Source organism: Curtobacterium sp. PhB137, from assembly GCF_003814955.1.
GTDB lineage: Bacteria > Actinomycetota > Actinomycetes > Actinomycetales > Microbacteriaceae > Curtobacterium.
The window spans coordinates 516029-573699 of record NZ_RKQO01000005.1 but is presented as its reverse complement, the minus strand read 5'-3'; the positions used below and the strand labels follow the sequence as shown (position 1 = coordinate 573699).

At 71.7% G+C, this 57671-nt stretch carries 55 protein-coding genes (2 of these 55 running past the window's edge); 29 read left to right on the top strand and 26 right to left on the bottom strand.

Annotated features, from left to right (window positions below):
* The 5 genes from EDF28_RS09330 to EDF28_RS09310 form a co-directional block, all read right to left on the bottom strand.
* On the bottom strand, positions 1–73 hold the start of the coding sequence (locus EDF28_RS09330) for a response regulator transcription factor (RefSeq protein WP_123938047.1). The gene continues 590 nt to the left of window position 1, outside the view; only the first 73 of its 663 coding nucleotides appear in the window; its start codon is at positions 71–73; its stop codon lies beyond the left edge, outside the window.
* A complete protein-coding gene (locus EDF28_RS09325; protein ID WP_123938046.1) occupies positions 70–1287 on the bottom strand; it encodes a sensor histidine kinase in 1218 nt (405 codons plus the stop codon). The genes EDF28_RS09330 and EDF28_RS09325 overlap by 4 nt, the downstream gene beginning before the upstream one ends.
* Entirely contained in the window at positions 1284–2042 is a 759-nt protein-coding gene (locus EDF28_RS09320; protein WP_123938045.1) for a DedA family protein, read from the bottom strand. Before EDF28_RS09320 ends, EDF28_RS09325 begins: the two co-directional genes overlap by 4 nt.
* Positions 2043–2135: 93 nt before the next feature.
* On the bottom strand, positions 2136–3671 hold the full coding sequence (gene rfaE2 / locus EDF28_RS09315; RefSeq protein WP_221182552.1) for a D-glycero-beta-D-manno-heptose 1-phosphate adenylyltransferase: 1536 nt from the start codon (positions 3669–3671) through the stop codon (positions 2136–2138).
* Positions 3668–5083 (bottom strand): aldehyde dehydrogenase, encoded by a 1416-nt coding sequence (locus EDF28_RS09310; RefSeq protein WP_123938044.1) that lies wholly within the window; start codon positions 5081–5083, stop codon positions 3668–3670. Before EDF28_RS09310 ends, rfaE2 begins: the two co-directional genes overlap by 4 nt.
* Before the next feature lie 145 nt (positions 5084–5228).
* Between EDF28_RS09310 and EDF28_RS09305 the strand changes: the two genes are divergently transcribed.
* The gene (locus EDF28_RS09305) at positions 5229–6326 is read left to right on the top strand and encodes a glycosyltransferase family 9 protein (protein WP_123938043.1); all 1098 of its coding nucleotides are present in this window, start codon (positions 5229–5231) and stop codon (positions 6324–6326) included.
* A 281-nt stretch (positions 6327–6607) separates the two neighbouring features.
* On the opposite strand, the gene EDF28_RS09300 is transcribed toward EDF28_RS09305, so the two are convergent.
* From EDF28_RS09300 to EDF28_RS09270, 7 genes are read right to left on the bottom strand one after another with little or no spacing between them, the layout of a single operon-like run.
* The gene (locus EDF28_RS09300; RefSeq protein WP_123938042.1) at positions 6608–7312 is read right to left on the bottom strand and encodes an SDR family oxidoreductase; all 705 of its coding nucleotides are present in this window, start codon (positions 7310–7312) and stop codon (positions 6608–6610) included.
* A gap of 35 nt (positions 7313–7347) precedes the next feature.
* Positions 7348–8745 carry a PfkB family carbohydrate kinase gene (locus tag EDF28_RS09295; RefSeq protein ID WP_123938124.1) on the bottom strand — a complete coding sequence of 466 codons (1398 nt, stop codon included), beginning with the start codon at positions 8743–8745 and terminating at the stop codon, positions 7348–7350.
* Between the two features lie 44 nt (positions 8746–8789).
* A complete protein-coding gene (locus tag EDF28_RS09290) occupies positions 8790–9410 on the bottom strand; it encodes an SIS domain-containing protein (protein WP_123938041.1) in 621 nt (206 codons plus the stop codon).
* The gene (locus EDF28_RS09285) at positions 9407–10765 is read right to left on the bottom strand and encodes a glycosyltransferase (protein ID WP_123938040.1); all 1359 of its coding nucleotides are present in this window, start codon (positions 10763–10765) and stop codon (positions 9407–9409) included. Before EDF28_RS09285 ends, EDF28_RS09290 begins: the two co-directional genes overlap by 4 nt.
* Entirely contained in the window at positions 10762–11775 is a 1014-nt protein-coding gene (locus EDF28_RS09280) for a glycosyltransferase (protein WP_123938039.1), read from the bottom strand. Before EDF28_RS09280 ends, EDF28_RS09285 begins: the two co-directional genes overlap by 4 nt.
* A gap of 53 nt (positions 11776–11828) precedes the next feature.
* Positions 11829–12905, bottom strand: coding sequence for a glycosyltransferase family 9 protein (locus tag EDF28_RS09275; RefSeq protein WP_260154791.1), 1077 nt, complete (start codon positions 12903–12905; stop codon positions 11829–11831).
* Positions 12902–13468, bottom strand: a complete 567-nt coding sequence (locus tag EDF28_RS09270) for an HAD family hydrolase (RefSeq protein ID WP_123938038.1) — start codon at positions 13466–13468, stop codon at positions 12902–12904. Before EDF28_RS09270 ends, EDF28_RS09275 begins: the two co-directional genes overlap by 4 nt.
* A gap of 100 nt (positions 13469–13568) precedes the next feature.
* Between EDF28_RS09270 and EDF28_RS09265 the strand changes: the two genes are divergently transcribed.
* The 3 genes from EDF28_RS09265 to EDF28_RS09255 all read left to right on the top strand — a co-directional run bounded on the left by EDF28_RS09265 (position 13569) and on the right by EDF28_RS09255 (position 16047).
* Positions 13569–14561 (top strand): glycosyltransferase family 9 protein, encoded by a 993-nt coding sequence (locus tag EDF28_RS09265; protein WP_123938037.1) that lies wholly within the window; start codon positions 13569–13571, stop codon positions 14559–14561.
* 50 nt (positions 14562–14611) lie between these two features.
* Positions 14612–14968 carry a PRC-barrel domain-containing protein gene (locus tag EDF28_RS09260; RefSeq protein WP_111084060.1) on the top strand — a complete coding sequence of 119 codons (357 nt, stop codon included), beginning with the start codon at positions 14612–14614 and terminating at the stop codon, positions 14966–14968.
* 152 nt (positions 14969–15120) lie between these two features.
* A complete protein-coding gene (locus tag EDF28_RS09255) occupies positions 15121–16047 on the top strand; it encodes an SGNH/GDSL hydrolase family protein (RefSeq protein ID WP_185094191.1) in 927 nt (308 codons plus the stop codon).
* Here the strand turns inward: EDF28_RS09255 and EDF28_RS09250 are convergent.
* Positions 15995–16891 carry a universal stress protein gene (locus EDF28_RS09250; protein ID WP_123938035.1) on the bottom strand — a complete coding sequence of 299 codons (897 nt, stop codon included), beginning with the start codon at positions 16889–16891 and terminating at the stop codon, positions 15995–15997. The genes EDF28_RS09255 and EDF28_RS09250 overlap by 53 nt on opposite strands.
* Before the next feature lie 185 nt (positions 16892–17076).
* Here EDF28_RS09250 and EDF28_RS09245 point away from each other — a divergent pair, with 185 nt between their 5' ends.
* Both EDF28_RS09245 and EDF28_RS09240 read left to right on the top strand, forming a co-directional pair.
* Complete coding sequence (locus tag EDF28_RS09245) at positions 17077–17550, top strand: NUDIX domain-containing protein (protein ID WP_260154789.1); 474 nt, start codon at positions 17077–17079, stop codon at positions 17548–17550.
* A gap of 116 nt (positions 17551–17666) precedes the next feature.
* Positions 17667–19748 (top strand): collagen binding domain-containing protein, encoded by a 2082-nt coding sequence (locus tag EDF28_RS09240; protein WP_123938034.1) that lies wholly within the window; start codon positions 17667–17669, stop codon positions 19746–19748.
* Between the two features lie 436 nt (positions 19749–20184).
* Here the strand turns inward: EDF28_RS09240 and EDF28_RS09235 are convergent, their stop codons facing one another.
* Together EDF28_RS09235 and EDF28_RS09230 are read right to left on the bottom strand one after the other, a co-directional pair.
* The gene (locus EDF28_RS09235) at positions 20185–21546 is read right to left on the bottom strand and encodes an MFS transporter (RefSeq protein WP_111084056.1); all 1362 of its coding nucleotides are present in this window, start codon (positions 21544–21546) and stop codon (positions 20185–20187) included.
* 211 nt (positions 21547–21757) lie between these two features.
* Positions 21758–22723 (bottom strand): hypothetical protein, encoded by a 966-nt coding sequence (locus tag EDF28_RS09230; RefSeq protein ID WP_123938033.1) that lies wholly within the window; start codon positions 22721–22723, stop codon positions 21758–21760.
* Positions 22724–22818: 95 nt separating this feature from the next.
* Here EDF28_RS09230 and EDF28_RS09225 point away from each other — a divergent pair, with 95 nt between their 5' ends.
* Positions 22819–23034 (top strand): hypothetical protein, encoded by a 216-nt coding sequence (locus EDF28_RS09225; protein ID WP_111084054.1) that lies wholly within the window; start codon positions 22819–22821, stop codon positions 23032–23034.
* A gap of 28 nt (positions 23035–23062) precedes the next feature.
* Here the strand turns inward: EDF28_RS09225 and EDF28_RS09220 are convergent, their stop codons facing one another.
* Positions 23063–23806: a membrane protein insertase YidC gene (locus EDF28_RS09220; RefSeq protein ID WP_123938032.1), complete on the bottom strand. Its 744-nt coding sequence runs from the start codon at positions 23804–23806 to the stop codon at positions 23063–23065.
* 62 nt (positions 23807–23868) lie between these two features.
* The gene (locus EDF28_RS09215; RefSeq protein WP_123938031.1) at positions 23869–24174 is read right to left on the bottom strand and encodes a DUF6412 domain-containing protein; all 306 of its coding nucleotides are present in this window, start codon (positions 24172–24174) and stop codon (positions 23869–23871) included.
* Positions 24175–24240: 66 nt separating this feature from the next.
* Here EDF28_RS09215 and ybaK point away from each other — a divergent pair, with 66 nt between their 5' ends.
* From ybaK to EDF28_RS09130, 17 genes are all read left to right on the top strand, one after another.
* The gene (ybaK, locus tag EDF28_RS09210; protein WP_111084051.1) at positions 24241–24726 is read left to right on the top strand and encodes a Cys-tRNA(Pro) deacylase; all 486 of its coding nucleotides are present in this window, start codon (positions 24241–24243) and stop codon (positions 24724–24726) included.
* A gap of 96 nt (positions 24727–24822) precedes the next feature.
* On the top strand, positions 24823–27432 hold the full coding sequence (locus tag EDF28_RS09205) for an ATP-dependent Clp protease ATP-binding subunit (protein WP_123938030.1): 2610 nt from the start codon (positions 24823–24825) through the stop codon (positions 27430–27432).
* Positions 27433–28080: 648 nt separating this feature from the next.
* Complete coding sequence (locus tag EDF28_RS09200) at positions 28081–28314, top strand: hypothetical protein (RefSeq protein WP_123339624.1); 234 nt, start codon at positions 28081–28083, stop codon at positions 28312–28314.
* A 219-nt stretch (positions 28315–28533) separates the two neighbouring features.
* Positions 28534–29076 (top strand): adenine phosphoribosyltransferase, encoded by a 543-nt coding sequence (locus tag EDF28_RS09195; protein ID WP_123292807.1) that lies wholly within the window; start codon positions 28534–28536, stop codon positions 29074–29076.
* Between the two features lie 55 nt (positions 29077–29131).
* Positions 29132–31168 carry a threonine--tRNA ligase gene (gene thrS / locus EDF28_RS09190; protein WP_395875039.1) on the top strand — a complete coding sequence of 679 codons (2037 nt, stop codon included), beginning with the start codon at positions 29132–29134 and terminating at the stop codon, positions 31166–31168.
* Complete coding sequence (locus EDF28_RS09185) at positions 31168–31737, top strand: HIT domain-containing protein (protein ID WP_123671781.1); 570 nt, start codon at positions 31168–31170, stop codon at positions 31735–31737. Before thrS ends, EDF28_RS09185 begins: the two co-directional genes overlap by 1 nt.
* A 13-nt stretch (positions 31738–31750) precedes the next feature.
* On the top strand, positions 31751–32671 hold the full coding sequence (gene pdxS, locus EDF28_RS09180) for a pyridoxal 5'-phosphate synthase lyase subunit PdxS (protein WP_123292809.1): 921 nt from the start codon (positions 31751–31753) through the stop codon (positions 32669–32671).
* The gene (gene pdxT / locus EDF28_RS09175) at positions 32661–33272 is read left to right on the top strand and encodes a pyridoxal 5'-phosphate synthase glutaminase subunit PdxT (RefSeq protein WP_123938029.1); all 612 of its coding nucleotides are present in this window, start codon (positions 32661–32663) and stop codon (positions 33270–33272) included. Before pdxS ends, pdxT begins: the two co-directional genes overlap by 11 nt.
* 141 nt (positions 33273–33413) lie before the next feature.
* Entirely contained in the window at positions 33414–34181 is a 768-nt protein-coding gene (locus EDF28_RS09170; protein ID WP_111084044.1) for a YebC/PmpR family DNA-binding transcriptional regulator, read from the top strand.
* Between the two features lie 2 nt (positions 34182–34183).
* Positions 34184–34828, top strand: coding sequence for a crossover junction endodeoxyribonuclease RuvC (gene ruvC, locus EDF28_RS09165; protein ID WP_111084043.1), 645 nt, complete (start codon positions 34184–34186; stop codon positions 34826–34828).
* Complete coding sequence (gene ruvA / locus EDF28_RS09160) at positions 34825–35445, top strand: Holliday junction branch migration protein RuvA (protein ID WP_123938028.1); 621 nt, start codon at positions 34825–34827, stop codon at positions 35443–35445. The genes ruvC and ruvA overlap by 4 nt, the downstream gene beginning before the upstream one ends.
* Positions 35442–36485: a Holliday junction branch migration DNA helicase RuvB gene (gene ruvB / locus EDF28_RS09155; RefSeq protein ID WP_123938027.1), complete on the top strand. Its 1044-nt coding sequence runs from the start codon at positions 35442–35444 to the stop codon at positions 36483–36485. Before ruvA ends, ruvB begins: the two co-directional genes overlap by 4 nt.
* A 91-nt stretch (positions 36486–36576) precedes the next feature.
* The gene (gene yajC / locus EDF28_RS09150; protein ID WP_111084040.1) at positions 36577–36975 is read left to right on the top strand and encodes a preprotein translocase subunit YajC; all 399 of its coding nucleotides are present in this window, start codon (positions 36577–36579) and stop codon (positions 36973–36975) included.
* Positions 36976–37067: 92 nt separating this feature from the next.
* A complete protein-coding gene (gene secD, locus EDF28_RS09145) occupies positions 37068–38819 on the top strand; it encodes a protein translocase subunit SecD (protein ID WP_123292812.1) in 1752 nt (583 codons plus the stop codon).
* A complete protein-coding gene (secF, locus tag EDF28_RS09140) occupies positions 38819–39826 on the top strand; it encodes a protein translocase subunit SecF (protein WP_123938026.1) in 1008 nt (335 codons plus the stop codon). Before secD ends, secF begins: the two co-directional genes overlap by 1 nt.
* Positions 39826–40173: a rhodanese-like domain-containing protein gene (locus EDF28_RS09135; protein ID WP_123292814.1), complete on the top strand. Its 348-nt coding sequence runs from the start codon at positions 39826–39828 to the stop codon at positions 40171–40173. Before secF ends, EDF28_RS09135 begins: the two co-directional genes overlap by 1 nt.
* Positions 40174–40242: 69 nt before the next feature.
* Positions 40243–42567, top strand: coding sequence for a bifunctional (p)ppGpp synthetase/guanosine-3',5'-bis(diphosphate) 3'-pyrophosphohydrolase (locus EDF28_RS09130; protein WP_228505676.1), 2325 nt, complete (start codon positions 40243–40245; stop codon positions 42565–42567).
* 369 nt (positions 42568–42936) lie between these two features.
* On the opposite strand, the gene EDF28_RS09125 is transcribed toward EDF28_RS09130, so the two are convergent.
* The 3 genes from EDF28_RS09125 to deoC form a co-directional block, all read right to left on the bottom strand.
* Entirely contained in the window at positions 42937–43527 is a 591-nt protein-coding gene (locus EDF28_RS09125; protein ID WP_185094190.1) for a type IV toxin-antitoxin system AbiEi family antitoxin, read from the bottom strand.
* Between the two features lie 132 nt (positions 43528–43659).
* Positions 43660–44613, bottom strand: a complete 954-nt coding sequence (locus EDF28_RS09120) for an ROK family protein (protein ID WP_123938024.1) — start codon at positions 44611–44613, stop codon at positions 43660–43662.
* A gap of 137 nt (positions 44614–44750) precedes the next feature.
* Positions 44751–45482: a deoxyribose-phosphate aldolase gene (deoC, locus tag EDF28_RS09115; protein ID WP_123938023.1), complete on the bottom strand. Its 732-nt coding sequence runs from the start codon at positions 45480–45482 to the stop codon at positions 44751–44753.
* Between the two features lie 43 nt (positions 45483–45525).
* Here deoC and EDF28_RS09110 point away from each other — a divergent pair, with 43 nt between their 5' ends.
* The 4 genes from EDF28_RS09110 to EDF28_RS09095 all read left to right on the top strand — a co-directional run bounded on the left by EDF28_RS09110 (position 45526) and on the right by EDF28_RS09095 (position 49724).
* Positions 45526–47058 carry an SDR family oxidoreductase gene (locus tag EDF28_RS09110; RefSeq protein ID WP_123294425.1) on the top strand — a complete coding sequence of 511 codons (1533 nt, stop codon included), beginning with the start codon at positions 45526–45528 and terminating at the stop codon, positions 47056–47058.
* Positions 47055–47639 carry a GDSL-type esterase/lipase family protein gene (locus EDF28_RS09105; RefSeq protein WP_123938022.1) on the top strand — a complete coding sequence of 195 codons (585 nt, stop codon included), beginning with the start codon at positions 47055–47057 and terminating at the stop codon, positions 47637–47639. The genes EDF28_RS09110 and EDF28_RS09105 overlap by 4 nt, the downstream gene beginning before the upstream one ends.
* Positions 47640–47686: 47 nt before the next feature.
* Positions 47687–48073, top strand: a complete 387-nt coding sequence (locus EDF28_RS09100; RefSeq protein ID WP_123294462.1) for a DUF6804 family protein — start codon at positions 47687–47689, stop codon at positions 48071–48073.
* Between the two features lie 97 nt (positions 48074–48170).
* Positions 48171–49724 (top strand): stealth conserved region 3 domain-containing protein, encoded by a 1554-nt coding sequence (locus EDF28_RS09095; RefSeq protein WP_123938021.1) that lies wholly within the window; start codon positions 48171–48173, stop codon positions 49722–49724.
* A 368-nt stretch (positions 49725–50092) separates the two neighbouring features.
* Here the strand turns inward: EDF28_RS09095 and EDF28_RS09090 are convergent, their stop codons facing one another.
* The 5 genes from EDF28_RS09090 to EDF28_RS09070 all read right to left on the bottom strand — a co-directional run bounded on the left by EDF28_RS09090 (position 50093) and on the right by EDF28_RS09070 (position 55471).
* Positions 50093–51052: a phosphodiesterase gene (locus tag EDF28_RS09090; RefSeq protein WP_123938020.1), complete on the bottom strand. Its 960-nt coding sequence runs from the start codon at positions 51050–51052 to the stop codon at positions 50093–50095.
* A 163-nt stretch (positions 51053–51215) separates the two neighbouring features.
* Positions 51216–52904, bottom strand: a complete 1689-nt coding sequence (locus EDF28_RS09085) for a ubiquinol-cytochrome c reductase cytochrome b subunit (RefSeq protein ID WP_123339633.1) — start codon at positions 52902–52904, stop codon at positions 51216–51218.
* The gene (locus EDF28_RS09080) at positions 52904–53968 is read right to left on the bottom strand and encodes a ubiquinol-cytochrome c reductase iron-sulfur subunit (protein ID WP_111084029.1); all 1065 of its coding nucleotides are present in this window, start codon (positions 53966–53968) and stop codon (positions 52904–52906) included. Before EDF28_RS09080 ends, EDF28_RS09085 begins: the two co-directional genes overlap by 1 nt.
* Before the next feature lie 33 nt (positions 53969–54001).
* Complete coding sequence (locus tag EDF28_RS09075; protein WP_123294420.1) at positions 54002–54811, bottom strand: cytochrome c; 810 nt, start codon at positions 54809–54811, stop codon at positions 54002–54004.
* A 21-nt stretch (positions 54812–54832) separates the two neighbouring features.
* Positions 54833–55471, bottom strand: coding sequence for a heme-copper oxidase subunit III (locus EDF28_RS09070; protein WP_111084027.1), 639 nt, complete (start codon positions 55469–55471; stop codon positions 54833–54835).
* A 70-nt stretch (positions 55472–55541) separates the two neighbouring features.
* On the opposite strand from EDF28_RS09070, the gene trpD reads away from it, so the two are divergent.
* Positions 55542–56606 (top strand): anthranilate phosphoribosyltransferase, encoded by a 1065-nt coding sequence (gene trpD / locus EDF28_RS09065; protein ID WP_123294419.1) that lies wholly within the window; start codon positions 55542–55544, stop codon positions 56604–56606.
* Positions 56607–56702: 96 nt separating this feature from the next.
* Here trpD and glpK read toward each other — a convergent pair whose 3' ends face one another.
* A protein-coding gene (gene glpK, locus EDF28_RS09060) for a glycerol kinase GlpK (RefSeq protein WP_123938019.1) crosses the window boundary here: on the bottom strand, positions 56703–57671 show its 3' portion. 543 nt of this gene lie beyond the right edge of the window; the window shows 969 of its 1512 coding nt (coding positions 544–1512); its start codon lies beyond the right edge, outside the window — the gene reads right to left on this strand; it ends in the stop codon at positions 56703–56705.

Sequence of the window (57671 nt, the reverse complement as noted above, 5' to 3'; positions counted from 1 at the left end):
CCTGGGCCTGGAGGATCGCCCGCAGTCCCATGCGGAACATCTGCTGGTCATCCACCACCATCACCCGCGTCATCGGCTTCCCCCGTCGGCCGCCGGTACGCGGACGGGCAGGGTCACCACGACCGTGAAGCCGCCGTCCGCCACGGGGCCGTGGTCGATCGTGCCGTCGAGCGCCGTCACCCGCTCGCGCATCCCGGCCAGGCCGAAGCCACCGTCGTCGGGTGGTGCGGTCGGCACGGTGCCAGCGGGTGGAGCGGTGTTGGCAACCTCGACCCGGAGACGCGAGCCGTGCCTCCTGACCGTCACGACGGTGGACGCGCCGGGAGCGTGCCGGGCGACGTTGCCGAGCGCCTCCTGCACGACCCGGTAGACGGTGAGCTGTGCGAGCCGGTCGACGTCGTCGGCGACGTCGACGTCGAGCTCCACCGGCATGCCGGCAGCGCGCGTGGCCTGCACGAGCGCGGGCACGTCGGCGAGGTCCGGCTGCGGCGCGCGCTCGGCGGCGGTGTCCCCGCGCAGGGTGCCGAGCAGCTGGCGCATCTCGCGCAGCGCCGTGCGCGAGGTCTCGGCGATCGCGGCGAACTCGGCGCGGGCCTCCTGCGGCAGGTCGGTCACCCGGTACGGGGCCGACTCCGCCTGCATGTGCACGACGGACATGCTGTGCGCGACGACGTCGTGCAGCTCGCGGGCGATCCGGGAGCGCTCCTCGACGGTGCGGCGCCGGGCCTGCTCGAGCTCGGCGTCGCGGCGGGCGGCGACGAGCTCCTGGCGGATGCTGCGGCGCTGCCCGATGACGACGGCGGCCGCGGCGACCAGGAGCGTGTCGCCGGCGGACACGACGAAGCTCGTCGCCCACACGGCGGGCTGGTCCCAGCGGCCCGGCGTCACCGCGACGAGCAGCAGGGGGAGCACGGCGGCGACGGCCCACACGATCGCGGTCAGCCGCCAGGTCGAGCGGACCCCGAGCACGACGAGCAGGACGCTCAGGCCGATGATGCCGGTGACCGGGATCGGCCACGGGCTCGTCTCGACCGGGGCGGTGAGCAGGCCGAGCGCGACGAGACCGACGAGGTGGGCGGCGGCTGCGGTTCGGGGGACGAACGGGGCGATGCCGATGCTGACCGCGAGCACCGCCGACACGAGCAGGGAGAGCGGGACGGCGACGGCGTAGTAGACCGAGGTCACCGGGGCGGCGACGCTGAACAGGGACACCACCGCGACCACGAGTGCGATCCGGGTCGCCAGCGGCAGCCAGGTCGGTCGCGGGCGGAGCAGGGCGGTGGTCACGGTCGGACGATCTCTCCGGTGGGGACGATGCGGGGTGTGGCGGACGGGGCGTGCGTGACGGGTGCTGTGCTCGCGGTCGGCACGTCGGTCGCGGACACGTCGGTCGTGGGCACGCCGGTCGTGGGGACGATCGCGGCGGCCGCTCGGGCGGCACGGGTGTCGCGCCTGCGGCTGATGCTACCGATCACCCGGTCGACCGCGATGCCGAGGCCGCCCGCGACCACCATCGACACCAGGGCGGCGACGAGCGGCTCGTGCAGCACCTGCGACGCGGCCAGGGCGATCCCGACCGAGGTCGCGGACCACGCCGTCCCGGCGATCGCGCTGATGGCGAGGAAGCGACGGTACGGCAGCCGGGTCGCGCCGGCGGTCATGTTCACCGCGACCCGGCCGACGGGGATGTAGCGGCCGACCAGGATCAGGCTCGCGGACCGGCGCTGCATCTGCCGTTCGGCGAACGCGAACGCCGCGGCGATCCGCGGCCGTCGGGACTGCGCCAGGCGGGCGAGTCCGATCCGACGGCCGATCCAGTACGCCACCGAGTCACCCGCGATCGCCCCCACCGCGGCGGCCACCAGGACCCCGGCCAGGACGGGCTGGCCGGACGTCGCGGCGATGGCGGCGACGGCTACGAGCGCGGACTCGCTCGGGACCGGTGGGAAGAAGCCGTCGACGAAGCACAGGGCGACGAGCAAGACGTAGACGAGCGGACTCGCGGCCAACTCGACGACGAACGGGGTGATCTGGTCGAACACGGCGACGCTCCCTCCGCCGACGGACCTCGTCGACGGGTTCGACGCTACGGAGCGCCGGGAGCGCTGCCATCCCGCCGGGGTCTCGACGACCCCCTACTGCGGTATGACCTTTCCGTCGGTGGTCCCCTCGGGGTCGGTCGCGGCTGCGGTCGCTGCCGACGCTGCGGCGGCTTCGCGGATGCGCCGGACCACGGCCGTCGTGGAGTGCTCGGGGACGTAGTCGACCATGACCACCTCGCCGCCGTACCCGCGGACGACCGCCGTCTCGCGGAGCATCTCGGGCGAGTAGTCACCGCCCTTGACGTAGACCTCGGGGCGCAGCCGTTCGATGAGCGGGATCGGGGTGTCGGTCGCGAACACCGTCACCAGGTCGACGCAGGCCAGGGCGGCGATCACCCCGGCGCGGTCCTCGGCCGGGTTGATCGGGCGTTCCGGGCCCTTCAGCCGTCGCACCGAGTCGTCGTCGTTCAGCGCCACGACGAGCAGGTCACCGAGGTCCCGGGCCTGGCGCAGGTACGTCGTGTGCCCACGGTGCACGACGTCGAAGCAGCCGTTCGTGAACACCACGCGCCGACCGGCCTGGCGGGCCCGTTCGACGGCGGCCGCGAGTTCGTCGTGGTCGACGACGGTCGCGGCCGGCGCCGACACCGAGTCGAGCAGCGCGGCGGCGCTGCACACCGAGGTACCGGCCTCGCGGACGACCACGTCGGCGGCGGCCTGCGCCACGGACACGGCGTCGCGGACGGACGCGTCGACCGCGAGCGCCACCGTCGCGGCGGCGCAGAACGTGTCCCCGGCGCCGGACGCCTGCTGTTCCGAGGCCGGCACCGCGCGGGTGCGGAACCCCTCGTCCGTGTCGGGCTCGAGCAGCACGGTGCCGTCGCGGTCGAGCGTGACGACGGCCGCGCGGGCTCCGGTCCGGGCGAGGACGTCGGCCCGCGCGCCCAGGACGGCGGCCACCCGGTCGGCCCCGGTTCCGAGGTCGCGTCCGAGCAGTGCTGCGGCCTCTCCGGCGTTCGGCGTGACGAGGTCGGGTCGCAACGACGCCCAGCGGGGCAGGTCGTGCGCGTCGACGACGATGGACCCGGGGCGGTCGCGGTCGAGCACCGGGACGACGTCCTCGGCTCGGACGCCGAGTCCGTAGTCGCAGACGACCGCGGCGTCGGCGCACCGGACGGCTCGGGCGACGGCACGCCCCAGCCGTTCGTTGTGGTCAGCGGTCGGCGTACCAGCCAGGTCGTCGACCCGGACCACGACCCGGTCGCCACCGACCACGCGGGACTTCGTGGTGGTGCGCGCACCTGCGATCTCGACCAGGAACGCGGTGTCAACGCCCGCGGTCTCGAGCCGTTCGCGCAGGACGTCGCCGGCCTCGTCGTCGCCGATGAGTCCGACGAGCCGGACCCGGGCGCCGAGCGCGCGGGCGTTCACCGCGGTGTTCGCGGCACCACCGGGCACCGCGATGGTCTCGGTGACCCGGACGACGGGTGCCGGTGCCTCGCGCGAGACCCGCTCGGCCTCGCCCACGGTCCACCGGTCGAGGATGCAGTCGCCGATCACGACGACGAGCGGTTCGCGGTCGTCGATCGTGGCGACCAGGTCGCGGACGAGCCGGACGTCGACGCTCACCGTGTGCCGCCCGCGGTGCGTGCGGGTGCGGGCTCGAGGTGCACGACCGTGGTGGTGGTCATCTCGTCGAGCAGGTGCGGGCCGTACCCGAAACCCGCTCCGGAGGCACCTCGCGGCTGGGCACTGCCGCCCGGCGCACCACCGAACACCGCGTTGACCTTGACGGTGCCGACCGGCAGCTCCGCGGCGGCGCGCAGGGCGTGACCGGTGTCGTTCGTCAGGACGGTGGCGGCCAGGCCGTACCGGTCGGCGGCGGCGAGCCGGAGGCCCTCGTCGAAGTCGTCGACGACGCGGACGGGCGCGATCGGACCGAAGGTCTCCTCGGTCATCACGAGCATGTCGTCGGTGCACCCGGTGAGCACGGTCGCCGGGTAGAACGACCCGGCGCCGTCCGGGGTGAGCCCACCGGTCCGTGCCGAGGCACCGCGCTGCAGGGCGTCGTCGACGTGGGACTGCACGGTGCTGCGCAGCCGGTCGTCGACCAACGGGCCGTAGGTCGTCGCGGGTGCGGCGGTGCGGCGCTCCGCCTCGGCCACGAGGGCGGCGACGAAGGGCCCGGCGACGTCACGGTGCACGTAGACGCGCTCGACGCTGGTGCAGATCTGCCCGGTGTTCGCGAACGCGCCGAGCGCCACCTGGGCGGCCGCCCACACCGGGTCGACGTCGGCATCGACGACGACCGCGTCGTTCCCGCCGTTCTCACGGACCACGTGGGCACGCGTCGCGACGGCGACCTCGGACAGCCGGTCACCGGTCGCGGTGGACCCGACGTGCGCGTACACGTCGATGCCCTCCTGGGCGAGCAACAACTCGCCGGTGGACCGGTCCCCGTCCACGCCGACGAGCACGCCGTCGGGCAGGACCTCAGCGAGCAGGGCGTTCAGGCGCGCGATGGTGGCGGGGGACCGCTCGCTGCCCTTGTGCACCACGGTGTTGCCGGTGACGATCGCGGCACCGAGGATGCCGCAGGCCACGGCGACCGGGTCGTTCCACGGCGTCAGGGCGAGCACGACGCCGCGGGGGTGCGGGACGGCCCAGTCGGCGGCCCCGAACTGCCCGCGCAGCGCCTCGCCGCGGTGCACCGGTCCGAGCTCGGCGTACTGCACGAGCGTCCCGACGCCGGCCTCGACCCCACCGAGTGCGTCACCCGGCACCTTGCCGGTCTCGCGGGTGTTCAGGTCGGCGAGTTCCTGGGCGTGTGCGCGCACGTGCTCGGCCGCCGCGTGTAGAAGCGCCCCGCGCTCGGCCGGGGCGGTGCGCGCCCAGGGGCCCGCAGCTGCCCGGGCGCGGGCGACCGCATCGCGGACGTCGGCTTCGGAGGCACGGGGCACGGTCGACGCGACCGTCCCGTCGACGGGGTCGGTCACCACCAGGTCCGTGGCGGCGTCGGCAGCAGCAGGTGCGATCGTCATGGTGTCCTTCCGGAGGGCGGGCGGGGGTCAGACGGTGCTCGGACACCGCTGTGTGCCGACTCGACTCCGCGCTTCGTGTCCATCGGTGGCTGTCCGCCGCCCGGTGCTGGACGTCCCACCGGGATCCGACCGGTAGACGAGAGGCGTGCAGCAGATCGGTGTGGGCGGAGAACGGTTCGACGGCGTGACCGAGATCGCGGTGCTCCGCGGCGGGGGCCTCGGCGACCTGATGTTCGCCGTGCCGGCCCTCGAGGCCCTCGCCGCTGCCTACCCGGACGCGCGCACCACGCTCCTCGGCACGCCCGCCGCGGCAGCGGTCCTGGGCGGCCGGACCGACGCCGTGCACGCCTTCGAGGAACTCCCGCTCGCACAGGGTGTCCGCGATACCGGCGACGACGCTCCTGATGCCGAGGACTTCTTCGCGCGGCTGTCCGGCCGGTTCGACCTCACGGTGCAGCTGCACGGTGGGGGTCGCAACTCGAACCCGTTCCTGCTCCGCCTCGGCGCCCGGCACACCGTCGGCACCGCGACCGAGGACGCCGAGGTCCTCGAGCGCTGGGTGCGCTACGTCTACTACCAGCACGAGGTCCTGCGTGCCCTCGAGGTCGTGTCGCTCGCGGGGGCCGCCCCCGTCACGCTCGACCCGCGGGTGCGCGTGTCCGACGACGAGCGGGCAGCGGTCCGCGAGCGGCTCGGCGTCGCCGGGGACGGCACCCGGCTCCTGGCGATCCACCCCGGAGCGACCGACCCGCGCCGGCGCTGGAGCCCCTCGCGCTTCGCCGAGGTCGCCCGTGTCCGGCTCGCCGCCGGGGACGACGTGGTGCTCGTCGGCGACGCGTCCGACGTGCCGGCGTCGACCGCCATCGTCGAGGCGCTGCCCGCCGACCTCGCCGGACGCGTGCACGACCTGACCGCCGCCGTGCCGCTCCGCGAGCTCCCCGCCGTGCTCGCCGCCGCCGATGTCATGGTCGGCGACGACTCCGGCCCGCGGCACCTGGCGGTCGCCGTCGGGACGCCCACCGTCGGCGTGTTCTGGTTCGGCAACGTCGTCAATGCCGGACCGTTCGACCGCGGGCGCCACCGCGTGCACCTGTCCTACGTCACGAGCTGCCCGGTCTGCGGGGTCGACGTCACGCAGGTGGGGTGGACGGCCGAGCGCTGCGCGCACGACCCGTCCTACGTCGACGAGGTCGACCCGCGACTGGTCCTCGACGACGTCGCCGACCTGCTCCGCACCGTCTGACCGCGGCGCTCTGGTCCCGCCCGGTTCTGGAAAGCGACAGTCTGCCGCGACAGTTCCGCGCGGAACTGTCGCGATCGCGGCAGGGACGGACCGGCGCCGCGGAGATCTGTCGCTTCGGCGGGGTGGTCCGGTCCACCGCTGGACGGGAGGCACGGTGCCAACCCGGCACGTGCCTCCCGTCCGCCCCGTGGCGACGACCAACGCGCGGTGCGAGGTTGACCACTCCGTGCGGGTTTCCGTCCCAGCACGGAGTGATCAACCTCGCACCAGGCAGCGAGCGTCTACGGCCAGCTCGGCTCCGTCGCGGGCATGATCGACAGCTCCCGGATCTCGCAGCCGGCCGGCTGCGACAGCGCGAAGAGGATCGCGTTCGCGACGTACTCGGGCTCGATGAGCTGCGCGTCCGGACCCGGCTTGTACTGCTCGGTGCGGTCGGCGAAGAAGTTCGTGCGCATGCCGGCCGGGATCACGTTGGTGACACCGATGCGGCCGGCGGTCTCGGCGGCCAGGGCCTGCGAGAAGCCGCGGACGCCGAACTTCGAGGCCGAGTAGGCGGTGCCGTCGCCGACGCCGCGCAGGGCGAGCGAGGACGAGATCGTGACCACACGTCCGTGCGCTGCCTCGAGGGCGGGCAGTGCGGCGCGGACGACCGAGGCGGTGCCGATGAGGTTGACCGCGACGATCTTCTCCCAGTTGCCGGAGGAGATCGCGTCGATCGGTGCGGGAGTGTCGATCCCCGCGGCGGTCACGACCGCGTCGAGTCCGTCGTGACGCTCGGCCGCCTGGCGGACCGCCTGCTCGACCGCGTCGGTGTCCGACACGTCGACGGCCACGGCGTCGATGCCCTCGGACACCGCGTCGACGCGCAGGTCGAGGACGATCGGGGTGCCGCCGGCCTCGACGACCGCGGCGACGACCGCCGCGCCGAGTCCGGAGGTGCCGCCGGTGACGAGGACGCGACCGATGGGGGTGGTGGGGACGGGCATGGACTTCCTTCCGTAGGGGCGTGGATCCGTCGGGCTCAGCCGACGTGTTCGAGGGCCGTGGCCAGGCGGGTCGTCGAGCGGCCGGGGTGGAACGGGACGGTGACGACGTGTCCGCCCCACTCGGCGAGGGTCGCGGCCTCGGGCAGCTCGCTCGCGGTGTAGTCGCCGCCCTTCGCCCAGACGTCCGGGCGGAACCGGCGGAGTGCTTCGTCGGGGGTGTGCTCGTCGAACACCACGACGGCGTCGACGCAGTCCAGGGCGAGCAGCAGTTCGACGCGGTCGTCCTGGGTCATGATCGGCCGGTCCGGACCCTTGAGCGCGCGGACCGAGGTGTCCGAGTTGAGGCACACGACCAGGCAGTCGCCGAGTGCCCGCGCCGCCGACAGAGTGCGGGCGTGCCCGGCGTGCAGCAGGTCGAAGCAGCCGCCGGTCGCGACGACGGTGCCGCCGGCGCTCCGGACCTCGTGCACGGTGCGCAGCGCGTCGCGGTCGGCTCCCGGTACCCGCAGCGGCGTGGGGCCGTCGTCGGCGAAGAGCGAGGTGACGCCGCCGGCAGCCAGGTACTCGGAGGCCGCGACCACGCCGGCGGCGACGGCGTCGGGGACGTCCGCTCCACCGGCCAGTGCGACGGCGACACCGGCCGCCAACCGGTCGCCGGCGCCGCACGGGTCGCCGGCGGTGACGGAGGGTGCCGGCACGAAGCGGCTGTCCGAACGGTCGTCGGCGAGGAGTGCTCCGCGGTCGCCGAGCGTCACCGCGACGGCGCCGACGCCCCACTGCTCGACGAGGGCCGCCGCGGCCACGGTCGCGAAGGGCACGGTCGCGAGGGGCACGGTCGCGAGGGGCGCGCCGTGGCCGTCGACGTCGGTGAACCGGCGGGCCTCGGCGGCGTTGGGGGTGGCCACGGTGATGCCGGGCACGGGTGCGGCGCCCTTCGGGTGCGGGTCCCAGACCACGGGGGTGTGCTCGGCGACGCGTGCGAGGGCCTCCCGCAGCGCCGGAGCCGCGGCGACCCCGCGACCGTAGTCGGCGACCACGATCGCGTCGGCGTCGTCGAGGGCGGCCGTCATGGCGTCGGTGGCCTCGGGCACGGGCGGGGTCGCACAGCCCTCGTCGATGCGGACCAGCGCGTGGTCGACGACGCGCACGCGGGTCTTCACCGGCGTCGGGGCACCGGAGGGACCGGCGACCACGGTGACGTCGGGGAGCAGGTCGCGGAGCTCCTGCGCACGACTGTCGTCGCCCAGGACGGTGACCAGGGTGACGTCGTGTCCGTCGCGCACCAGCATCGTGGCGACGAGTCCGGCACCCCCGGCGCGGCGGTCGTCGGTCGTGACGTCGACGACGGGCACGGGTGCGTCCGGGCTGAGCCGATCGCTGGTGCCGGCCACGTCGACGTCGAGCAACGTGTCGCCGACGACGACGATCCGCAGGCGACGACGATCCGCAGGGTGCTGCGCGGCCGGTCGCTGCGGCGTCATCGCCGGACCCCGCGGCGCAGAGCGGGCTCCATCGCCCGGCACAGGGCGTGCACGAGCACGAGCTGCGCCTCCTGCACGTTGGCGGACTGCCCAGCGATGCAGATCGCGTCGTCCACGGCCTCGGCCAGGGGGTTCGGCCGGGGCCCGGTCATGGCGATCGTCCGGGCGCCGACGGCACGGGCGGCCTCCGCGGCGCGGAGCAGGTTCGGGCTCCTGCCGCTCGTCGACAGCAGCACGACGACGTCACCCGCCCGTGCGTGCGCCGACACCTGTCGGGCGAAGACCTGGTCGAAGCCGTAGTCGTTGCCGATCGCCGTGACGGCCGAGGTCTCCGCGTGCAGCGAGATCGCGGAGTAGGCGGGGCGGTCGCCGTCGAACCGTCCGGTGAGCTCCGAGGTCAGGTGCTGCGCCTCGGCGGCCGACCCGCCGTTCCCCGCGGCGAGCAGGCGGCGACCCGCGACGAGTCGGGCCGCGATGTCGTCGGCCCAGGCGGCGATGTGGTCGTGGTGGTCGACGAGCGAGGCGATCACGGGGACCGAGGCGGCAACGTGGTCGAGCACGATGCGTGCACTCGCGGTGGTGTGCTCGTCGATGCCGGGCTGCTGGTCGATGGTCATCGGGCGGTCCTCTCGGTCGGCTGTGCGGCACGCGGGACCCGTCCGGCGTGGGTGGCGGTGCGCTGCGGTGCACCCGCCGTGGCGGCGCGCTGCGGTGTGCCCGCCGTGGTGGTCGGTGCGGCCACGGCGACGGCACCGGCCAGCAGCCGCTCGTAGACGCGCTCGCTGTCCGCGGCCACCTTCTGCCACGTGTAGCGCGACTCCGCGCGTGCACGGCCAGCCCGCCCGAGGGATCCGCGGCGGTCCGGGTCGTCGAGCAGGGCGCCGACGGCAGCGGCGACCTCGGCCTCGTCGCGCGGCGGGACGTGCAGGCCCGTGCCGTCCTCGACGACGGTGTCGATGAGGCCACCGACACTCGACGCGACGACGGGTCGACCGCAGGCCATCGCCTCGAGCGGGACGATGCCGAACGGCTCGTACCAGGGTGCGCAGACCACGACGTCGGCGCTCCGGTACACGGCGGGCATCTCGTGCTGTCCCAGCTGTCCGCGGAAGGTCACGTGGTCACGGACCCCGAGCGACCGGGCGAGCGCGTCGAGCCGCTGGTACTCGGGGTCGTCCACCAGGTCGGCCCCGGCGACACCGGCACCGCCGACGACCACGAGTTCGACGTCGCGCCCCTCGGCGACCAGGGCGGCGAGTGCGGCGATGGTCGTGCCGACGCCCTTGCGCCGGACCAGCCGCGACACGGTGAGCACCCGCTGCGGACGGCCGCGCTCCTCGACGGGCCCGTCGGGGCGGAACAGCGCGACGTCGACACCGCACGGCACGACGGAGATGCGCTGCAGGGGGACGCCGAGGGCCTTCAGCTCGAAGGCCTCGTCGGAGCACGTCGCGACGACCTGGTCGGCGCTCCGTCCGACGGCCGGTTCGAGCCACTCGCGCTCGGCGGGACTCGTGTCGGCCGAGCCCTGGTGTCGACGCTTCACGACGCCGAGCGCGTGGAAGGTCTGCGCGACGGCGATGCGGGTGCCGCCGGTCCGGGCCTGCACCTGCGCGACGGCGTCGAGTGCCGCGTGCCCGGACATCCAGAAGTGGGCGTGCACGACGTCGGGTCGGTCCACGAACCACTCCGCGGCGAGCACCGACGCGAACGTCCCCATGAAGGGGAACAGCTCGTCCTTCGGCACGTGCCGCGCCGGACCGGCGTCGACGTGCACGACGTCGACCCCGGGTCGCAGCGGCACCCGGACCGGCGCGGATGCGTCGTCACGCCGGGTGTAGACGGTCACCTGGTGCCCGCGGTCCGCGAGCGCTCCGGACAGTTCGGCCACGTGGACGTTCTGTCCACCGGCGTCGACGCCGCCGAGCACGGCGAGCGGGCTCGCGTGCTCCGACACCATCGCGATCTTCATCGGAGGCTCCGCTCGAACGTGGCCGAAGTCGCGGCCGAGGCCACCCGGTCGCGCCGGGCACCGCGGGTCACGGCGTCGTCGAGCAGGTCGTCCCAGTCGGCGGTGAAGCGGCCGAGCGCGTGTCGTGCGAGCACGGCCTCCCGCGCCACGGCACCCCGTCGGCGCGCCTCGTCGGGGTCCTCGACGAGGATCCGGGAGGCCCGCACCAGCTCCTCGACGTCCGTCGCGATCGCGCCGGCCTCGCCCGGCACCGTGCGGGCCGCGTCCGTCGTCGCGAGCACCAGGACCGGCATCGCCAGGTGCATCGCCTCGAGGAGGGACAGGCCCAGCGAGGTCCACCGGTTCGGGTGGACGTACGCACGGCGTTCGGCGAGGGCCGCGTGCATCGGGTCGGAGGGCACGTCACCGCGGGCGACCACGGCGTCGCCGAAGCCGAGCTCCGGCAGCCGTTCGGTGCCCATGCCCCAGACGTCGACGGGTGCCACGGCCGCGAAGCGGGGGAGCAGGTCGGTGCCGACGACGCGGTCCCGGCGGACGGGCTCGTTGATGACGACGCCGAGGCGGTCGAGCGAGCCGGTGTAGCGCGGGCCGGGGTCGACGACGCCGTGTTCGACGACCGTGGTGCGCGTGGTGCCGCAGTCCCACATGAGTGCGTTCCAGTGCGTGACGTGCGCGATGGTCAGGTCGTCGCGGTCGCGGAACGGGTGCAGGCTGTTCGGCACGTCGACGCGGGGCGCGTTGTGCTCGACGAAGACGATCGGCACGTCGCGACCGGCGAGCAGGCGCTTCGCCGCGTCGAGTTCCTCGGTGCGTTGCAGGACGACCACGTCGACCTCGGCGTCGGCGACGTCGGCGGGGTCGATCTCGATCGCCGACGCCGGCCAGGCGCGCCCACCACGTCCCAGGCCCCAGGCGTCGCGCGCCGGCGTGGTGGGGATCAGGTACTCGTGCGGGCCGCGGACGAACGCGTCCATCCAGCCGCCGTGCACGTGCCAGACGAGGATGCGCATGCGGAGCCTTTCGGTCGGTCGGGAACGAGCAGAAGGGGGAGCAGTGGCGGACGCTACGCAGCACCTTCTGGCGCGCTCCGCAGACTTCTCGGTTCCATCCGCGAAGCGCGGTCGAGCAGTCGTCGGTGGGCCGCGAGCACGTCCTCGGTGCGCACCGTGGACAGGCACGGGTGGCCGGGGACGGGGCACTCGCGGGCACGGCTGAGCCGGCAGGGAGCCGCCTGGTCCCCGAGCAGTTCGACCAGCGGTGCGTACGGTGCCCACCGGACGGCGGGGACGACGGGTGAGAAGAGGCTGACGATCGGTGCGCCGACCGCCGCGGCGAGGTGCGCCGGCCCGGTGTTGCCGACGACGACGACCTCGGCACCGGCCAGGACCGCAGCGAGCTCGGCGGGCGTGGTCCGTCCGCCGAGGTCGATGCCGGTGGCACCGGCGACGGCCGCGGTGAGGTCGCGTTCCCCGGGGGAGCCGGTGACGACGACGGGCATGCCACGCTCGGCGTACGCGGCGACGAGCTCCCGGTGGTGCGACGCCGGCCACGACCGGGCGGGGACGCTGGCGCCGGGGTGCACGACCACGTACCGTCCCAGCCCGGCCACGGACGGGGGTGCGACAGCGTCGTGACGCACCACGAGCCTCCCGTCGTCCCCCGGCGGCAGCCGGAACCCGGCCGCGTCGGCGATCCGCAGCGCGCGCTCGGGTTCGGGGAGGTCCTCGGGCAGGTCCTCGCCGGGTCGCAGGCGGACGTCGAGGAGCGACCCCGGGTGGTCGACCGAGGCCCCGGAGACGCGGGGGACACCGGCGAGGCGGAGGAGCAGCGCCAGGGGCAGCGGCGACTGGTGGAACGAGGTGAGGACGACCGCTTCGTCGGGTCGCTCCTCGGCGACGAGCGCGCGGAACTCGGCGAGCACGGCGTCGTCGATCGGCCGCGCCGTCTCGGTGACCCAGGGCGCTGCCCACACCCGGACGCGGTCCACACCGGGCAGCAGGTCGGCGGCCGGGGTGCCCTGCGGTCCGCACAGCATCGTGACGTGCGAGGCACCGGCGGCGACGGCGCGCACGGCGGGGCCGGCGACCAGGACGTCACCGAACGAGTCGAGGCGCGCCACCAGGACGCGGGGACGGCTCACGTGCGGTCCGTCCCGACGGTCGACGGTCCGGCCGCGGCGATCACCAGGTCGACGGCCTCGGCGAGGGTCGCCGCGACGGTCTCGGCGTCGTCGACCTCCTCGGGTCGCGTGCGCGGGGTCGGCACGAGCACGCCCTGCGCCCCTGCGGCCCGCGCCGCCTGCACGTCGGCGCCGATGTCGCCGACCACGACGAGCGCCTCCGGCGGGACCCCGAGTCGCTCGGCGGCGTCGAGGACCATGCCCGGCCGCGGCTTCCGGCAGGCGCAGTCGTCGCCGGCGTCGTGCGGGCAGACGCACCAGACGTCGAACGGCCCGACGAGCGCGTCCACGCGGGCGTTCGTCGCGTCGACCTGCTCGCGCGTCGCGAGGCCCTTCGCGACCACGGACTGGTTCGTGACCACGCCGAGCAGCAGCCCGGCTGCACGAGCCCGGTCCACGGCGCGACGGGCACCGGGGACGGGCACCACCAGGCGCGGGTCGGCGTTGTACGGGACGTCCACGACGAGGGTGTCGTCGCGGTCGAAGAGCAGGCCGCGGATCGCGCGGTCCGGAGCGAGGGGCATGGCACCGGAGTACCGGTCGGCGGCCGCGTGCCGGCTCAGGACAGCCGGGGAACGCGCCCGCTGCCGACGCCACCAGCGGGCACCGCCTACCGTCGCGCCCGTGACCGCACTCGAGACCCTGCCCGCCACCGACGGACGCCCGGAACTCGTCGTCCTCCGCGCCATCAAGCTCGGCGACCTCCTGGTCGCCGTCCCCGCGCTCCGCGCTCTGCGACGGGCCTTCCCGGACCACCGCATCACCCTCGCGACGACCGGGTGGCTGGCGCCCGTCGTCGAGCTCGTCCCCGCCGTGGACGTCCACCTGGCGCAGCACGGCCTCGACCACCCGATCAACGCCCCCGCCGGCACGGTCGACGTCGCGGTGAACCTGCACGGCGCCGGCCCCGAGTCGTCCGACCTGATCGCCGCCCTGCAGCCCCGACGGGTCATCGGGCACGCCGACCCGACCCACGGCTACGACGGTCCGGAGTGGCCGACGGACGTGCACGAGCGCGACCGCTGGGCGGACCTGCTCACCTGGCACGGCGTCCCCGCCGACGCCGACGACGTGGCCGTCGACCGTCCGGCGGCACCGCCGGTGGTCGCCGACGCCGCGGTCGTCCACGTCGGTGCCTTCCACGGGGCGCGGCACTGGCCCACGGACCGCTTCGCCGACGTGGTGCGCGGACTGCGGGAGCGCGGTGCCGACGTGGTCCTGACGGGAGGCGCGGACGACGTCGTCCGTGCACGTGCCGTCGCGGACGCGGCCGGCCTGGCGCCGGGGGCGGTCCTGGCCGGCTCCCTGGAGCTGCAGGAGTTCGCGGGCGTCATCGCCGCGGCGCGGCTCGTCGTCACCGTCGACACCGGTGCGGCGCACCTCGCGACCGCTTACGGCGTGCCGTCGGTGGTGCTCTTCGGCCCGGCGCCGCCGGAGGCCTGGGGACCGCCCGCATCGGGTCCGCACATCGTGCTCACCGATGCCTCGGTCCGGCGCGGCGACGTCTTCGCCGAGGACCCCGACCCGGCGATCCTTGCGGTCGGCGCGGCCGACGTGCTCGCCGCGGTGGACCGGCTCGACGTGCTCGGGGTGACCGCACAGGCGACCGACCGGTAGCGTCGACCGAGAGCTACCCGGACCCACCGGGCACTCGGAAGGAGTCCTTCGTGTTCGAAGCCGCCAACATCCGTGACTGGATCGGCCTGCCGGTCGTCGACGAGGCCGAGGACAAGGTCGGGACGCTCGAGAGCATCTACTACGACACCGCCACGTCCGAGCCGGCGTTCGGTGCGCTCACGACCGGGATGGTCGGCTTCCAGAAGCTCGTGTTCGTCCCCCTCGTCGGGGCGACCGTCGCACCGAAGCACCTGCGCGTGACCTTCCCGAAGAAGCTCGTGAAGGACGCACCCTCCATCGCGACCGACGGTGAACTCGACGCCGCGACCGAGCCCGAGCTGTTCCAGCACTACGGCCTCGAGTACCGCACGGGCAGCGGCGGCGAGCGTCGCCTCGGACGCCGCTGAGGCCGGGACTGCTCCGGATCGCCCGCCGACCACTGCGCACTGCCCTGGCGGTGGTCGGCGCCGTCTGTCTCGTGGCGGCGGGCCTCGGCGGGTCCGTCGGCGCGCCGCCGGCCTCGGCGGCGCCGATGTGGCCGGTGCCCGAGCCGTACCCCGTGACCGCCGACCCCACCGAGACCCTCGACGCGGTCCCGCCGGGCAGTGAGTACGTGGCGCTCGGCGACTCCTACTCGGCCGGGTACGGCCTGGGGGACCGCACCGGGCTGCCCACGAACGCCTGCGTGCAGTCGGCGCGCGACTACCCGCACCGGCTCGCGGCGCAGTTCGGGCTCACCCTGACCGACGTCACCTGCGCCGGCGCCACGAGCGACGACGTCACCACGGGCCACCAGTTCAAGGGCGTCCCACCCCAGATCGAGTCGTTGTCCGACCGCACCCGACTGGTGACCCTGACGATCGGCGGCAACGACGCCGACCTGTTCGGCACGGCGGCCTCGTGCCTGGCGATCTCCGCGAACGGCCCGGTGTTCTCGGGCCGCGACGCCCCGTCGTGCGAGAGCACCCTGGTGCAGGACGGCGTCGACCAGCTCGCCGTGAAGATCCAGTCGCGCGTGGCCCTCGGCATCGCCGACACCCTCGGCGCGGTGCAGCGGGCCGCCCCGAACGCCGTCGTCGTGTTCCTCGGGTACCCGGCGATCTTCCCGGACGCCGAGGACACCCCCGCGACGGGCTGCTTCCGGTCGGCACTCGACCTCGGCACCCTGGCGGGCTCGTTCCCGTCGGACACCTACCCCTTCACGGACACCGACGTCGAGTACCTGCACGGTGTCCAGGACGAGCTCAACGAGGTCTCCCGGTCCGCTGCCGCCGCCGCCGGGGTGCGGTTCGTCGACGTCTTCGCGAGCACGCAGGACCACTCGCCGTGCGCCGCGTCGGAGCGCTACGTGGCCGGTGTGACCCTCACTGGTTCCGGTGACCTGCGGAAGATCGACCTGAAGGCGGGCGCCCTGCACCCGAACGAGCGCGGCGTCACGTACCTGACCGCGCGGATGGCCGCCGCGATCCGCGCCCTCGCCGGCTGATCCCACCGGCGGTCTCGGTCGCCGTGGCCGCCCGGCTGTCCGAGTGCGCCGCCGGCGGGACCACGCAGACCGGGGCTGCGGTCTCGCGCACGACGTCGTGGAGCAACGAGCCCGAGAGCGCGCGCACGTGCCCGCGACCGAGCACCACCAGCGACGCCCGGCGGGTGTGCGAGGCGATCGCGTGACCCGGGTGGCCCTCGACCAGCAGCGGACGGAGGCGGAGTGACGGGTACCGTGCGGCCAGCACGGACGTCACCCGCTGCAGCAGTTCGGCGTTGCTCGTACGCCACCGGAGCGGGTCCTCGGCGAAGTCGGTCAGCCCGGTCCGGGTGAGCACGGGCATCTCCCACGCGCGCAGCAGCGTCAGCCGTCGGTTCCGCCGGACGGCCTCGTCGACGGCGATCGACACCGCACGTTCGTCGATCGGGTCCTCCACCGCGAGCACCACGTCGCCGTCGATCGGGTGCGGACCCTCCGGCACGACCACGGTCGGGACGGCAGCACGCTCGGCGACCCGCGCCGGGTCACCGCCGGCCGTCGATCCGCGCCGGTGGCGGAAGCTCCCGATCACGAGCAGGTCGCCGCCGTCCGACTCCTCGACCAGGGCTGCGGCGAACGGGCCCGCGTGCCGGTGCACCTCGACCGCCACACCGGGCAGAGCGGTCCGTGCGGCCTCGGCGAGCTGGTCGGCGACCGGCGTCCGACCCTCCAGCGCGTGGTCGGCGCCGATGATCCGCAGCCGCTCGACACCGGCACCGGCGCGGGCCACGATCCACCGCAGGGCCTCGTCGTGGGGCATCGCCGCATCGGCGGCCAACGTCACCGTCGTCCATCGCTCGTCCATCCCGATCGGCCTCCTCCGTCGCAGGCTTCGGGGGCGTCACCTGGCGCTCCGTGCGCCACACGGTACTCCGGTCGGGGGCGGTGGAACCGGCCGTGCGCAGCGGTGGAACCGGCCGTGCGCGGTGGTGACCGCGGGCGGCGGACGTGGGCCGGGCCTCCTGGCCGACGCCGCGTAGTCTCGCAGGCGTGGTGGTGAGCGCCGGACTGTTGCTGCACCGGACCGGTCCGGCCGGGCCGGAGGTCTTCGTCGCGCACATGGGCGGGCCCTTCTGGCGGAACCGGCCACGTGCCTGGTCGATCCCGAAGGGACTCGTCGAACCCGGCGAGGACCCGCTCGAGACGGCCCTGCGTGAGTTCGGTGAGGAGATCGGGGTCCCCGCACCCGTGGCCGCCGACGACGTCACGGACCTGGGCGAGTTCCGGCAGGCCTCGGGCAAGCGCGTCCGGGTGTTCGCCGCCCCGGCCCCGGCGTTCGAGGTCGTCGTCGTGCGGAGCAACACCGTCCGGCTCGAGCTGCCACGCGGTTCAGGACGGTTCGTCGACGTGCCGGAGGTCGACGACGCCCGGTGGGTGCCGGTCGCCGAGGCGCGGGAGCTGCTCGTCGCGGGCCAGGTCGCCGCGGTGGATGCACTGCTCGATGGGCCGGATGCGGCCCGGTGAGCGCATCGCCCGTTGCGGGTGAGTCACGATGTGGTGACGGTGCGGACAGGGTCACGGGGGCGTGGATAACCTGACCGGGTGTCGGGTGGGCCGGCGCGACCACCAGGGGAGTACACATGCGGCGCTGGCGCACGGTCACAGCAGGGTTCACCGCCCTCGCACTCGGAGCAGGACTCGCGATCGGCGGCGCGACGAGCGCCTCGGCGGAGCCCGCGGGAAACTGGGGCACGTTCACCCTGAGCGGCGCGTCGAAGGCGTACACGGGCACGATGACGTTGCCCGGGTTCCCCGCCACGACGTTCACCTCGAACTCGCGGCAGTCGACCGTGATCAGCGGTGCATCGACGTGGCAGTCGGCGGGGACGCCGGTCGGTGGGGTCTACGGCACGAGTCGTGCGCAGACGTACATGAACCAGCGGCCGCAGGCTGATCGTCCCAACGGGGACTCGGCGTCGACCACCACCTACACGTTCGACGGCGCGACGCCCGGCGCGCAGAGCTGGTCGTTCGTCCTCGGGGACATCGACGCCGACCAGGCGACGATCTCGGCCACGGTGGCCGGCGGTGGTGCCGCGACCGCCGAGCAGCTCGGGTACCAGGGCTCCTACAACTCGTGCTCGGCATCCAGCCCTGCCGGATGGTCCTGCTCGCCGGATCCGGACGGCACGACCGGTCAGGACCAGCCGACCTGGGACGCCGCCACGCGCACGCTGACCGGCAACGCCGCCGCGTCGGACACCGCGGGCGCCTCGGCCTGGTTCACGCCGACCGCGTCGCTGACGAGCCTGACCATCACGTACCAGCAGCGCAGCGGGTTCCCGGTGTACCAGACCTGGTTCGCCAACCGCACCGCGGCGATCAGCGGCACCGCGACCCTCGACGGCACCCCGATCCCGGGGGCCACCATCACCGTGACCGCACCCCGCGGCACCGTCTACACGACGACCACCGACGCCGACGGCAACTACGTGTTCCCGCAGTTGCCGGTGATCGCGAACTACCGCGTCGAGATCACTCCGCCGGCGGGTGCTGACGGTGAGGCCGTGGCGACGGGTGTCTCGCTCGCCGTCGCCGGCACACCAGGTGGCGTCGACAAGACCGCCGACTTCGCGTTCACGTCGCCGGACGACACGACGTCCGTCATCGGGACGGTGACCGACGACGACGGCAACCCGGTCTCGAACGTCCCGGTCGTCATCACCGACCCGGACACCGGCGACACGCTGGTCGACACCACGACGAACAGCGACGGCGTCTACACCGGTTCCGACCTGCCCGCCGGCACCGAGCTGGACGTCTCCGTCGCCGACGAGCCGCCCGTGTCGATCACCACCGGTGACGCCGATGCAGCACCGGTCGAGCCGGAGCCGATCGTCGCCCCGCCCGCCGTGATCGCGACGATCACCGGCGTCGTCTCCCTCGACGGGACGCCCGTGCCCGCCGGCGTGGTCGTCGAGCTCCTCGACGAGAGCGGCGCCGTCGTCGGATCGGACACCACCGACGCCGACGGCCGCTACACCTTCGCCACGTCTGCGGGTACCTACACGGTCCGCACGGTGGTCCCCGCCGCGGGTGCCACCGGTGACACCGCGAACACCGGCATCGCCGCGGTCGCCGGCACCAGCGTGACGTCGGACCTGCCGTTCGAGACCCCCGCTGCGCCCGAGGTCGTCACGACCGACCAGCCCGGCACCGTCGTGGACACGAACGGCGACCCGGTCGCCGGCGTGGACGTCGTCGCGACGCCGACCGACCCGGAAGCTGGCCCGCCGGTGACCGTGGCCACCGACTCCGACGGCGCGTTCGACCTGGTCGACCTGCAGCCGACGACCGAGTACACGATCACGGTCGACGTCGACGGCGCCACCCCGGTGACCGTCGTCACGCCCGAGGACGGCGCTGCGACCCCGCTCGCCTTCGTGGTCGAGGCCGCGGTGACCCCGGTTCCGTCGCCGTCGCCCAGTGCACCGACGCCGAGCAACTCGCCGACCGCGGTGCCGACCGTGCCGGCTGCCGGAGGCTCGGGCAACGCGCCGGCCGCCGGTTCGGGCGACGTGGGCAACGGTGGGCCGCTGGCCTACACCGGTGCGGACCTGAAGCCCGGGCTCATCGCGGCCGGAGTGCTCGTGCTGCTCGGTGCGGCGCTGCTGACCTTCCGCGCGGTGCGCAACCGTCGCCGGAGCCACCTGCAGGACTGATCGGTCACGACGAGGGGCGGGCCCGGCGCGATGCCGGCCCGCCCTTCGTCGTTGGTCTGCGCCGCCGCCCCGACGCGCCGCCACCCCACGCCCGAGGTTCCGAAATCTGCCCATCTCGGCGTCCCGAACGGCAGTTCGTGGAACCTCAGCGCAACGCGAACGGCAGTTCGTGGAACCTCGACGCCGCGCGCACGGCATGTCGCCGCGGCCCCTCGCCGCGGCCCCTCGCCACACGCCGCCACGCGCCGCCACACGCCGCCGCGACGACGCCACGCCCGGGCCTCCGCCGAGGTTCCACGACATGCCGCCGCTTCACCGCCGAGGTTCCACGGATCGCCGCCAGGACCGCCGAGATGCCGAGATTTCGGAACCTCGGCGCAGCGCGAGGCCGAGGAGGACGAGGACGACGAGGACGACCCCCGCCCCGCGCGCCGCGCTACTGCGTGCGGTGCGTGCGGTGCGAGCCCGTGACCGTCGCGACCGAGCCCGTCAGGGTCTGGATCGCCCGACCGACGACGGGCACCGACGTGGTGACCACCGCGAGCGAGGACGTGATCGCCTCGATCGACGACGTCGACAGGTGCTCCTGCCCGACCGTGTGCACCGGGAAGCCCCGACGCGCCAGCACGACGACCCCGAGCGACCCGAGCAGCACGGCACCACCGGCGAACGGCAGGTACTGCAGCCCGACGATCCCGAGCGCCTGCCCACCGATGGCTGCACCGCCCGCGATGCCGATGTTCGACGCACCGTTGATGAGCGCGCCGGCGATGTCGGGGGAGACGCCTCCGGAACGGATCGCGGCCGCCATGAAGAGCGTGCCCGTCGTGCCGTTCGCGGCCATCCACACGCCGGCGACGACCATCGTGCCGACCAGGGAGCCGTGCACGAACGGCATCGCGGCGAACGCGACGGCCATGACCGCGACGGCGGCGATGAGGGTCTGCCGGGGTGCCCGGTCGACGAACATGCCCGCGAGCCAGAGGCCGATCACCCCGGTGCCGCCCAGGACGAGCAGCGCGCCGCTCACCATCGAGGCGTCGAGTCCGGCGTCGATCGCGTAGGGCCCGACGTAGGTGTAGACGACGTAGTGCCCGGCGAACAGGAGCAGGTCGGCGATCACGACGGACAGCAGCCCGGTGCGTGCCCAGGCCTTCGGGGACCCGATGTGCGGCGACGAGGCACCGCTGACGGCGGGCAGGAACAGCAGCGCCACAGCGGCGAGCACGGCGGCGGCGACACCGATCGAGAACACGGCGGGGCGCCAGCCGATGTGCTGCGCGACCCAGGTGGCGACGGGCACGCCGAGCACGAAGCCGAGCGAGCTGCCCGAGTACACGAACGCGATGGCGCGACCGGCCAGGCGCGGCGGCACGATCCGGGTGGCGTACGCCGAGGCGACCGAGAAGAACAGCGCGTGCGCGATGCCACCGACGACCCGGCCGGCGCAGACGACGGCGAACGACGGTGCGAACGCGATCATGAGGTTCGACACCGTGTAGCCGACGAGCGTCGACACGAGCACGGCCTTGCGGGGGAGCTTCGCGGTGAAGGCGGTGAGCGGGAGCGCCAGGAGTGCCACGGCGCCCGCGTACACGGTGACGACGATGCCCATGGTGGCCTCGGACACACCGAGGTCGGCGCTCATCGTGCCGAGCAGCCCGACGGGCATGAGCTCGGTGGTGATGGCGAAGAACGTCGCCAGCCCGAGGACGGCGATGCCGACGATGGACTGGGTGGTGACGGTGATCGGCCGCGTGTTCGTCGACACGGCCGAGGTGGTGGTGTTGGTGGACACGCTGCTGACCTCCTCCGGGGCACGGGCGAGCGCGCGACGGTGACGTTCGGGGGAACGACGATGACCGGGAGGTCTGCGGGGCGCGCTCGCTGTGGATGTGGGTGATGTGGGTACGACTCCACGGCGAGTGCGCTCATCCAGTGTTGCACGATGGACCGCAGCCCGCGAGGGGTCAGCGGAGATTCTCGGAGCGCTCCAACAATCCGCGCCCTCAGTTCTCGTTCGTCACCCGACCCTGCACGCCGCCGCCCCGGAGCGCGATCGTCAACGTCCCGCTCATCGACTGCGCGGACATCGACACCGAGCCGTGCAGCGCTGCCTCGCGCGGGAAGCACGCCGTCGACGACTCGATCCGGTTCGCCGTCGCCACCAGGCAGATCGTCGACCGGTCCGTGCCGACCCCGGCCCACACTGCCCACGGTGTGTCGAACGAGCCGCCGTCCAGCGCCCGGTTCGTGAACACGAGCCGCGTGGAGTGCAGGCTCACGGGTGCCTCCACCGGCCCCGGCAGCTGGTCGGCGTAGGTCTGCGGCACGTCGAGCAGCTGCTCGAGCGTGACCGTGCCCGCCGTCGGCGTGACGCTCGGTGCCGCTGCGACGTCCCCGCGCACGGGCCCGACGACGGTGCCGGCGGCGAACGCCACACCGACCGCCGCTGCCGCGCCGAGCGCGATCCAGACGCGTGGCCGCTCCGTCCAGAGCAGCGTGCGCCACCGGGACCGTCGCGTCGGCCCGACCGGGAGGCCCGGCTCACCCCCGCCGTCGTCACCCGCGTCGTCGGGACGGTCGGGTTCTCGGGCTTCGGTCGCCGCCCACGGTCCGGCTTCCGTTCGCGGGGACGGGTCCGGCTCGGCAGCAACCGTCGCGCGCTCCGGAACCGACCGCTCCGGCGACGAGCCGACCTGTGGAGCCGACCGTTCTGGCGACGAGCCGAGCAGTGGAGCCGACCGCTCGGGGGACGCGACCTGCCCGCTGGCCGGGGCCGTGCCTCCCGGCCGCCCGTCCGGCCCCGTGTCGGAGGCGACGCCCGCGACCGCTCGCCGACCACCCGACCGCCGCCCGCTCGCCAGGTCCTGCAGCGCGATCCGGGCGCGCGCCGCGTCGGCGGGGCTCGATGCCGCTCCCCAGGCGACGGCCTCGAGCCGTGCCCGTTCCGCTGCCACGTCGTCGTGGGCCATGCGCACTCCCGATCTGCCGGTCGCGTGGACTCCCTTCATCGTGGCACTGCCGGGGCGGCGGCGCGCACCCAGAACGAGGGGAGTAGGCGTGACGCATGAGCACCGAACCCGAACCGCGGCACGACGCCGACCCGGAGACCCTCGAGCCGCTGAGCCACGACACCCAGTCCGGCGAGGCCGACTACGTGGCGACGAGCCCCGGCGGGACCGGCACGGAGCGCCACGTGCCGACCGCCGACGAGGAGCAGGGTCGCGGCACCGAGTATGACCCGGTCGACCAGGGGCCGCAGCAAGAGGGCCAGGGCGGCTGACGCCGGGCCCGACCGCCACGCGCCCGCGCTAGCGGATCACCCGGCGCAGCACGGCCCGCTCGCCCGCCGTCCACGCGGCACTCGTCACGACGTACAGCGCGGCGGCGAGCGGGGCGATCGCGGCGAACACGACCGTGATGAACGGCGCGAACCGTCCGATCGCGGCGGTCGCTGCCGCACCGGGCACCTGTGCGCCCGGCTCCGGTGTCGGCACCGGGTTCCAGCGCAGGTTCGCGCGGCGGCTGAGCTCCACGACGGCGGCGAGCACGGCCAGCAGCAGGATGACGACCCAGGCGTGCACCCAGAGTGGCGACGTCAGCGTGACGACGAGCGAGTGCCCGAGCGGGACCCCGACCAGGGTCGCCTCGAGCAGCGCGTTGACCGTTCCGTCGATCGACGCGTGCGTGAACAGGGCGTAGACGAGGGACAGCACCGGAGCTTGCGCGAGGACGGGCAGGCATCCGGCCAGGGGTGAGACCTTCTCGTTCGTGTAGAGCTGCTGGACCGCACGCTGCAGCTGCTCGGCGTTCTTCCCGTGCCGCTTCCGCAGGGCGGCGAGCTGCGGCGCGAGCCGACGTCGGTCGCGCTCCGCTCGGACCTGCAGGACGGACAGCGGCACGAGCACGGCCCGGACGGCCAGGGTCAGGAGCACGACGGCGATCGCCGCGGCGAACGAGCCCGTGGTGGGTGAGAGCGCCGCGGTCAGGGCGGCGACGAGGTCCGCGCCGCCGTGCAGCAGCGGGCCGACGAGGGGCAGGGTGGACAGGTCCATGACGGTTCCGATCGGTGGTGGTTCGCAGGAGGGGTCGCGAGGGCCCGGCCACCGGTCGGTGGTCAGGCCGGGGCGGCGACTCCCGGGGCACGCGATCGGACGTGCCCGTCGGCATCGGGGTGGCTCCACGCGATGCGGGTTACCAGGTCCGGTACCGGAGCGTGTTCGACACCCGACGACCGCAGCCCGAGGACCGTCGCCAGCACCGTGGCGATGACCTGCGCGACGACGACCGCCACGGCGACGGCCGTCAGGCCGAGCGCGGCCACCGCCAGCAGCGGCAGGACGCCGGCTGCGGGGTCACCGACCGCGGGCGCACCGAGCACCAGCGCAGCGGCGGCGCGGAGGATCAGCAGGGCGACGGTCATGGTCGGTTCAGCGTAACGCCCGCGTGCCGCCACGGACAGGACGGCAGCGCGGGAGAGGATCGCCGCATGACCGCAGGTTCGCCGAGCACCCCAGCGACCGTCGCGCTCGACCGAGCCGGGGTGTCGTACACCCCGCACGTGTACGACCACCACGAGAGCGCCACGAACTTCGGCGAGGAAGCCGCCGCCGCACTCGGCCTCCGCGAGGAGCAGGTCTTCAAGACCCTGGTCGTCTCGGTCGACGGCGCGCTGGCGGTGGCGATCGTGCCGGTGGCGAACCGGCTCGACCTCAAGGCCATCGCGGCAGCGGTCGGTGGCAAGAAGGCGACGCTGGCCGATCCGGCGCTCGCCGAGAAGCGCACCGGGTACGTCGTCGGCGGCATCAGCCCGGTCGGCCAGAAGTCCCGGATCCGGACCGTGCTCGACGAGTCGGCCCTGGCGTACGACAGCATCTTCGTCTCCGGTGGGCGCCGCGGGTTCGACATCGAGGTGGCTCCGGCCGACCTCGCGCGGGTCACCGAGGCGATCTCGGCAGCCATCGCGCGGACCTGAGTCGGGTCGCCGCAAGTTTCTCCCACGACCGGGAATGACCCCGGCACTCCTGCGTTGCATTGAGTCGAAGGCACTCAAGTTCCCCAGGAGGTCCCTTTGCCAGAGACGTTCGGCCCGACCGGCGGCAGTGACTCGTTCGACGAGTTCCTCGCCCGCCTCCTCGCGGCGCAGAACACCGGTGACCCGCAGCGCCCCCGTGCGTTCGGCCGACCGGTGGACATCACGCGGCTCCTCAGCCGCCGTACCCACGAGCTGCTCCAGCACACCGCCGAGTACGCGGTGTCGCAGGGGCAGCACGAGCTCGACGCGCTGCACCTGCTGCACGTGCTCGTCCGCACCGAGCCGTTCGACGCCGTCGTCCGTTCCGCCGGGGTCGACCCCGAGCGCCTCGCCGCCGAGATCGAGCAGCGCCTGCCGATGGCCCGCGAGCCGCAGCCCGAGCAGACCGGCCGCCCGGCCCTGACCGGCACGGCGCAGCGCATCCTCGTCGAGGCCACCCAGGCCGCGCGGGGCTTCGGCAGCACCTACACCGACCCCGAGCACGTCTTCTTCGCGCTCGTGACCGACCAGGAGACCGTCACCGGGCAGCTGCTCGCCAGCGCCGGCGTCACCCCACAGGCCATGCAGGACTACGCCCAGCGGGCCGCGGCAGCAGCACGAGAGGGACGCCCCATGCCCGGAACCGGTGCAACGACCGGAGCGGCCGACACCGACAGCGACAGCGACACCCCGACCCTCGACCAGTTCGGTACCGACCTCACCGCGCGGGCCCGTGACGGTCGCATCGACCCCGTCATCGGTCGTGCCGACGAGATCGAGCAGGCGGTCGAGATCCTGCTCCGTCGCACCAAGAACAACCCCGTCCTGATCGGCGAGCCCGGCGTCGGCAAGACCGCCATCGTCGAGGGACTCGCCCAGCGCATCGTCGACGGCGACGTCCCGTCGCTGCTGCAGGGCAAGCGGGTCATCGCCCTCGACCTGCCCGGCATGCTCGCCGGCACCCGGTACCGCGGCGACTTCGAGGAGCGCCTGACGAAGGCCATGGACGAGATCGCGGCGCACGCCGACGAGCTCATCGTCTTCGTCGACGAGCTCCACACCGTCGTCGGCGCCGGTGGCGGCGGTGAGGGCGGCTCGATGGACGCCGGCAACATCCTCAAGCCCCGGCTCGCCCGCGGCGACCTGCACCTGGTCGGCGCGACGACCCTGAACGAGTACCGCCGGATCGAGAAGGACGCCGCCCTCGAGCGTCGCTTCCAGCCGGTCACGGTCGGGGAGCCGAGCGTCGAGGACGCCGTCGCGATCCTGACCGGCCTCGCACCCCGGTACGAGGAGCACCACGGCGTCGTCTACACGCCGGAGTCGCTGCGCGCCGCAGTCGAGCTCTCGCACCGGTACGTCACCGACCGGCACCTGCCGGACAAGGCCATCGACCTCATCGACCAGGCCGGTGCACGGCGCCGGCTCGCCCGCTCGGGTGCCGTCGACGTCGAGGCCCTGCGCGACCAGGTCGCCGAGCTCCTCGCCGAGAAGGACCGCGCGGTCGCCGAGGAGCTGTACGAAGAGGCGTCGCGCCTGCGCGACGAGACGGTCGGACTGGAGGCCCGGATCGCCGCCGCCACATCGGCGGACGCTCCCCGCGCCTCCCGTCCCGAATCCGTGGGCACCTCGATCACGGAACGCGACATCGCCGGTGTGGTGTCGCGTGCCACCGGCATCCCGGCGACGCGCCTGACCCAGGGCGACCGCTCGCGGCTCGCCGTGCTCGAGCAGGAACTGCACGAGCGCGTCGTCGGCCAGGACGACGCCGTCGCGGCGATCGCGAAGGCCGTCCGACGCAGCCGGACCGGCATGGGCGACCAGCGTCGACCCGTCGGGAGCTTCCTGTTCCTCGGTCCGACCGGCGTCGGCAAGACCGAACTGGCGAAGGCCCTGGCGTCGTCGCTGTTCGGTGACGAGTCCGCCATGCTCCGCTTCGACATGAGCGAGTTCGGCGAGCGGCACACCGTCTCGCGGCTGGTCGGGGCGCCTCCCGGGTACGTCGGCTACGACGAGGCCGGGCAGCTCACCGAACGCGTGCGTCGGAACCCGTACTCGGTGATCCTGCTCGACGAGGTCGAGAAGGCGCACCCCGACGTGTTCAACCTGCTGCTGCAGGTGCTGGACGACGGTCGACTGACCGACGGTCAGGGTCGCACGGTGGACTTCCGGAACACCGTCGTGATCATGACGTCGAACATCGGCTCGGAGTTCCTGGCCTCACGGTCGGGCGCCCTCGGCTTCGCGCCGGTCGGCACGACCGACGGGTACGGCGAGGACGACCTCCGCGCCCGGGTGATGGGCAAGCTCCGCGAGGCCATGCGGCCGGAGTTCATCAACCGCATCGACGAGATCGTGCTCTTCCGCAAGCTCGACCGGTCGCAGATCACGTCGATCGTGTCACTGCTGCTGCAGGACACGGCGCTCCGGCTCGTCGCGCAGGACATGGTGCTCTCCGTCTCCGACGCAGCGATCGACTGGCTCGCCGAGCACGGGTACGAGCCCGAGTACGGCGCCCGTCCGCTCCGCCGGCTCATCCAGCGCGAGGTCGACGACCGCATCGCGACGCTCGTGGTCGACGGTGGTGTGACCGCCGGGGACACCGTGCGGATCGACGTCGTCGACGACGTGCTGACGGCAGCGGTGGCGGAACCCGCGACGCTCTAGCAGCCGTTCGCCCACGAAGGCCCGGTACCGATTCGGTACCGGGCCTTCGTGGCGTCCGGGTGCGGTGCGGGGTGTTCGGGAATGCAATTCCGGAGAAATCGGAGAAAGGGGTTGCGCTGCGAATTGCGGGGCCGATAGTGTTCACTCGTCGCGAACCGCTGCAGTGCAGCCGGGGAACGACTCCGACAGCTCGAGACCGAAAGGGGGCCGACCATGATGATCACCGCAACCACTCCGTTCCGTGGAATCCGTGGACGCGTCGGCACCCCGTTCCGCGTCCGCTGACCCGGAGCGTTCCGCCTTCTGCCGACATCTGTGTCGTTCGATCCTCGTCTCGTGACGAGTCCGTCGCCTGACACCTCGCGCTGAGCCGTTCTGGCTCGCGTCGAACCGGCTCCGTCGATCGCCGATCGGTCCCGACCCGTGTGCTCCGCGCACGCAATCGGACTGCGTCGATCGTCGCCGGAGAATGTCGGCGGTCGGTGCGACGCTCTCGGTACCGGAAGTCATTCAGTACCGCGTCGTCGGACATTCCTCCGGTGACCGCGGAATGCATTCTCACGCATTCATTTTGTCCTGCCCGTGTTCCGGGCAGTCCACTCCTGCCCGTGTGCCGGGCAACTCCGTCATGCCCTGAAAGGGATCACCGTGTCATCGAAGACCGCCACCCGTCCTCCCGATACCCGCGCAGCGCGCCACCGGGTCTCCCTCACCGACCGCATCGCGCTGCGCATCGGCATGTCGCTCATCATCTGGAGCCGGCGGACCCGCCGGGTCCGTCCGGTGATCGACCACGCAACACGGCTGCAGCTCGACCGCGAGCGGCAGCAGCGCGAGAACGACCTGCTCCTGCAGGCCGCACTCATGCGCGCCTGGCGCTGAGCCGGATCGGACACCCGACCGTCGCACCGTGCGACCGACGCCGTCCCGTGCCCGCTTGGTGGCTCGGTGCGAGGGGACAGCCCCGCACCGAGCCACCGTCGGCGCACCGGCCGACGCAACCGCACCGTGCGCCGCACCGACGACCGGGCACGGCGCGACCGAGCTCGCGCCGTGCGCCGACGTGTCGGACGCACCCCGGGCCTCCCGTACCGTTGGCGGGTGACCGAAACCGCAGCTGCACTCGTCGAACGCCTGACCGCCGTCGTCCCGGACTTCCCGAAGCCGGGGGTGCTGTTCCGCGACGTGACGCCGGTGTTCTCGGACGCCGTGGCGTTCGGCCGCGTGTGCGAGGCACTCGCCGCGCCGTTCGCCGTCGGTGCCGGCTTCGACGCCGTCGCCGGCATCGAGGCACGGGGCTTCGCCCTCGCCGGCGGGATCGCCGCGCAGCACCAGGTGGGCGTGCTCACCGTGCGCAAGGCCGGCAAGCTGCCGGGCGAGGTCCTCAGCGAGCAGTACGCACTCGAGTACGGCGAGGCCGAGCTCGAGCTGCGTCCGGGCCAGCTCCCCGCGGGCACCAGGGTCCTCGTCGTCGACGACGTCCTCGCCACCGGTGGGACCGGCGCCGCCACCATCACGCTGCTCGAACGCGCGGGCTACCAGGCGGTCGGGTTCGCCGCGCTGCTCGAGCTCGACGGGCTGAACGGACGCGAGCGACTCGAGCCGCGCCTGCCCGTCACCACGCTCGGCGCCGTGCCCGCCTGAGCCCCACGCGCGCACTAGTCTTGACGCACCATTTCGATCGAGGAGTCCCATCATCGTGACCGAGTCAGTCGCCGCAGCGCCGGAGAGCGCCGAGCCCGCAGCCGTGCCCCAGGCACCCGAGCCCCGCACCGCGACGACGACCACGACGGGCACCGAGCTCTTCGACGGTGAGCGCGGCGTCGTCGCGATCCGCGTCGACGGTGTCCTCAAGGACCTCGCTGCCGACGTCGCCGCCGGTGAGACCGCCGAGGCCGTCACCCTGCAGGAGCAGGACGGGCTCGACATCCTCCGCCACTCGGCCGCGCACGTGCTCGCGCAGGCCGTCCAGCAGATCAACCCCGAGGCCAAGCTCGGCATCGGGCCGCCCGTCGCCGACGGCTTCTACTACGACTTCGACGTCGCCGAGCCCTTCACCCCCGAGGACCTCAAGGCGATCGAGAAGGGCATGGACCGCATCGTCAAGCAGGCCCAGCGCTTCCGCCGCGTGGTCGTCACGGACGAGCAGGCACGCGAGCTGATGGCGGGGGAGCCGTACAAGCAGGAGCTCATCGGGCTCAAGGGTGCGGCGACCGACGGCGACTCCGGCGAGAGCGTCGAGGTCGGCGCCGGCGAGCTCACCGTGTACGAGAACGTCGACCCGAAGTCGGGCGAGGTCGTCTGGCAGGACCTCTGCCGGGGCCCGCACGTGCCGCACACCCGCTGGATCGGCAACGCCGCGAAGCTCATGCGCGTCGCGGCCGCCTACTGGCGCGGCTCCGAGAAGAACCCGCAGCTGCAGCGCATCTACGGCACCGCCTGGCCCGACAAGGACCAGCTCAAGGCCTACCTGGTGCGCCTCGAAGAAGCCGCCAAGCGCGACCACCGCAAGCTCGGTGCCGAACTCGACCTGTTCTCGTTCCCCGACGAGATCGGTTCCGGCCTGGCGATCTTCCACCCGAAGGGCGGCATCATCCGCCGCGAGATGGAGGACTACTCGCGCCGTCGGCACGAGGAGAACGGTTACTCGTTCGTCTACACGCCGCACATCACCAAGGGCGACCTGTTCGAGACCTCCGGGCACCTCGGCTGGTACAAGGACGGCATGTTCCCGGCCATGCACATGGACGAGGCGAAGGACGAGGACGGCAACGTCACGCGTCAGGGTGCCGACTACTACCTCAAGCCGATGAACTGCCCGATGCACATCCTGGCGTACCGGTCGCAGCCGCGTTCGTACCGCGACCTGCCGCTCCGGATGTTCGAGTTCGGCACGGTCTACCGCAACGAGAAGTCCGGTGTCATCCACGGCCTCACCCGGGTCCGCGGCATGACCCAGGACGACGCGCACATCTTCACCACGCAGGAGAAGATGAAGGAGGAGCTGACCACCACCCTCGAGTTCGTGCTCTCGCTGCTGCGCGACTACGGCCTCGACGACTTCTACCTCGAGCTCTCGACGAAGGACCCGGAGAAGTACGTCGGTGACGACGAGGTCTGGGACGTCGCGACGAACACCCTGCGCGAGGTCGCCGAGGAGTCCGGTCTCGAGCTCGTGCCCGACCCCGCCGGAGCCGCCTTCTACGGCCCGAAGATCTCGGTGCAGGCCCGCGACGCCATCGGCCGCACGTGGCAGATGTCGACCGTGCAGCTCGACTTCAACCTGCCCGAGCGCTTCGGCATCGACTACACCGCGGCCGACGGCTCCCGCCAGCGCCCGGTGATGATCCACCGCGCGCTGTTCGGCTCGATCGAGCGGTTCTTCGGCGTGCTGACCGAGCACTACGCCGGCGCGTTCCCGGCCTGGCTGTCGCCGGTGCAGGTCGTCGGCATCCCCGTCGCGGCTGAGTACGGCGACTACCTCGACGAGGTCATCGCGAAGCTCCGGTCGCACGGCGTCCGCGCCGAGGTCGACCACTCGGACGACCGCATGCAGAAGAAGATCCGCACGCACACCAAGGCGAAGGTGCCGTTCCAGCTCATCGCCGGCGGCGACGACCGCGACGCCGGTGCGGTCTCCTTCCGCTTCCGTGACGGGCGCCAGGACAACGCCGTGCCCGTGGACGAAGCGGTCGACCGCATCCTGACGGCGATCCGCGAGCGCGCGCAGGTCTGATGACGGACGAGCAGGACCCGCTGGTCATCCGGGACGCCGCCACCGGTGCGGCCGTCCCGGATGCCTTCCAGCGCCTGTGGAACCCGCACCGGATGGCGTACATCGACGCCGGGCGCGAGGGCACGGGCCGCGGGCATGCAGACGACTGCCCGTTCTGCGAGGCACCGCGGAAGTCCGACGAGGACGCCCTCATCGTCGCCCGGGGCGAGCACGCCTACGTGCTGCTCAACCTGTTCCCGTACAACAACGGACACCTGCTGGTCTGCCCGTACCGCCACGTGCCGCTGTACGACGAGGCCACGCCGGACGAGCTCCGCGAGATGGGCGAGCTGACCCAGACCGCGATGCGGGTCCTGCGCGCCGTGTCGCACTGCGACGGCTTCAACATCGGCATGAACCAGGGCGAGGTCGCGGGGGCCGGCATCGCCGCACACCTGCACCAGCACATCGTGCCGCGGTGGCAGTCCGACGCGAACTTCTTCCCGATCATCGCGCGGACGAAGTCGATGTCCCAGATGCTCGGGGACACCCGCCGACTGGTCGCCGAGGGCTGGCCGGCAGCGGACTAGACTGATCGGCATCATGAGCGACAGCACCAGCACCTCCGGCACCCCTGGCACCTCGATCACCGGCTCCGACCGCGTCAAGCGCGGCCTCGCCGAGATGCTCAAGGGCGGCGTCATCATGGACGTCGTCGACGCCGAGCAGGCCCGCATCGCGGAAGAAGCCGGCGCGACCGCGGTCATGGCCCTCGAGCGTGTCCCCGCCGACATCCGCGCACAGGGCGGCGTCGCCCGCATGTCCGACCCGTCGATGATCGAGGAGATCATCGCGGCCGTGTCGATCCCCGTCATGGCGAAGGCCCGCATCGGCCACTTCGTCGAGGCGCAGATCCTGCAGGAGCTCGGCGTCGACTACATCGACGAGTCCGAGGTGCTCTCGCCCGCCGACTACGTCAACCACATCGACAAGTGGAACTTCACCACGCCGTTCGTCTGCGGTGCCACCGAGCTGGGCGAGGCGCTCCGTCGCATCACCGAGGGCGCTGCGATGATCCGTTCCAAGGGCGAGGCCGGCACGGGTGACGTGTCCGAGGCCACGAAGCACATCCGCACGATCAACAAGGAGATCGCGGCGCTGCGCCACCTCAAGGAAGACGAGCTCTACGTCGCCGCCAAGGAACTGCAGGCGCCGTTCGAGATCGTGCGCGAGGTCGCCCGCACCGGCAAGCTCCCCGTCGTGCTCTTCACCGCCGGTGGCGTCGCCACCCCGGCCGACGCCGCGATGATGATGCAGCTCGGCGCGGACGGCGTGTTCGTCGGCTCCGGCATCTTCAAGTCCGGCGACCCGGCGAAGCGTGCCGCCGCGATCGTCAAGGCCGTCACCTTCCACGACGACCCCAAGGTCATCGCCGAGGTCTCGCGTGGTCTGGGCGAGGCGATGGTCGGCATCAACGTCGCCGACGTCCCCGCACCGCACCGCCTCGCCGAGCGTGGCTGGTAGCACGACGAGCAGTGCTCGGCCCCGCATCGGGGTCCTGGCACTGCAGGGTGACTTCCGCGAGCACATCGCCTCGTTGACGGAGCTCGGCGCCGACGTGGTGCCGCTCCGTCGCCCCGAGGAGGTCGCGGCGCTCGACGGCGTCGTGATCCCCGGCGGCGAGTCGAGCGTGATGGACAAGCTGTCCCGGGCGTTCGGCGTCGCCGAGCCCCTCGCTGGTGCCATCCGCGACGGCCTGCCGACGTACGGCACGTGTGCCGGCATGATCATGCTGTCGTCGCGGATCACCGACGGCATCAGCGGCCAGCAGACCCTCGATGTGCTCGACACCACGGTTCGTCGGAACGCGTTCGGCAGCCAGAACGACTCGTTCGAGGTCGACGTGCCGATGCCCGAGCTCGGCGACGCCCCCGTGCACGCGGTCTTCATCCGCGCCCCGGTGGTGGAGCAGCACGGCCCCGGCGTCCAGGTCCTCGGCGCACTGGCGGACGGGCAGGTCGTCGCGGTGCAGCAGGGCAACGTCCTCGCCAGTGCGTTCCACCCCGAGGTCGCCGGCGAGGACCGCTTCCACCGCCGCTTCCTCGCCATGGTGCGCAGCGCCTGACGCGGCCCTCGGGCTCTGGGCACGACCGCCCGCGGGCCCTGGGCCCGGCCACCTGCGTGCCCGCACCGGCGGGGCGGGGCGGCGCCGGGCCTCCCGGCTGGGTAAACTGACCCCGACTTTCCGCAAGACGCAAGGAGAACCGTGTCCGGGCATTCCAAGTGGGCGACGACCAAGCACAAGAAGGCCGTCATCGACGGCCGCCGTGCCAAGTCCTTCGCCAAGCTCATCAAGAACATCGAGGTCGCCGCGAAGATGGGCGGCGCCGACCTGTCGGGCAACCCGACGCTGGTCGACGCGATCCAGAAGGCCAAGAAGACCTCGGTCCCGAACGACAACATCGACCGTGCCGTCAAGCGCGGTGCCGGCCTGACCGGTGAGTCGATCGAGTACACGACGATCATGTACGAGGGCTACGCCCCGAACGGCGTCGCGATGCTGATCGAGTGCCTCACCGACAACAAGAACCGCGCAGCGGCCGAGGTCCGGACGGCGATGTCCCGCAACGGTGGCACGATGGCCGACCCGGGCAGCGTCGCCTACAACTTCTCGCGCAAGGGCGTCATCTCGGTCACGAAGACCGACGGCCTCGACGAGGACACCGTCATGACCGCCGTGCTCGACGCCGGTGTCGAGGACGTCATCGACCAGGGCGGCGGCTTCGAGATCATCACCGAGGCGAGCGACCTCGTCGCGGCCCGCACCGCGCTGCAGGACGCCGGCATCGACTACGACTCGGCCGACGCCGAGTTCGTCCCCGGCCTCAAGGTGCCGGTCGACGCCGAGACCGCCCGCAAGGTCTTCCGCCTGATCGACGCGCTCGAGGACAGCGACGACGTGCAGAACGTCTACGCCAACTTCGACGTGCCGGCGGACGTCCAGGCCGAGCTCGACGAGGACGAGGGCGAGTAGCCGTGCTCCGTGTGCTCGGGGTGGACCCCGGGCTCACCCGGTGCGGCGTCGGCGTCGTCGAGGTCGCACCGAACCGGCGCGCACGGCTCGTCCACGTGACGGTCGTGCGCACCCCGGCGGACATGCCGCTCGAACAGCGGCTGCTCCGCATCGCCGACGGCATCGCCGCCGAGATCGACGAGCACCACCCGGACGCGGTCGCCGTCGAGCGCGTGTTCGCCCAGGCGAACGTCCGCACCGTGATGGGCACCGCCCAGGCGGCCGGGCTCGCGCTGCACGCCGCGGCGGCCCGCGGACTGCCCGTCGGCCTGCACACGCCGTCCGAGGTCAAGGCGGCCGTCACCGGCTACGGCAACGCCGACAAGCGCCAGGTGCAGACCATGATCGCGCGCGTGCTCGGTCTCGCCGAGGCCCCGAAGCCGGCCGACGCCGCCGATGCGCTCGCGCTGGCCGTGTGCCATGCCTGGAGGCTCGGATCACCTGACGTCGCCGGCGAACGTGCCACGAACCTCACCCCGGCACAACGCGCGTGGCGCGACGCACAGGGCGGCACCGTCGACTCCCCGCTCGCCCGTGCGGCCGCTGCCGCGGCCCGACCGCGTGGCTCGTCGGCCGCGTCGGTGGGCGGCCGTAGGCTCGGGGCATGATCGCGAGTCTCCGGGGTACCTGCATCGACATCGCCGGTTCCGGCGTGGTGATCGAGGCCGGGGGAGTCGGGTACGCCGTCACCGTGACCCCGGCCCACGCACTGACGATGCGCCACGGGTCCGAGGTGTTCGTCCGCACCGCGATGATCGTGCGCGAAGACGAGCACCTGCTCTTCGGCTTCGAGTCGACCGACGCCCTCCAGGTGTTCGACCTGCTGCGCAGCGTCACGGGTGTCGGGCCCAAGTCCGCGATGGGCGTCCTGGCCCACATGGACCCGTCGCAGGTCGCGAACGCCGTCGCGAAGGACGACGACGGCGCTTTCCGCAAGGTCTCCGGAATCGGTCCGAAGACCGCGAAGCTCATCATCCTCGCGCTCACCGGCAAGCTCGCGGCGTTCGAGCAGGCTGCTGTGGTCACCGCCGGTCGTGGCACTGCTGCCCACCCGGCCGCGACCGACGTCGTCTCCGCACTGATCGGCCTCGGCTGGCGCGAGGACGCAGCACAGACCGCCGTCGACGACACCGTCGCGAACGAGCCAGGGGCCGCAGCCATGGGCACGCAGGCGCTGCTCCGCGCCGCGCTCGGTGCGCTCCGGCCCGCCGGTGCCGGTCGATGAGCGGCATCACGTCAGCCGGAGCCGAGTCGCAGGAAGAACTCGCGTTCGAAGGTGCACTCCGGCCGCGGTCGCTCGACGAGTTCGTCGGCCAGCGGAAGGTGCGCGGGCAGCTCGACCTGCTGCTCAAGGCGGCCGGCATGCAGGACCGCACCCCGGACCACATCCTGATGGCGGGTCCTCCCGGCCTCGGCAAGACCACGCTGGCGATGATCGTCGCGCACGAGACCGGCCGTCCGTTGCGGATGTCGAGCGGTCCGGCGATCCAGCACGCAGGTGACCTGGCTGCCGTCCTGTCCTCGCTCGTGCCGGGCGAGGTCCTGTTCATCGACGAGATCCACCGGATGGCGCGCTCTGCGGAAGAGATGCTCTACCTGGCGATGGAGGACTTCCGGATCGACGTCATGGTGGGCAAGGGCGCCGGCGCGACGAGCATCCCGCTCGACCTCGCGCCGTTCACCCTGGTCGGTGCCACCACCCGCGCCGGCCTGCTGCCGAACCCGCTCCGCGACCGCTTCGGCTTCACGGCGCACCTCGAGTTCTACGAGAAGGACGAACTCGAACAGGTCCTGATCCGCGCCGCGCACCTGCTCGAGCTCGACATCGACCGATCGGCGCTGCGGGAGATCGCCGGGCGTTCCCGGGGCACCCCGCGCATCGCGAACCGGCTGCTCCGCCGGGTGCGCGACTACGCCCTCGTGCACCGCACCACCCACGGAATGGCGGCCGTCCAGGGTGCACTCGACCTGTACGACGTCGACGAGCTCGGGCTCGACCGCCTCGACCGCGCCGTGGTCGAGATCATGCTGACCCGCTTCGACGGCGGACCGGTGGGGCTGAACACCCTCGCGGTCTCGGTCGGAGAAGAGTCCGAGACCATCGAGTCGGTCGTCGAACCCTTCCTCGTCCGGGTCGGTCTGGTCACGCGAACCCCGCGCGGCCGCATCGCGACCCCGGTCGCGTGGCGGCACCTCGGCCTCACCCCCGGGCAGGGCGTCGGGCCGCTCCCGGGCCTGTTCGACGACACCGACACCACCGACTAGCGGCCGATCGGTCGGGTGACATGCCACGCACAGTGGCGTGCCCTAGACTGCTACGGCCCGAAACCGAGCAACCAGAGAAGGCAACTGCATCATGGGTCAAGAAGTCATCCTCATCGTCATCGTCGTGGCGTTCGCGGCCTTCATGTTCTACAACAGCCGCAAGCGCAAGAAGCAGCAGGGCGAGCTCGCCACCAAGATGGTGCCGGGTGCTCGCGTGATGCTGTCCTTCGGCCTGTACGGCACGCTCCTCTCCGTCGACGACGAGAAGGTCACCGCCGACGTCGAGATCGCCCCCGGCACCGTCGTCACCGTGCACCGCCAGACCCTGTCGCGCGTCGTCGACGACAGCGCCTCGGACATCGAGACCACCGCGACGCCGGAGGACGAGGCCAAGCCCGTCGCCGAACTCAACGGGGAGCCGGTCTACGGCGAGCGGGTCGACAACGACCGCCTCGACGAGACCGACTCGAAGCGCAAGTCCGACGACTGACGCCCTCGGCCGCCGGGTCGTCTGACCCGGCGGCTTCCCTCTGCCGTCGTGCCTGAGCGCCGACGGTCCTGAACAGAAAGACGAGACGACCGGTGGCACGATCGACACCCGTCAAGAAGGCGCTGCGCTCGCTCACCTGGTTGGTGATCCTGATGGCGATCCTCGCCGGCCTGAACACCGCCGCGACGATCCTCGCCGGCAGCTCGAAGGACGACACGGACAAGTGGTACCAGGGCGCGAGCTGGGTTCCGGAGCTCGCACTCGACCTGCAGGGCGGCACGCAGCTGACCCTCGCGGCGCAGAACACCGAGGGCGACTCGGTGACCTCGCAGCAGCTGCAGCAGGCGGTGGAGATCATCCGCCAGCGCATCAACGCCACCGGCGTCTCCGAGACCGAGATCAACACGCAGGGTGCGAACAACATCGTCGTGTCGATCCCCGGTCGGCCCGACAAGGCCACGATCGACCGCATCGAGGCAGCGGCGAAGCTGACGTTCCGCCCCGTGCTCTTCACCGAGGCCGCGACGAACTCCGCCGTCGGTGACGACGGGAAGTCCACCGCCTCGCCGACGCCGTACTCGCCGCCCGCATCGCTCGCGGCGACGCCGAGCGCGAAGCCGACGAACGCCAGCGACGTCAACTGGATCACCCCGGCGCTGCAGGACCTGTACACCAACTACAACTGCGCGGCTCCGGACGACGTCACCTCGGCGCCGGACGACGAGCCCCTCGTCACGTGTGACGCCGACGGTGCGTCGAAGTACATCCTCGGCCCGGTCGAGGTCTCCGGTGCGAACATCAGCAACGCCACCTCGGGTCTGGCCACCGACTCGCAGGGCACGTCGACGGGCCAGTGGGCCGTCAACCTGACCTTCGACGGCCAGGGCACGAAGGACTTCCGCACCGTCACGAACCGCCTCGTCTCGCTGCAGGCACCGCAGAACCAGTTCGCGATCGTGCTGGACGGCTCGGTCATCACGGCCCCGTCCACGAACTCCGCCATCACCAACGGCAAGGCGCAGATCACCGGCTCGTTCACAGCCGAGTCGTCGAAGACGCTCGCCGACCAGCTCAAGTACGGTGCGCTGCCGATCAACTTCCAGGTGCAGTCGAACGAGAACATCTCGGCGACGCTCGGAACGGCGCAGCTCATCGGTGGTCTCGTCGCGGGCCTGATCGGCCTCGGCCTGGTGATCATCTACTCCGTCATCCAGTACCGGGCGCTCGCGTTCGTCACGGTGCTCTCGCTCGGGGTGGCAGCCGTCCTGACCTACCTGGTCATCGCGATCATGTCGTGGCGCGTCGACTACCGCCTGTCCTTGGCGGGTGTGGCGGGTCTGATCGTCGCGATCGGCATCACGGCGGACTCGTTCATCGTCTACTTCGAACGCATCCGTGACGAACTCCGCGACGGTCGCGCACTCGAGAGTGCGGTCGAGTCCGGCTGGAAGCGCGCACTCCGCACGATCCTGGCGTCCGACGCGGTGAACTTCCTCGCCGCCGTCACCCTGTACGTGCTCGCGGTCGCCGACGTGAAGGGCTTCGCGTTCACGCTGCTCCTCACGACGCTGATCGACATCGTGGTGGTCGCGCTCTTCACCCACCCGATGATGCAGCTCATCTCCCGCACCCGGTTCTTCGGCGAGGGGCACAAGTTCAGCGGGCTCGACCCAGCGGCGCTCGGTGCGGTCTACAAGGGGCGTGCGCAGTTCCGCGCCCCCGTGGTGGACGGCAAGCGCCAGCGCAGTGCCGGTGAGGCGCAGCGCCGACAGACGATCGCGGAGCGGAAGGCCCAGCAGGCCTCCGGCGACAACGGCTCGACGCCGGACGGGAAGGACGACTGATGGCCAGCTTCAGCCAGTTCGGCAGCGACCTCTACACGGGGAAGCGGTCGTACGACATCATCGGACGACGCAAGACCTGGTACCTCATCGCGCTCATCATGATCGTGATCTCGCTCGCCACCCCGTGGCTGCGCGGCGGGTACCAGCTCGGCATCGAGTTCACCGGCGGTTCCGAGTTCACCCTGTCGGACGTCAAGAACACCGACCAGAGCATCGCGACGGACACCGTCGAGCGGGTCGTCTCGGACGAGATCCCGCGCGTCTCCCAGCTCGGCACGCACGGCATCCGCGTGCAGACCGGCCAGCTCACCGACCGTCAGACGACCGAGGTGCAGGACGCCCTGGCCGAGGCGTACGACGTGCCGGAGAGCCAGGTCGCCGCGACGTTCATCGGTGCCACGTGGGGCGCCGACGTGCTCGCCCAGGCGATCCGCGGTCTGGTGATCTTCCTCGCCCTGGCCGCCGTCTTCATGACGCTGTACTTCCGCACCTGGAAGATGTCGCTCTCCGCGATGGCCGCGCTGGTCCACGACCTGTTGATCACGGCCGGTGTCTACGGCATCGTCGGGCTCGAGGTCACGCCCGCGGCGGTGATCGGCTTCCTGACGATCCTCGGGTACTCGCTCTACGACACCGTCGTGGTCTTCGACAAGGTGCGTGAGAACACCTCTCAGGAGTCGATCCGCACGTTCAAGCAGTCGGTGAACCTCGCGGTGAACCAGACGCTCGTCCGCTCGATCAACACCTCGGTCGTGGCGCTGCTGCCGGTCGCGGCGATCCTGTTCATCGGGTCGTACGTGCTCGGTGCGGGCACGCTCCGCGACATCTCGCTCGCACTGTTCATCGGCATCATCGTCGGCACCTACTCGACGATCTTCATCGCGTCGCCGATGTACGCCCAGCTGCGCGAGAACGAGCCGAAGATCAAGCAGGCCGACGCCAAGAAGGTCCAGGCGGCCGAGAAGCGCCAGCGCGAGGTCGACGCCGACGCGAAGGCGACCGCCTGATGCCGATCGAGATCACCGAGGTCGACGTCGCCGAGGCGCGTCGTCGGCTCGAGTCGGGGTCGCGGCTGTTCGACGTCCGTGAGCAGGGGGAGTGGGACGAGGTCCACGCTCCCGAGGCAACGCTCGTCCCGATGTCCGAGCTGGTGAACCGCTGGCAGGAGATCGACGGCGGCGACGAACCGGCGATCATCGTCTGCCACTCGGGTGCTCGTTCGGCCCGGGTGGTCGCGGCACTCGAACAGTCCGGCGTCTCCGCGGTCAACCTGACCGGCGGCATGGTCGCGTGGGAGCAGTCCGGCGCACCGGTGGTCCGCGACGCCCAGGGCGAACCGGGTCACGAGCACTGACCGGACACGCGTAGTGTTGGCGGATCGAGCTCGGATCGAGCTCTCGGACCGAGTCCTGGGAGGCGCATCATGACGGACACCCGCGAAGAGCCGTCCGCGCCGAGCCGCCCCGGCTCCGCCCAGCGGCCGACCAGCCCCCTCGGACCGAACACGACGGGCAACCTCGGTTCCCTCCGGTCGCTGCTGCCGCGCCTGTTCTCCCGCGCCCAGCCGGCCGGTGCCGTGGACACCCTGATCCGCACGGTGCGCTCGCACCATCCCAAGGCCGACGTCACGCTCATCGAGCGCGCGTACTCCGTCGCCGAGCGCGCGCACGACGGTCAGAAGCGCAAGTCCGGCGAGCCGTACATCACACACCCCGTCGCGGTCGCCCAGATCCTGGCCGACCTGGGCATCGGGCCGATCACGATCGCCGCCGCGCTGCTCCACGACACGGTCGAGGACACCGACTACCAGCTCGACCAGCTGCAGGTCGACTTCGGCGACGAGATCGCCATGCTCGTCGACGGCGTCACGAAGCTCGACAAGGTCAAGTACGGCGACAGCGCCCAGGCCGAGACGGTCCGCAAGATGGTCATCGCGATGTCGAAGGACATCCGCGTGCTGGTCATCAAGCTCGCCGACCGGCTGCACAACGCCCGCACCTGGGGCTTCGTCGAGTCCACCTCCGCCACCCGCAAGGCGAAGGAGACGCTCGAGATCTACGCGCCCCTCGCGCACCGGCTCGGCATCCAGATGATCAAGCTCGAGCTCGAGGACCTGTCCTTCGCGGTCCTGCACCCGAAGCTCTACGTCGAGATCGACAGCCTGGTCAAGGAACGGCAGCCGAAGCGCGAGCAGTTCGTCCAGAACGTCATCGGCACGCTCAAGAAGGACCTGAAGGCCGCGAAGGTCCGCGGCGAGGTCATGGGGCGGCCGAAGCAGTACTACTCGATCTACCAGAAGATGATCGTGCGGGGTCGCGAGTTCGACGAGATCTACGACCTCGTCGGCATCCGGGTGCTCGTGCCCACGGTGCGCGACTGCTACGCCATGCTCGGTTCGGTGCACGCGCGGTGGACGCCGCTGCCCGGCCGGTTCAAGGACTACATCGCGACGCCGAAGTTCAACCTGTACCAGTCGCTGCACACCAGCGTGCTCGGGCCGCAAGGGCGCCCGGTCGAGATCCAGATCCGCACGCACGAGATGCACCAGCGCGCCGAGTTCGGTGTCGCCGCGCACTGGAAGTACAAGCAGCGTGCCGCCGGCCGAGACGTCGGGACCTCGTCGACCACCGACGACCAGGACATGGCGTGGCTCGCGCACATCACCGACTGGCAGGCCGAGACGAGCGACCCGGGGGAGTTCCTCGACTCGCTCCGCTACGAGATCGGCGCGAAGGAGACCTACGTCTTCACGCCGCAGGGCAAGGTCATCGGCTTGCCCGCCGGCGCCACCCCGGTGGACTTCGCGTACGCCGTGCACACCGAGGTCGGGCACCGCACCATGGGCGCCAAGGTCAACGGTCGCCTCGTCCCGCTCGAGAGCTCGCTGTCGAGTGGCGACGTCGTCGAGATCTTCACGTCGAAGAACCCCGACTCCGGTCCGTCGCAGGACTGGCTGAAGTTCGTCAAGAGCCCCCGGGCGCGGAACAAGATCAAGCAGTGGTTCACCAAGGAGCGCCGCGAAGAGGCGATCGAGCAGGGCCGCGACGCCATCGCCCGCGCCGTGCGCAAGCAGAACCTGCCGCTCCAGCGGATCATGAGCCAGGACACCATCGCCGAGGTCGCCTCGTCGATGCGGTACGACGACGTCTCGGCCCTGTACGCCGCGGTCGGCGAGGGGCACGTCTCGACGCAGTCCGTCATCGAGAAGGTCCTGGGCAGCGTCCAGAGCGACACCGAGACCGACGAGCCGGAGCTCACGTTCCCGCGCCAGGTCACGAGCCGACAGCTGCGCACGAGCGACAGCGGCGTGCTGGTGCGCGGTGCGCCGGACATCCTGGTGAAGCTCGCGAAGTGCTGCACGCCGGTGCCGGGCGACCAGATCGTCGGGTTCATCACCCGCGGCCAGGGCGTCTCGGTGCACCAGTCGTCGTGCACGAACGTCAAGTCCCTGATGAACGAGCCCGACCGGATGATCGAGGTCGAGTGGGCCCCGTCGTCGAAGTCGGTGTTCCTCGTGCAGATCCAGATCGAGGCGCTCGATCGGTCGGGGCTGCTCAGCGACGTCACCCGGGTGCTCACCGACCACCACGTCAACATCCTGTCGGCGACGGTCTCGACCTCGTCCGACCGGTTGGCGCTCAGTCGGTTCGTGTTCGAGATGGGTGACACCATCCACCTCGACCGGGTGCTGAACGCGGTCCGACGCATCGACGCCGTCTACGACGTCTACCGCGTCAGCGCGGGCTGAGCACGGCCACCGCCGCGGCAGTGCCCCGCGCGGCACGACCATCCGTCGGTCGCGACACGTCGCGCGGGCCCCGTCGACCGGTCACAAACCGTCGGCTGCGGCCCCGCCGACCGACAGTTCGCGACCACTCGGCGGACGCGAGCGGGGTGTTGTGACCGCTCGCACGCTCCGGACGGGAGGCCCGTGGCGCCCCCGCCCCGCGCCTCCCGCCCGACGTCCGGCCGACGCCCGACCATCCGCCGGTCGTGACTCGTCGCGCGGGCCCCGTCGACCGGTCACAAACCGTCGGCTGCGGCCCCGCCGACCGACAGTTCGCGACCACTCGGCGGACGCGAGCGGGGTGTTGTGACCGCTCGCACCCGCGACGCACTACCGGACAACGCCCCCAGCGCCCCCAGCGCCCCCAGCGGCGTCCTGCAGCCCCCGCAACCGCCGCTCGGCCTGCCGCACCATCGGGATCGTCCCGAGGGCGGTCAGCCGCACCTGCAGTTCGGCCGCGGTGACCGCCCCGATCGCCAGCAGCCCGTGCACGGCCGTCGCCTCGGCCTCCCCGAACGCGCCGGCCGAGAGGCCCGGCATCCGGAGCAGGTCGACCGCGGTCCGCGCCGGCATCGTGACCCGCAGCCCTCCGAGGACGGCGCTGTCGTCAGCCTGGATCCGGACCTCCCGCAGGCGCACGTCCGGCCCGACGTGCACGCGGACCTGCGGCGGGATGCAGGCCTCGAACGGTGCCGGCAGTCTGGACGCCGCACCCCAGATCCACGCGGCAGTCAGGGTGCAGGCGATCAGCCGCCCATCCCGCAGGACCCAGGCGGCAGCGGCGGCACGCAACGACGGCGTCTGCGGCTCGGCAGGGGAGGCCCAGCACGGTCCGACTGGGACGAGTTCGCCGGCGAGGACCGCCGCACGCAGCTCGGGCTCCGGCCAGTCGTCACTGGTCAGCAGTCGCGGGCGGGGCACCCGCACATCCTGCCCGACCTGCGCACGCGACCGACATGCCTGTGGACAAGCCGCGGACCGGCCTGGAGGCCCGTGGCGGGCCCGCACCGCGCCTCCAGGTCGGCGTCGGCGCGGTCCGCTCAGCGCAGGACGTCAGCGCAGGACGTCGGCGCGGTGCACGAGTGCTGCGGCGCCGATGAGCGGGCCGTCCTGCGACAGCGCCGTCGGCACGATGCGCACCTTCGTCACGAACCCGAACTCGACGCGCTCCGCCACCGCTTCGCGTGCGTACTCGAACAGGTCCGGCGTGACGTGGGAGAACCCGCCGCCGATCGCCACGACCTCGAGGTCGACGAGGCTCGTCGCCGCTGCGATCGCCTGCCCGAGCGCCCGGCCGCTGCGCTTGACCGCGGCGACCGCGATCTCGTCGCCGGCTGCGTACGCCGCCGACAGTTCTTCGCCGGTGGACCCGTCGAACCCCTGGCGCTGCGCCCAGGCAACGGTCTTCGGGCCGCTGGCGATCGCCTCGAGGCAGCCGGTGCCGCCGCACGCGCACGGATCGTCGTAACCGCCGCACTCCACGTGCCCGATGTGCCCGGCGTTGCCCGTCGGGCCGCTGACGGTCCGGCCGTGCAGGATGAGGCCACCGCCGACGCCCGTCGACACGATCATGCCCATGACGTGGTCGTACCCCTGCGCCGCACCGACCCAGTGCTCGGCCAGCGTGATCGCCAGGCCGTCCATGCGCAGCGTGACCGGCACGCCCTCGGGCACGAGCGCGGCGATGCGGTCGCGCAGCGGGTGGCCGCGCCACACCGGCATGTTGAGCGGGGAGACGAGGCCGTGCTCCTCGTCGACGGGGCCGGCCGAGCCGACCCCGACGCCGACCAGGGTCGCGTCGGTGGGGACCGTGGCGAGCGCGCTCGTCACGACCTCGTCGACGGCGGCCTGCAGCTCGTCGGACGTACGCTGCGGCCCGGTGGGGCTGCGGAAGCGCGTGCCCGGCAGGACGACGCCCTGGTCGGTGACGAGCGCGGCCTCGACCTTGGTGCCGCCGAGGTCGACGGCGAGTGCGAGGGCGGGGGGCTGGGGTGCGGTGCTGGACATGCGCGCTCCGATGCGGCGGTCTGGAGGCCCGGGGCGGCTCCCGGACGCGGCGTCGCGTCCGGTGGGCCCCGGCCTGGCAGGTGGTGGGTCGGTCGGGTCAGGTCGTCGTGCGGTGGATCAGGTCATGTCGCGGTGGGTCAGTAGGAGCTGGTGTCGTCGCCCTGCGACGACGCGGCACCGGTCTCGACGCGGTGCGCGACCTCGTCGAGGATGCGCGCGGACGCACTCGTGCCGATGCGGTTCGCCCCGGCGTCCACCATCTCGAGCAGGGTGTCGAGCCCGCGGACACCGCCCGAGGCCTTCACGCCCGTGTCGGCACCGACCGTGCGGCGCATCAGCGCGATGTGCTCGGTCGTCGCCCCGCCGCCGGCGAACCCGGTGGAGGTCTTCACGAACGCGGCACCGGCGGACTGCGCGGCACGCGAGGCTGCGACGATCTCGTCGTCGGTCAGGAACGCGGTCTCGAGGATCACCTTGACGACGGTGGACCCGGCGGCGTCGACGACGGCGCGGATGTCCTGCTCGACGCGCTCCCAGTCGCCGGACTTCGCGGCGCCGATGTTCTGCACCATGTCGAGCTCGAAGGCGCCGTCGGCGAGGGCCTGCAGCGACTCGGCGACCTTGGCCGCGGTGGACGTGGTGCCGTGCGGGAAGCCGATGACCGTCCCGACGCCGACGCCGGTGCCCCGGAGACGCTCGACGGCGTAGGCGACGTCGCTGGGCCGGACGCACACGCTGAAGACCCGGTACGCGGCGGCTTCGTCGAGCTGGGCGTCGACGTCCGAGCGGGTGAGCTCGGGCTTCAGGATCGCGTGGTCGATGAGGCCGCGGACGGCATCGGCGGTGACGGGGAAGGCTGCGTTGTCCACCCGGCAAGCCTACCCGTCAGGCGTGCCGCGTAGCGTTCCGGGCATGCAGGTCCTCGTCACCGGCGCCACCGGGTACATCGGCGGTCGTCTCGTCCCCCGTCTCCTCGAAGCCGGACACTCCGTGCGCGTGTTCGTGCGCAACCCCCGGAAGCTCCAGGACGTCCCGTGGAGCAGCGACGTCGACGTCGCCGAAGGAGACCTGCAGGACGCCGACGCGGTCCGCGCCGCGGTCGACGGCGTCGAGGCCGTGTACTACCTCGCCCACGCGATGGGTGCCGACGGCGACTTCGAGTCCGCGGAACGGCAGGCGGCCGAGACGATGGCGCACGAGGCGAAGCGTGCCGGCGTCAGCCGATTCGTCTACCTGGGCGGCCTGCACCCCGACGGCGACCTGTCGAAGCACCTGCGCAGCCGGAAAGAGGTGGGGGAGATCCTGCTCCACTCCGGCGTGCCGACGATCGCCTACCAGGCCGGCGTCGTCATCGGTTCCGGCAGCACCTCGTTCGAGATGATCCGGCATGTGACCGACGTCCTGCCGTGGATGCCCGCACCGCGGTGGGTGCGCAACCGCATCCAGCCGATCGCCGTGCGCGACGTCCTGTACTACCTGGTCGCGGCGCTCGACGTCCCCGCCGACGTCAACCGCACCTTCGACATCGGCGGGCCGGACGTCCTGCGCTACGGGCAGATGCTCAACGGCTACGCGGTCGAGGCGAAGCTGCGGCAGCGCCCGATCACGGTCCTGCCGGTGCTCACCCCGCGCCTCGCCGCACACTGGTTCAACGCCGTCACCCCGATCCCGCGCAAGCTCGCGACGCCGATCATCGAATCGCTGCAGTTCGAGTGCGTCCAGCGCGAGCACGACATCGACGACGTCGTCCCGCAGCCCGAGGGCGGGCTCACCTCGTACCGCCGCGCGGTCCGACTCGCACTGAACAAGATGCGCTCCGGCGAGGTGCAGACGAGCTGGCGGAGCGCCACCCTGTCGAGCGCCTCGGCCGACCCGATGCCGACCGACCCGGACTGGGCCGGCCACACCGTCTACGTCGACGACCGGAAGCGGCACTCGACCGCCTCGGCGGAGGACGTCTGGCGCGTCGTCGAGTCGATCGGCGGCGAGAACGGCTGGTACTCGTTCCCGCTGGCCTGGGTCGCCCGCGGCTGGATGGACAAGGTCGCCGGCGGCGTCGGGCTCAGCCGTGGTCGTCGTGACCAGGACCGACTCGAGCAGGGCGACGCCCTCGACTGGTGGCGCGTGGAACGCCTCGAGCGCGGTCACTACCTGCGGCTCCGCGCCGAGTTCAAGTCACCCGGGCGCGCCTGGCTCGAGATGACCGTGACCCCGAACCCCGAGGGCGGCAGCGACTACCACCAGCGGGCGATCTACTTCCCGCAGGGCCTGCCCGGACGGCTGTACTGGTACGGGATCCTGCCCTTCCACGGGATCATCTTCCCGGGCATGGTCGAGCGCATCACCGCGGCCGCCGAGCGCGAGTCGGACAACACCGAGTCGACGCAGCGCAACCGGACCCAGCACAATGGGAGTCCGGAACCGGCGAACGAGGAGGCAGCATGACCGAGGAACGCAGTCCCGTCCTGTTCCTGGGGGACAGCATCACGGCCCAGGGGTCGTGGGACAGCTGGCTCCCCGACGAGCAGACCCTGAACCAGGGCATCAGCGGCGACACGACGGACGGCGTGCTCGCACGGCTCGACGCGGTCGTCGCCGAACAGCCCGAGGTGATCGTGCTGCTGATCGGCACGAACGACTTCGGCAACCACCGGGCGAGCGCCGAACACGTCGTCCGCAACGTCGAGACGATCCTCATCACCCTGCGGCGCGAGCTGCCCGGTGTCCGGCTGCTGCTCGTCTCCGTCCTGCCCCGCCAGGCCGAGTACACAGCGAAGATCGAGGAGGCGAACCGGCACCTGCGGCAGTTCGTCGCGACCTGCCACGCGCAGTACCTCGACGCCTGGCCCGCGCTGGCCGACGGCGACCACCTCGGCGACCGCTTCACCGACGACGGCCTGCACCTCACCGACGAGGGCTACCGGGCCTACCTCGGCGAGCTGGTCCCCGCGCTCGAGCGTGTGCGGGGTCTCCCGCCGATGTCCCGGTCCTTCACGGCCATCGACCTCGACGAGGCCCCCGCCTGATGGCTGCCCGCAAGGGACGACCTCCAGTGGGGTCGTCGCAGAACGGCGTGCCCGCCGCACCGGTCCGACCGACCGCGGGGACGACGAACACCCGTGCCACCCCGGGGTTCACCCGGCCGGCACTCGCGCCGTCGCTCATCGCCGCGATCGTCCTGCTCGCCTGCGTCGCGATCATCGACTCGTCCGGCTTCGTCTTCGCCCGCTGGGGCATCACGGTGCTGTCCCTCATCGTGCTTGTCTTCGCGGTGCGCGGGAAGACGTGGTGGGCCGCCGTGCTGATGGCCGCCGTCGCCGTCTGCTGGAACCCACTGGTCACGGTGCCGATCCCCGGCCAGGTGTGGGCCGCGTTGCAGATCCTGGCTGCCGCCCTGTTCATCGTGGTGGGCATCGCCGTCAAGGTGCCGCGCGAGGCGGACGCACCCCGGGCCTCCTGACCGGCTCCGCTGACCGCCTGCGGAACCGACCGGGCGGGCGGACGGTAGGATCGCAGGGTCGGGTACAGGACCCGGCAGCACGACCCGAAGGGCATGGATGAACGACGAGACCGAGCCGGTGACCGAGAGTCCTCTGCTGACCCCTCGACCGTCCTCCGGCGGTCTCGACCGGCCCGACGTCGTCGTCCGCAAGGGGCGACTGACGCTGCTTAACGGCCACCTGACGCCGCAGCAGTCGATGATCGAGGACCTGTTGTTCCTGGACGACGCGCTGACCGAGGCGGACGTCGACCACCTGCTCATCCGCGGCAACGACGAGCGTCCGGTCATCGCGATCGACGAGCGGGACCGGCAGCGTGCCGAGAGCGCCGTCATGGCCGCCGCCGTCAACGAACCGTTCTACGCGAAGCCGCCGGGCGAACCGGCCGTGCTCGTGCAGGACGACGGTCTCGGGCCGGTCGACGAGCCGGTGCTGCGCGTCTTCCGTCCGCGTCTCGAGCCCCTCGGGCGCCTGCGCTACGGCGCCGAGACGAGCGTGCAGCTCGAGTTCTGGCGACTCACCGACACCGAGGTGCTCGCGCCCGTCGAGAACGCGCTGATGCGCCGCAGCCTGCCGGTCGACGAGTTCGTGCTCGTCGACATCGAGCGCTACGGCCGCACCTGGCGCACCGTCGAGCACATGTTCGACGACCACGTCTCCGACATACGGTTCCCGATCGACATCGTCTTCTCGTGGGTCGACGGCAACGCCATCGAGTACCAGCGCGCCCGCCAGGCAGCGCAGGCGACGGCCGTCCTGGGCGAGGGCGACGACGCCCCCGCACGGTTCCGCCAGATCGACGAGCTGAAGTACGCACTCCGCTCGGTGCACACGTTCGCACCGTGGATCCGCCAGATCTACATCGCCACCGATTCACCCGCTCCGCACTGGCTCGCCGACCACCCCAAGGTCCGCATCGTGCGCAGCGAGGAGTTCTTCGCCGACCCGTCCGTGCTGCCGACGCACAACTCGCAGGCCGTCGAGTCGCAGCTGCACCACATCCCGGGCATCAGCGAGCACTTCATCTACTCGAACGACGACATGTTCTTCGGCCGCTCCGTCGACCCCTCGGTGTTCTTCAGCCCGGGGTCGGTGTCGAAGTTCATCCTCGCCACCACCCGCATCGGCCTCGGCGTGAACAACGCCGCGCGCAGTGGGTTCGAGAACTCCGCGCGGGTCAACCGTCGCCTGTTGCAGCAGCGGTTCGGTGCGGTCACCACCAGGCACCTCGAGCATGCGCCCACCCCGCTCCGGTCGTCCATCATGACGGAGATGGAGCACGAGTTCGCCGACGAGTTCCGTGCCACGGCGGCGTCGCGCTTCCGTGCTGCCGAGAACATCTCGGTGACCAACTCGCTCTACCACTACTACTCGTTGCTCACGGGTCGGGCGATCACGCAGGAGAACGCCGACGTCCGCTACATCGACACCACGATGCAGTCCGGGCTGCGGTCGCTCGACGAGTTGCTCAAGAAGCGGAACGCGGACTTCTTCTGCCTGAACGACGGCAGTTTCCCGGAGGTCAGCGACGAGGAGCGGACGCAGCGCGTGACCGACTTCCTCGAGCGCTACTTCCCCTTCCCCGCGCCGTGGGAGCGCGACAGCGTCTAGAACGCGCCAGCGTTCTGCTGTCGCGCTCCGGGCGAGCCTGCGAGCCCGGCGCCGAAGCCCGGCCATGCGCTCCGGGCGAGCCTGCGAGCCCGGCGCCGAAACCCAGCCACGGCTCCGGGCTCGGCGCCGACCGCCGTCCGCCGACCGGTCACGGCCTGTCGGCGCCCGCCCCGTCAGACGACGCAAGCTGACCGCTCGACACACGTCTCGCGGTGGGTCGCGACCACCGGCCGGACGGCGGGAGGCCCGTGGCGGCCCCGCCACGCGCCTCCCGTCCGCCGTGGGCGCACGCCCACCGCACATGGTGAGCACAAATGGTCGGGTCCGCAGTGCGGACCCGACCATTGCTGCTCACGAAGTGCGGCGACCTACCGGTGGACGGGGGAGACCGGCACCGAGTCGAGCGTGAAGACCGGGATGCTCGAGGTCACCGGAGCCGGCTCGACCGCGGGCGGGATCGTGACCCCGTGCGCTGCGAGTCGGGCCTCGGTCTCGACGGCCGACACCGGTTCGCCGACCGTGGAGTAGTGCCCGATCGGGACGACCGAGTGCACGACGTTGTGGCCGTAGACGTGCACCAGGTTGAACGACTGCGCGCCGTCCCGCCCACGCGTGCCGCCCTGGAACTCGGTGAGGTCCTGCGTGTAGCACGTGGCACTGGCGACCGACACGGGGATGCCCGCGAAGACCGCGCTGGTCGAGTAGTGCAGGTGGCCGGCGATGATGGACAGGACGTCACTGCCCTCCAGCACCTCGGCCAGGGCCTGCTGGTCGCGGAGCTCGACGAGGACGGTCAGGTCCTGCACGCTCGGCACGGGCGGGTGGTGCATCGCCAGGATGGTGCCGTGCGGCGCAGCCTCGGACAGGACCTCGGCCAGCCAGTCGAGCTGCTCGGGGGAGACCTCGCCGTGGTGGTGGCCCGGGACACTCGTGTCGAGAGTGATCACCCGGAGACCGTTGACGTCGTAGACGAAGTCGACCGGACGGTCGGTGGGGTGCAACCCGAAGAGCTCCTGACGGAACGCGCCGCGCTCGTCGTGGTTGCCCATCGCCCAGATGACCTGGGCACCGATCCGGCGGGCAGCTGGCTCGACGATCTCGCGGACGCGGGCGTAGGCACCCGGTTCGCCCTTGTCGGCCACGTCGCCGGTGACGACGATCGCTTCCGGCCGGGTGCCTGATGCTTCGATGTCCGCGACGATCTCGGTGAGCCGTGCGGCGGAGTCGACCCCGCCGTACAGATCACCGTCGCCGGAGACGAGGTGGGTGTCGCTGAGGTGGAGGAGGAAGTGGTTCGGCCTGGGGTGTTCGGCCGTCCGGCTGTCCATCGGGGTCTCATTCCGTTGGCGGATGCGTGGTGCAACACGTTGCCACACCGTCCTGGATGAGTCCAGCACGTGTCGGTGAACCAGCCGTGAACTGGGGGCGGCGTTTCGCCCATCGCACGAAGAAACCCCCGCCACGTGGTGGCGGGGGTTCCTGTCGTCGTGCTTAGTGCTTTTCCTCGACCTGCGGGGCCTGGTGGCTGCCCTCGAGGTCCGGGCCGTGGTGGGCGGCGTGCGCTGCCTCGAGCTCGGCCTTCGAGACCGGCTCGATGCGGTCTTCGAAGAAGAAGCGGGAGACGCTCGCACGGGCCTTCTGGACCACGGTGATCTGCCCCTTGGCGTTCGGGCGGATCATGAGCGGCTTGTACTCGTTGAACTGCAGCAGCTTCCAGCGCTCGTATTCGTCGAGCTGCTCGTGCACCTCGATGTACTCACCGTGGGGGAGTCGGACGATGCGACCGGACTCGTAGCCGTGCAGGACGATCTCGCGGTCCTTCTTCTGGAGTGCGAGGCACACGCGCTTCGTGATCCAGAAGGCGACGAACGGGCCGAGGACCGTCGTTGCCTGGATCACGTGGATCACGTGTTCGATCGACACCAGGAAGTGGGTCGCGATGATGTCCGACGACGCCGCAGCCCAGAGGCTGGCGTAGAGCGTGATGCCGGCGGCACCGATCGCCGTGCGGGTCGGGGCGTTGCGCGGACGGTCCAGGATGTGGTGCTCGCGCTTGTCGCCGGTGATCCACGACTCGAGGAACGGGTACAGCAGGATCGCGAGGATGAGCAGCACCAGGACCGCGATGGGCGCCAGGATGTTGAACGACACCGTGTAGCCGAACCACACGACCTCCCAGTGCGGCGGCACCAGACGCAGTGCGCCGTCGGCGAAGCCGATGTACCAGTCGGGCTGGGTACCGGCGGAGACCGGCGAGGGGTCGTACGGGCCGTAGTTCCAGATCGGGTTGATCGTGAACATCGACGCGATGAGGGCGATGATGCCCGCGACGATGAAGAAGAACCCACCGGCCTTGGCGGCGAACGCCGGGAGGATCGGGACACCGACGACGTTGTCGTTGGTCTTGCCCGGGCCGGCGAATTGGGTGTGCTTGTTGATCACGACGAGCACGAGGTGGACACCGAGCACCGCGACGAGGATCGCCGGCAGCAGCAGGATGTGCAGCGTGTACAGGCGGCCGACGATGTCGGTGCCCGGGAACTCGCCACCGAAGAGCAGGTAGGCGATCCAGACGCCGATCACCGGGACACCCTCGATCATGCCGACGATGATCCGCAGACCGTTTCCGGAGAGCAGGTCGTCGGGGAGCGAGTAGCCGGTGAAGCCCTCACCCATGGCGAGGACCCAGAGCAGGAAGCCGAAGACCCAGTTGAGCTCACGCGGCTTGCGGAAGGCACCGGTGAAGAACACGCGGGCCATGTGCAGCATGATCGACGCCACGAACAGCAGGGCCGCCCAGTGGTGGACCTGGCGGACGAAGAGCCCACCGCGGATGTCGAACGAGATGTCCAGCGTGGACTGGAGCGCCGTCGACATCTCGACGCCCTTGAGCGGGACGTACGTGCCGTTGTAGACGACCTCGGCCATGGAGGCCTGGAAGAAGAACGTCAGGAACGTACCGGAGAGCAGGACGACGACGAAGCTGTACAGCGCCACCTCGCCGAGCATGAAGCTCCAGTGGTCCGGGAAGATCTTCCGGCCGACTTCCTTGACGAGCCCTGAGATGCTGGTGCGCTCGTCGATGTAGTTCGAGACCCCGCCGATGATGCGGGATCCGCGCTCCGGAGCCGGCTTGTTGGCCGTGCTGCTCGGTGCCGTGGTGGTGGGGGTGCTGGTCATCAGCGTTCACGCTCCCAGAAGGACGGTCCGACCGGCTCGTGGAAGTCGCTCTGGGCAACCAGGTAGCCGTCGTCGTCGATCGCGATCGGAAGTTGGGGGAGGGGGCGTGCGGCCGGACCGAAGATGACCTCGCAGTTGTTCGAGACATCGAAGGTGGACTGGTGGCACGGGCACAGCAGGTGGTGCGTCTGCTGCTCGTAGAGCGCGACCGGGCATCCGACGTGGGTGCAGATCTTGGAGTACGCGACGATGCCGTCGTAGCCCCAGTTCTCGTGGCCCTTGGACGGGTTGAGGTCCTTCGGGTCGAGACGCATGAGGAGGACGGAGGCCTTGGCCTTCTCCTCGAGCATGTGCTCGGAGTCGAGCATGCCGTCCGGGATGACGTGGAACACCGAACCGATGGTCACGTCCGAGGCCTTGATCGGCAGACCCGTCGGGTCCTTCGTCAGGCGCAGGCCCTGCTTCCAGAAGGTGTGGCGCAGGAGCTCGTTCGGGTCCTCGGCCGGAGCGAGGTCGCGGACCAGGACGATGCCCGGCAGCGGGAACGCGGCCAGCGCACCGATCATCGAGTTGCGGATCAGCTTGCGACGGCTGAAGCCGGACTCCTTGTCGGCCAGCTGGAAGGCCTCGACGGCCTTGGCGCGCGTCGCGTCCGTGCCGCGGGTGCCGTGGCGGAGCTCGGTGATCTCGCGGTCGACGACGAGCGACTTCGACCAGTAGACCGCGCCGAGGCCCAGCGCGATGAGCGCGAGGGCGATCGAGAGGCCGAGGAAGAGGTTCGCGGTGCGGACCGTCCCGAAGTCGTTCGAGTCGATCGGGAACGCGACGTAGGCCGCGATCGAGAGGACGCTGCCGACGATCGAGAGGTAGAAGAAGGTCGCGACCTGACGCTCGGCCAGGCGCTGCTTCTTCGGGTCGACGTCGGTGCGGCGCGCGCGGTGCGGCGGCTCACCCGGGTTCTCGAACGGGTCGGTGGGCAGCACCGCGATCCCGGGGGAGGTGGTCGTGCCGTGCTTCTCGACAGCCGAGGACGAGTTCAGCGTCTCGTCGTCGTGCTCTGCCATGGTGTTCCCTTCAGTGTCGTTCGACACGGACGATCAGTTGGACTTCGCGGTCAGCCAGACGGTCATCGCGACGACCGCGCCGAGTCCGAAGATCCAGATGAACAGGCCCTCGGCCACCGGGCCCAGGGAGCCGAGTGCGAACCCGCCGGGCGACTTGTTGTCCTGCACGTACTTGAGGTACGTGATGATGTCGGCCTTCTGCTCCGGCGTGAGGTTCAGGTCGTTGAAGACCGGCATGTTCTGCGGGCCGGTCTGCATCGCCTCGTAGATGTGCTTGCCGGAGACCGTCGACAGGTTCGGGGCGTACTTGCCCTCGGTCAGGGCACCGCCGGCGCCGGCCACGTTGTGGCACATGGCGCAGTTGATGCGGAAGAGCTCGGCACCCTCGGCCGCGTCGCCGTCCTCACCGTTGGTGAGTTCGGTGGACGGGACGGCCGGGCCGGGGCCCAGCGAGGCGACGTACTCGGCGAGGGCGTCGACCTGCTCGTCGGTGAACTGCGCGGGCTTCTCTTCGGCCTGCGGACCCTGGGCGGCCATCGGCATGCGGCCGGTGCCGACCTGGAAGTCGACCGAGGCGGCGCCGACACCGATGAGGGACGGACCCTCGCTCGTGCCCTGGGCGGAGAGGCCGTGGCAGGTCGCGCAGTTCGAGGCGAAGAGCTTCTGGCCCTCGTTCACCTTCGACTGGCTGGTCGCCGCGACGGTGCTCGTGCTGTCGTCGGCGTTGGCCGTGGAGCTGAAGAGCGCGTACGCACCGCCGGTGGTCATGAGACCGACGACGATGAGCGAGACGGTCGCCATCGGTGAACGGCGGCCCTTCTTGGTCTTGGTTCTGTTGAACATGTGCTCGGGGGTGTCCAGTTCCTACTTGAGAAGGTAGATGACGGCGAAGAGGAAGATCCACACGACGTCGACGAAGTGCCAGTAGTACGACACGACGATGGCGGTGGTCGCTTCCTTGTGACCGAAGTTCTTCGCGGCGAAGCCGCGGCCGAGCGTCAGCAGGAAGGCGATGAGGCCACCCGTGACGTGGAGGCCGTGGAACCCGGTCGTCATGTAGAAGGCCGAGCCGTAGGCGCTGGAGGAGAGCGTGACGCCCTCGTGCCAGAGGTTGGCGTACTCGAAGATCTGGCCGCAGACGAAGATCGCGCCCATCGCGTAGGTGACGAAGAACCACTCCGTCATGCCCCAGTGGCGCGGGTTCCAGCTCGTGCGGTGCACCTGGAAGCGCTCTGCAGCGAACACGGCGAACTGGCACGCGAAGCTGGACAGCACCAGGATGATCGTGTTCACCGAGGCGAAGGGCACCTCGAGCTTGGAGGTTTCGGCCGCCCACAGCTCGGGGGACGTGCTGCGCAGCGTGAAGTAGATCGCGAACAGGCCGGCGAAGAACATGACCTCGCTGCCCAGCCACACGATCGTCCCCACGGCAACGGCGTTCGGCCTGTTCAGGGCCGGACCGCTGGCGGATCTGGAGAGAGGGGTGCTAGTCACGTCCTCCATTATGGCCGAAACCCCAGACAGTGTTTTCGCAGGAGACTGGCGGGTCTCTCGAATTCACTACGATCGAGCCATGCCTGACGCACTCTCTTGGCCTGCAGTGATCAGCGCGCTCATGGCGCGCGAGGACCTGACGATCAGGCAATCCACATGGGCCATGGAGGAGATCGTGCACGGGCGCGCCACCCAGGCACAGATCGCCGCGTTCGCCGTGACGCTCCGCGCGAAGGGCGAGACCGTCGACGAGGTGGTCGGGTTCCGCGACGCGATCCTCGACGCCGCCGTTCCGCTGGACGTCGACCCGATGGCGTTGGACATCGTCGGCACGGGTGGGGACGTCGTCGGCACCGTGAACGTCTCGACGATGGCGGCGATCGTCATCGCCGCCGCCGGGGTGCCCGTCGTGAAGCACGGCAACAAGGCGAGCTCGTCGAAGTCCGGTTCGAGCGACGTGCTCGCCGCACTCGGGCTCGATCTCACGATGGACGCCGCGCGTGTCGCGGACACCTTCCGGCGTGTCGGACTGACCTTCGCGTTCGCGAACGCGTTCCACCCGGGCTTCGCGCACGCCGGGCCGGTCCGCCGCGAGATCGGCGTGCCCACGGTGTTCAACTTCCTCGGGCCGCTCGTCAACCCCGCACGGTGCGAAGCGAACGCCGTCGGCGTCGCGCAGCTCGACCTCGTGCCGATCATCACGGGCGTGTTCCAGACCCGCGGCGCGACCGCCCTGGTCTTCCGCGGCGACGACGGCCTCGACGAGCTCACCACCACCGGCCACAGCCACATCTGGGAGGTCACCGGCGGGCGCATCATCGAGCACGACCTCGACCCGCGCGACCTCGGCATCGCACGTGCACGCACCGAAGACCTCCTCGGTGGCGACCCCGAGCACAACGCAGCCGTCGTGCACCGCGTGCTGTCGGGGGAGACGGGCCCGGTGCGCGACATCGTGTTGCTCAACGCCGCAGCGGGACTGGTCTCCTTCCGTCTGGCGCAGGACCCGACCGAGTCCGACCGACCGATCCTGCAGCGCTTCCGCGAGCAGCTCGCGGTGGCCGCCGAGGCGATCGACTCCGGCGCCGGCACCCGCAAGCTGGCGGACTGGATCGCGGTCCCGACCGCGACCGACGCGCAGTAGACGCAACTGACGGGAGGCCCGGTGCCGGTTCCAGGAACCGGCACCGGGCCTCCCGTCGGTGCGTTCAGTGCACGCGGTCAGCGTGCGCCTGCGTCGCTACTGGACGTCCTCGTCGACCCAGTCGAAGGTCTTCGTGACGGCCTTCTTCCAGAGGCGGAGCGTGCGCTCGCGCTCCGCGGCGTCGAGCTGCGGCTCCCAGCGCTTGTCCTCCTGCCAGTTGGCACGGAGCTCGTCGAGGTTGGCCCAGAAGCCCACCGCGAGACCGGCCGCGTAGGCCGCGCCGAGCGCCGTCGTCTCGGCGACGACCGGACGCACCACCGGCACGTTGAGGATGTCGGCCTGGAACTGCATGAGCTCGTTGTTGGCGGTCATGCCGCCGTCGACCTTGAGCTCGGTCAGGTCCACGCCCGAGTCGGCGTTCACCGCGTCGAGGACCTCGCGGGTCTGCAGCGCCGTCGCCTCGAGGGCCGCACGCGCGATGTGCCCCTTGTTGACGTAACGGGTCAGGCCGACGATGGCGCCGCGAGCGTCCGGACGCCAGTACGGCGCGAAGAGCCCGGAGAACGCCGGCACGAAGTACACGCCGCCGTTGTCCTCGACGGTCTTGGCCAGCGCCTCGACCTCCGGGGCACTGCCGATGAGACCGAGGTTGTCGCGGAGCCACTGGATGAGCGAGCCCGTGACGGCGATCGAGCCCTCGAGTGCGTAGTGCGTCTCCTGGTCGCCGAGCTTGTAGCCGACGGTGGTGAGCAGGCCGTTCTCGGAGCGGACGATCTCGGTACCGGTGTTGAAGATGAGGAAGTTGCCGGTGCCGTAGGTGTTCTTCGACTCGCCCTGGTCGAACGCCGCCTGGCCGAAGGTCGCGGCCTGCTGGTCGCCGAGGATGCCCGCGATCGGGACCTCACGGAGCAGGTTGGACGACTCGACGTGGCCGTAGACCTCGGAAGAGCTGACGATCTCCGGGAGCATCGACTTCGGCACACCGAAGTCGGCGAGGATGTCGTCGCGCCACTGGAGCGTCTCGAGGTCCATGAACAGCGTGCGGGACGCGTTCGTGACGTCGGT

Excerpts from the sequence above, each read along its gene's own strand:
- ruvB (WP_123938027.1), top strand. The coding sequence starts at position 35,442 with ATGAGCGGCATCACGTCAGCCGGAGCCGAGTCGCAGGAAGAACTCGCG.
- EDF28_RS09285 (WP_123938040.1), bottom strand. The coding sequence starts at position 10,765 with ATGAAGATCGCGATGGTGTCGGAGCACGCGAGCCCGCTCGCCGTGCTC.
- EDF28_RS09095 (WP_123938021.1), top strand. The coding sequence starts at position 48,171 with ATGAACGACGAGACCGAGCCGGTGACCGAGAGTCCTCTGCTGACCCCT.
- EDF28_RS09230 (WP_123938033.1), bottom strand. The coding sequence starts at position 22,723 with ATGGCCCACGACGACGTGGCAGCGGAACGGGCACGGCTCGAGGCCGTC.
- EDF28_RS09075 (WP_123294420.1), bottom strand. The coding sequence starts at position 54,811 with ATGTTCAACAGAACCAAGACCAAGAAGGGCCGCCGTTCACCGATGGCG.
- EDF28_RS09105 (WP_123938022.1), top strand. The coding sequence starts at position 47,055 with ATGACCGAGGAACGCAGTCCCGTCCTGTTCCTGGGGGACAGCATCACG.
- EDF28_RS09280 (WP_123938039.1), bottom strand. The coding sequence starts at position 11,775 with ATGCGCATCCTCGTCTGGCACGTGCACGGCGGCTGGATGGACGCGTTC.
- EDF28_RS09300 (WP_123938042.1), bottom strand. The coding sequence starts at position 7,312 with ATGCCCGTCCCCACCACCCCCATCGGTCGCGTCCTCGTCACCGGCGGC.
- EDF28_RS09185 (WP_123671781.1), top strand. The coding sequence starts at position 31,168 with ATGACGGACGAGCAGGACCCGCTGGTCATCCGGGACGCCGCCACCGGT.
- ruvA (WP_123938028.1), top strand. The coding sequence starts at position 34,825 with ATGATCGCGAGTCTCCGGGGTACCTGCATCGACATCGCCGGTTCCGGC.
- EDF28_RS09070 (WP_111084027.1), bottom strand. The coding sequence starts at position 55,471 with ATGGAGGACGTGACTAGCACCCCTCTCTCCAGATCCGCCAGCGGTCCG.
- EDF28_RS09085 (WP_123339633.1), bottom strand. The coding sequence starts at position 52,904 with ATGACCAGCACCCCCACCACCACGGCACCGAGCAGCACGGCCAACAAG.
- EDF28_RS09130 (WP_228505676.1), top strand. The coding sequence starts at position 40,243 with ATGACGGACACCCGCGAAGAGCCGTCCGCGCCGAGCCGCCCCGGCTCC.
- EDF28_RS09270 (WP_123938038.1), bottom strand. The coding sequence starts at position 13,468 with ATGCCCCTCGCTCCGGACCGCGCGATCCGCGGCCTGCTCTTCGACCGC.
- EDF28_RS09240 (WP_123938034.1), top strand. The coding sequence starts at position 17,667 with ATGCGGCGCTGGCGCACGGTCACAGCAGGGTTCACCGCCCTCGCACTC.
- secF (WP_123938026.1), top strand. The coding sequence starts at position 38,819 with ATGGCCAGCTTCAGCCAGTTCGGCAGCGACCTCTACACGGGGAAGCGG.
- yajC (WP_111084040.1), top strand. The coding sequence starts at position 36,577 with ATGGGTCAAGAAGTCATCCTCATCGTCATCGTCGTGGCGTTCGCGGCC.
- EDF28_RS09250 (WP_123938035.1), bottom strand. The coding sequence starts at position 16,891 with ATGGACGAGCGATGGACGACGGTGACGTTGGCCGCCGATGCGGCGATG.
- ybaK (WP_111084051.1), top strand. The coding sequence starts at position 24,241 with ATGACCGCAGGTTCGCCGAGCACCCCAGCGACCGTCGCGCTCGACCGA.
- pdxS (WP_123292809.1), top strand. The coding sequence starts at position 31,751 with ATGAGCGACAGCACCAGCACCTCCGGCACCCCTGGCACCTCGATCACC.
- EDF28_RS09080 (WP_111084029.1), bottom strand. The coding sequence starts at position 53,968 with ATGGCAGAGCACGACGACGAGACGCTGAACTCGTCCTCGGCTGTCGAG.
- EDF28_RS09225 (WP_111084054.1), top strand. The coding sequence starts at position 22,819 with ATGAGCACCGAACCCGAACCGCGGCACGACGCCGACCCGGAGACCCTC.
- EDF28_RS09135 (WP_123292814.1), top strand. The coding sequence starts at position 39,826 with ATGCCGATCGAGATCACCGAGGTCGACGTCGCCGAGGCGCGTCGTCGG.
- EDF28_RS09120 (WP_123938024.1), bottom strand. The coding sequence starts at position 44,613 with ATGTCCAGCACCGCACCCCAGCCCCCCGCCCTCGCACTCGCCGTCGAC.
- EDF28_RS09290 (WP_123938041.1), bottom strand. The coding sequence starts at position 9,410 with ATGACCATCGACCAGCAGCCCGGCATCGACGAGCACACCACCGCGAGT.
- EDF28_RS09310 (WP_123938044.1), bottom strand. The coding sequence starts at position 5,083 with ATGACGATCGCACCTGCTGCTGCCGACGCCGCCACGGACCTGGTGGTG.
- EDF28_RS09090 (WP_123938020.1), bottom strand. The coding sequence starts at position 51,052 with ATGGACAGCCGGACGGCCGAACACCCCAGGCCGAACCACTTCCTCCTC.
- EDF28_RS09220 (WP_123938032.1), bottom strand. The coding sequence starts at position 23,806 with ATGGACCTGTCCACCCTGCCCCTCGTCGGCCCGCTGCTGCACGGCGGC.
- EDF28_RS09215 (WP_123938031.1), bottom strand. The coding sequence starts at position 24,174 with ATGACCGTCGCCCTGCTGATCCTCCGCGCCGCCGCTGCGCTGGTGCTC.
- trpD (WP_123294419.1), top strand. The coding sequence starts at position 55,542 with ATGCCTGACGCACTCTCTTGGCCTGCAGTGATCAGCGCGCTCATGGCG.
- EDF28_RS09110 (WP_123294425.1), top strand. The coding sequence starts at position 45,526 with ATGCAGGTCCTCGTCACCGGCGCCACCGGGTACATCGGCGGTCGTCTC.